The organism is Ruegeria sp. YKSE079 (assembly GCF_059612845.1).
Map to the genome: position 1 here is coordinate 283,202 of NZ_JBXWRJ010000001.1, position 49,399 is coordinate 332,600.

Consider the following 49,399-nt stretch of genomic DNA (forward strand, 5'->3'; position numbering starts at 1 on the left):
TGCCTGCAAGCTGGTGTGCCTCCCAATCCGTGGTTTGTGGCGGCAGAACCGAAAAGACACCGACAGTCAAAGTGCAGGTTTCAGACCCGACCGCAAATCGCTGACGAATGATAGCCGATGCCTCCCACGGTTGATTACCCTCAACGCAATGCAGATTGCTACATATGGCAGGACATGGTGCGTGAGCCAGAATACCGCTCAGGCAGTCTAAGCCAAAGTTGAAGTCATGATTGCCAAGCCCGATCGCATCATATCCCAAATGCTTGAACGCAAGCATCAGCGGGTGGGCGACGTCGTTCTGATCGGCGGCAAAATCGCCATAAGGCGTGCCTTGCATGGAGTCACCATTGTCGAACAGCAAGACGCGCGCACCCATTTGTTCGGCCTCCGCTCGGGCTGCCTTGATCAGGCTCGCGGTTCGTGTCAGCCCGACAGAGGGTTCCGGTCGATCCGAGTAATAGTCATATCCCATAAGATTCATGTGCAGATCAGAGGTCGCAAGAATTCTCAGGCGAACTGGCGGGAATGTGCTGGGATTGATCTGTGCCTCTGAGTTCAATGAATGTCCTGCCGTCGGAAATGGAGTGTTTGTTGTCTACATGACCCTTGCTTCTTAACAGTTTGAAAAAACGGCAAATTGAAGCGGGATTTGAGAAAAGTTTGTGGTTTCGTCGCGTGTAATCATTTCCTCTCTGATTGGCAGGGCCATTGCGTTGATCGAACAACCGTGGCAGCCCTTTGAAAAACAAAGGACAAAGAATGAAACGGGCAGAGCAGGTCACTTTTGGCGGATCGGGATTGAATCGCAGCGCCCACATTCGCGGCGACAACAACGCTTTGGCGCATGCAAAGGGTCATCCCGAAGCACTCTGCCTGCTGCTTTGGCGCGGAAAGATACTTGTTCAGGGTGAACGGTTGGATCGATTGGCGACAGTCACGATGTCTCACAGGCTGATCCAATCCGAACCGGGAGATATCATGGAGTCCCCCGTTTTCCTCGGTTTATCCGAAGCAGGCGCACCGGTATTTGCCACGGACATCACCAGTTGGCAGGCCGAAGACCATGATCTTTCCGGCGTCGGCGCCTTTGTCGACCGAAGCGAGCAGCAGCATCCGGATTTACCCACCGGTTATGTATTTGCAGAGTTGCGTCGGGTCATGACGCGCCTCAACCCCCGTGACGCCGAACTGGCGGCGACGGCCAAGGCAGTCATTGGCTGGCACGAAACCCACGGCTTCTGCGCCCGTTGCGGTGCCAGAAGCGAGGTGTCTCAGGCGGGATGGCAGCGAAGTTGCCCTGGGTGCGGCGGCCAGCATTTCCCACGCACGGATCCTGTAGTCATAATGTTGATTACGCACGGGGATGCCGTGTTGATGGGCAGGTCGCCAGGTTGGCCTGAAGGGATGTACTCCTTGCTGGCAGGATTTGTTGAGCCTGGCGAGACTCTGGAATCGGCCGTGCGTCGCGAGGTTTTCGAAGAGGCAGGCGTTACGGTCGGGCGGGTTCAATATCTGGCCAGTCAGCCCTGGCCTTTTCCTGCATCTTTGATGCTCGGCTGCTCGGGCGAGGCCCTTTCACGGGATTTAAACATTGATCCGGTTGAAATCGAAGATGCGCTTTGGATCGGAAAGGCTGAGATGATGCAGGCTTTCGCGGGTGAACATCCAACCCTTCTGCCCGCACGCAAAGGCGCGATTGCGCATTTTTTGTTGGAGAACTGGCTTGCGGACACGCTGGATTAAGTTGAAACACGGAACCCAGATCAGATTTCGAGGGGCGAAATGAAATTCACTGGAAAGGAAGATATCGAGGCACCTATTGAAGAGGTGTTCCGGATGGTTTCCGATTACGACCGGTTCGAACGCCTCGCGATCCGACGCGGGATCGAAGTGAAGCGAAAACTTGCGGCAGGGCCTGTATCTGAAGGGTTGGCATGGGATACCGTGTTTCAGATGCGCGGAAAGGCCCGTCACGTGCAGATCGTCCTCGGAAAATTTCAAGAGCCGACACTGATGCGCTTTGAGGCGTCCGGCAAGGGAATGAACGGACATACCCAAGTTGAGCTCGTGGCTCTGTCGCCGGTGCGGACAAGGATATTGGTCGAGATCGAATTTGTGGCAACAACGCTGCCCGCACGACTGTTGCTACAATCGCTCAAGCTTGGGAAGTCGCGTCTGAAACGGCAGTTCCACCTTCGGCTGGCAGAGTTTGCAAGCAGCTTGGAGCAACGACATTCGCAATCGGGGTGACGCCGGCGATGCCCGATAGTCAGCCTAACTTCGGGGCCGCGCAGCTGGGTAGACACCCAGAATTTCCACGTTTGTCGTAAAATGGTTCAGCTCGTCCATAGCCAGTTGGACATTCCGATCCTCCGGATGTCCAACGATATCGGCATAGAACTGCGTTGCTGTGAACGACCCGTCGACCATATAGCTTTCCAGCTTGACCATGTTCACCCCGTTGGTGGCGAAACCACCCATGGCTTTGTACAGCGCCGCGGGAATGTTGCGCACCTGAAAAACGAAGCTGGTGATCATACCGTGCTCGCCCCTGCGTGATTCGTCGATCGTGCGGGACATGACAAGGAATCGGGTGGTGTTGTCGCCATGATCCTCGATATGTCGAGCCAGAACATTCAGCCCATAGATTTCGCCAGCCAGTTCACTCGCCAGTGCCGCATGGCTTTTGTCACCGCGTTCAGCAACCTCACGTGCGGCGCGGGCATTGTCGGGGCTAACGCGCCCGCGGATGTTGTGCTCGCGAAGGAACCCCTGACACTGTGGTAACAACACGAGGTGCGAATGCGCCTCGGCAACATCTTCCAGACTAGCACCTGGTACACCCAAAAGATTGATATGCACGCGCACGAACGCCTCGTCGATGATATGCAATCCACTATGCGGAAGCAGTCGGTGAATGTCGGCCACGCGCCCATAAGTCGAGTTCTCTACCGGCAGCATCGCGAGTTCCGCCTCGCCCGACCGAACCGCCTCGATCACATCTTCGAACGTGCGGCAGGGAAGGGCGTCCATGTCGGGCCGCGCGTTCCGGCAGGCCTCGTGACTATAGGCACCGGGCTCTCCCTGAAAGGCAATTCGGTTGGTCATTTGGTCGTTTCCATGCAACAAGTTCGTTATTTGGGCGTTTAGTCGCGGTGTCTATACCTTGCCTCTTGCAAGGGGAAGCCTTAGACACCCGCGCAGACAGTTGAAATGGACTCGCGAGCAATGTTCGACACGATGACAGTTACCAAGGCCGCTGCAGGCCTGTTTGGCGCCTTTCTGGCGCTTCTTCTGGCCAAATGGGCGGCCGAGGTTCTTTATCATGTAGATGGTCACGGCGAGGCCGCCTATATCATCGAAACCGAAGAGCCGACCGAAGAAGTCAGTGAAGCTGAGGAAGTCAGCTTTGATGAGATGATGATGGCCGCCGATGTCGACAAGGGCGCCAAGGTCTTCAAGAAATGCCAAGCCTGCCACAAACTGGAAGACGGAGCGAACGGAACTGGCCCGTATCTTTACGGTGTTGTTGGTCGCCCGGTCGCGACAGCGGCTGGCTTCGGGTATTCCGGCGCGATGCAGGAAAAGGGCGGCGAGTGGACGCCTGAGGCATTGGATGCCTTCCTGACAAAACCCAGCGGTGACGTTCCGGGCACATCGATGAGCTTTGCGGGTCTCAACAAGGCCAGCGACCGGGTGAACGTGATCGCCTATCTGGACAGCCTGGACGATTGATCCCCGCGAAATTTCAGACGAATCAAGGCCGCTGCACTTTGGCAGCGGCTTTTTTCGTTTCTGAAGTGGTCTTCACGATCCGATCACCTATTCTAAACTTGCAACTGGCGTGGCTGGACCTTTAGCTAGCAGCAACAAAATCAAGAACGATACCGACCCCGGAGGAAGAGCCAGATGCGACCACCCCGAGTTCAGACCTGTGCCCGCACCGTTGATGCAAGGCATTGGGTTTCCATGTTGTCATGGGGGCTGTTCTCACTATTGATTATGGCCGCGTCTCAGTTGCAGGCGGAAGAAAAGATCATAAAAAGCTACGGTTTCTCCGAATTTGGTGATCTGAAATACCCCAAGGGATTTGCGCATTTCGACTATGTAAATCCAAATGCTCCGCGCAGTGGTGAACTGTCATATGCCGCGCAAGGTACATTCGACAGCTTCAACCCGTTTACGCGCCAGGGCCGGGCAGGGGCACGGTCAGCGGATCAGTATGAAAGTCTGATGGTTCCATCCTATGACGAGGTTGGGGCGTATTACGGCTTGTTGGCTGAAAGCCTTGAATATCCGGAAAGCCAGGATTGGGTGATCTTCAATATGCGCCCCGAAGCGCGGTTTTCTGACGGCACACCAATTACAGCCGAGGACGTGGTGTTTTCGCACAATATTCTGCTGGACCAGGGGCTGAAATCTTATGCCGATGCGGTGCGCAAGCGCATTCCCAAGGCCGAGGCCCTAGGTACCCATCGAGTCAAGTTCTATTTTGCTCCAGATATCTCGCGCCGCTCCCTGATCACGCAGGTGGCTGGCACTCCGGTCTTTTCGAAATCGTGGTTCGAGGCCGATCCCGAAAATCGCCGCCTTGACAAGCCGCGTTTGGTTCCTGGCATCGGGTCCGCGCCCTATGTGTTGGACAGTTATGACATCAACCGACGCATCGTATACAAACGCAACCCGGACTATTGGGGCGATCACCTGAACGTCAATGTGGGGCGCAACAACTTTGACACCATCAGGATTGAATATTTCAGCGACTCAATCGCCGCGATGGAAGGGTTCAAGGGTGGAACTTTCACCCTTAGGCAGGAAAACAACTCGAAAAGCTGGGCTACGGCCTATGATTTTCCTGCGATTGCAAATGGGCACGTGATACAGGCGGAATTCGTGGATGGAGACGTCCCATCAGCCAGCGGTTTTGTCATGAACCTGGACCGCCCGCAGTTTCAGGATATCCGGGTACGTGCGGCGGTGCAGCTTGCGTTCAATTTCGAATGGACCAATGAAAGCCTGCAATACGGTCTGTTCCAGCAGCGTGATTCGTTCTGGGAAGGCACGCATCTTGAAGCAACCGGTCTCCCGGAAGGTAGGGAGCGCGAAATTCTGGAAAGCCTTGGCGATGCATTGGATGCCAACGTTCTGACCGAGGAACCGGTCGTGGCGCATCAATCAAGTCCTAAACGACAGAATGATCGAGGCAATCTACGTAAAGCGATGAAACTTCTCGACGACGCGGGTTGGACCGTCGGTGATGACGGGTTGCGCCGCAACGAACAGGGGCAAGTACTGCGTATTGAGTTTTTGTCGGATGAGCCGACACTTGACCGGATAATCCAGCCTTTCGTGGACAACCTTCGCGCTATGGGGATCGAAGCGATTTACAACCGGGTGGACAATGCTCAGTTCACACTTCGCCGCAGAGATCGCGATTTTGATATGATCATGGGCGGCTATCCGATGTCTCTGCAGCCGTCAACCGGGCTGTATCAGCAATTCGGAACCGAGGCCGCCAGCTATTCCGTATTCAACCCTTCCGGTGCGAACGGCCCGGATATCGAACCGCTGATCGACAATATCGTCGCGGCGCGGGAAACCGAAGAATTGCAGGCCAATGTCCGTGCGCTTGACAGGGTTTTGCGTGCCAAACGTATCATGGTCCCGACATGGTATCTGGGCAAATACTGGGTCGCTTACTGGGACATGTATGAATTCCCCGAAAAACTGCCGCCTTACGCGCTGGGCGTCGAAGACCTGTGGTGGATCAATGCTGACAAGGAAGCAGCATTGAAAACCTCGGGCGCGTTGCGGTAAGCCGCCCCCATGGGAGCCTATATTCTACGACGCCTGCTGCTGGTGATCCCCACATTGCTGGGGATCATGATCATCAATTTCACGCTTGTGCAATTCGTGCCCGGCGGCCCGGTCGAACAGATCATTGCTCAGATGGAAGGCGGCGGTGACGTGTTCGAAGGCATTGCCGGAGGTGGCGGCGACATTGAGCGGCAGACCGCGGCCAACGAACGTTACATCGGCGCACGCGGCCTGCCACCCGAGTTCATCGAAGAACTTGAGCGTGAGTTTGGCTTCGACAAGCCGCCGCTCGAACGTTTTCTCACAATGATGGGAAACTATCTGACGTTGGATTTTGGCGAGAGCTATTTCCGATCCATCGGCGTTGTCGATCTTGTGCTTGAAAAAATGCCGGTGTCGATTTCGCTGGGCTTGTGGTCAACCTTGATCGCCTATCTTGTGTCGATCCCACTGGGTATTCGCAAGGCGGTGAAGGATGGCTCGGCCTTCGACACCTGGACCAGCGGAACCATCATCGTGGCCTATGCTATTCCGGGATTTCTGTTCGCCATTCTGCTCTTGGTGCTGTTCGCCGGCGGATCCTATTGGCAGATCTTCCCGCTGCGCGGGCTGACGTCGGACAATTGGGACAGCCTGAGTATTGGTGGTAAAATCCTCGATTACTTTTGGCATATCACCCTGCCGGTGGTGGCCTCGACCATCTCAGCCTTTGCCACTTTGACATTGCTGACCAAGAACTCATTTCTGGACGAGATCAAGAAACACTATGTCATGACTGCGCGCGCCAAGGGGCTGAGCGAAAGAAGCGTGCTTTATGGCCACGTGTTCCGCAATGCTATGTTGATTGTGATCGCGGGATTTCCGGCGGTGTTCATTGGTGTGTTCTTTGGCGGCTCGATCATCATCGAGACAATCTTTTCGCTCGATGGATTGGGTCGATTGGGGTTCGAGGCGGCTGTGGCGCGTGACTATCCCGTGATCTTTGGCACCCTGTTCATATTTGGCCTGCTGGGGTTGGTCGTCGGCATCATTAGCGACCTGATGTATGTGTTGGTCGACCCCCGCATCGACTTTGAAAGTCGCGAGGGGTAAATGGCGCTCTCACCGCTCAACCAACGCCGTTGGCGCAACTTCCGCCGCAATGGACGGGCATTCTGGTCGCTGATCATCTTTTCGATCGTGTTCGGACTTTCGCTATTTGCCGAGTTCATCGCCAATGACAAGCCGATCCTTGTGAAGTATCGCGGCGAGATTTTCACTCCAATCTTCAAGTTCTACCCGGAAACGGCCTTTGGCGGCGATTTCCGGACCGAAGCGATCTATCGCGATCCCGAGGTTCAATGCCTGATCGATAGTGGCGGACTGGAAGAATGCTTCGATGACCCCGAAGACATCATCGATCAGATCAAGGCAGGTACGTTCGAGGCTGAGGGGTTCGAAGAAGGTTGGGCCATCTGGCCGCTCATCCCCTATTCCTTCAACACCACCGTGGACCGCCCCGGTGCAGCGCCGCTGCCACCAAATCACCAGAATTGGCTGGGCACAGATGATACCAAGCGCGATGTGCTGGCGCGGGTGATCTACGGCTTTCGTCTATCCATCCTGTTCACCTTGATTGTTACCGGTGTTGCCAGTCTGGTCGGCATATTCGCCGGGGCCATTCAGGGCTTTTTCGGTGGTTGGATCGATCTGGTATTCCAAAGGGTGATCGAGATCTGGTCGGCCACACCATCGCTTTATGTCATCATAATCATGTTCGCGATCTTGGGGCGAAGTTTCTGGCTTCTGGTGGCGCTGATGATCCTGTTTTCATGGACTGGGCTTGTCGGCGTGGTTCGGGCCGAGTTCCTGAGAGCGCGCAACCTTGAATACGTACGAGCGGCCAAAGCGCTGGGCGTTGGCAACATGACCATCATGTTCCGGCATATGCTGCCCAATGCGATGGTTGCAACACTGACCTTCATGCCGTTCATTGTCACTGGCACTATCGGCGGCCTCGCCAGCCTCGATTTTCTGGGTTTTGGCCTGCCCTCATCCGCTCCGTCGTTGGGTGAACTGACCTTGCAGGCCAAGCAGAACCTGCAGGCACCTTGGCTGGCCTTCACCGCGTTCTTCACCTTTGCGTTCATGCTGTCGCTTCTGGTCTTCATTTTCGAAGGCGTGCGCGATGCCTTCGATCCGAGAAAGACGTTCTCATGAGCCTGCTTGATGTGAAGAACCTCAAGGTGTCATTCCGACAAGATGGACAGGTTACCGCTGCGGTCCAAGGCGTGTCATTTTCCGTCGACCGCGGCGAGACCGTGGCTTTGGTGGGGGAGTCAGGCTCGGGGAAATCAGTAACCGCGCTCAGCACTGTGTCCCTCTTGGGCGACAGCGCGATGGTCGAGGGGTCTGTCACCTATGACGGGCAAGAGATGATTGGCGCTTCCGAGCAGCGGCTGATGGATGTGCGTGGCAACGACATCAGCTTCATTTTTCAGGAGCCGATGACATCACTTAACCCGCTCCACACGATTCAAAAACAGATGGCGGAATCGCTTGCGCTGCATCAGGGACTGACCGGTGACGCAGCGCGGGCACGCATTTTGGAACTATTGAATAAGGTCGGCATCCGCGACCCCGAAGACCGGTTGGACAGCTATCCGCATCAATTATCAGGCGGACAACGCCAGCGGGTGATGATCGCTATGGCGCTGGCCAACAAACCGGACATCCTGATCGCGGATGAGCCGACGACCGCGCTGGACGTGACCATTCAGGCGCAGATTCTGGAGTTGTTGGCCGAACTGCAGAAATCCGAGAATATGGGGATGCTTTTTATCACTCATGACCTTGGTATTGTTCGCCGGATCGCTGATCGGGTTTGTGTGATGAAGGATGGTGAGATTGTCGAAAGTGGCGTGACGTCAGAAATCTTCGACAATCCGCAACACCCTTATACCCGGAGGCTGTTGGCGGCGGAGCCCTCGGGCTCACCCGAGCCGGTTGAACCCGGGGCGGAAGAGATCGCGCGGACTGAACATTTGAAAGTCTGGTTTCCCATTCAACGCGGGTTCCTCAAGCGGACGGTGGGGCACGTGAAAGCGGTGAACGACGCAACGATCACCGTACGTGCTGGTGAAACGCTGGGCATTGTCGGCGAAAGCGGATCGGGCAAGACCACGCTGGCGCTGGCCATCATGCGTTTGATTTCCTCTGAGGGAGGAATTGAGTTTCGAGGCAAAAACGTGCGCAAATGGTCCACGCGCGAGTTGCGGCGGCTGCGCAAGGATATGCAGATCGTATTTCAGGATCCGTTTGGCTCACTCAGCCCGCGCATGACCTGCATGCAGATCATCGCCGAGGGTTTGGCTATTCACAAGGTCGACCCGCACCGTGCCCCCCGCGAACTTGTGGCTGAGGTGATGCGCGAGGTCGGCCTCGACCCCGCGGCGATGGACCGGTATCCGCACGAATTCTCGGGCGGGCAGCGCCAGCGTATCGCCATCGCCCGGGCCATGGTGCTGCGGCCCAAACTATTGGTGCTGGACGAACCCACCAGTGCGCTGGACATGACGGTACAGGTGCAGATCGTCGAGCTGCTGCGAAATCTTCAACGCAAGTATGGGCTGGCCTATCTGTTCATCAGCCACGACCTGAAGGTCGTTCGCGCCATGTCTCACAAGGTTTTGGTGATGCGGCAGGGTGATGTGATCGAGATGGGGACGGCTCAGGACCTCTTCGAGAACGCGCAATCGGACTATACCCGCGAACTGATCGCGGCGGCAGGATAGATGCGCCGGACCGATGAACCGGCCCGGCGCACAAAATCAGGCATTCGCGACCTTTTCGCGGGAAACTTTGGGTGACTGGCCCCGAAGCTCCTCGTAGTGGTCGAAAGTCAGCTTTACCCACCCGGTGCCGCGTGTGGCGCTGGCCAGAGTGCGGTGCAATTCGTCCTCGTTGACCGCGGGAAGCATCGCATTGAAGATTTCCCACCCCGGTGCATCGGGATTGCCTTCAAACCCAAGGACCTGGCCTTGCAACGAACTGATCGTCGGCACCAGATCGCCGACGTAAAGCGACGGGAGGTGGATTTCGGCATGAAGAATCGGCTGTAGAACAACCGGTTTAGCCATTGGCAGGGCCTCACGCACCGCGTTCTTGCCGGCTGTGCGGAAGGCATAGTCCGAGCTGTCAACGGAATGGTGCTTGCCATCTTTCAGTGTGACTTTGAGGTCTACAACGGGAAAGCCCTCGGGCCCTTCTCCCAAAGCATCTTCGGCGCCCTGTGCCACCGACGGGATATAGTTTTTAGGAACGGCCCCACCCTTGACCACCTCTTCGAACTGAAATCCTGACCCGCGAGGCATCGGGGCGATGGAAATGACCACATCTGCAAACTGTCCGGCCCCACCGGATTGCTTGCGATGGCGATGGTGGTGATCCACCGGCTTCTGGATGGTTTCGCGATAGGCGGTTTCGACAGTCTCGGTTTCGATTTCGATCCCGAAATCGTCGGCCAGTTTGGCGGTGACTCTCCGCATGTGCTGCGGGCCTTGGGTTCCAAGGATGGAATGACCGGTGCCCTCGTCCTGGCTCAGGTTTAACCCGGGATCGATTTCGTTAAGTCGACCCAGCGCGTTCGACAATCTCACGTCGTCTCGTTCGTGCGCGGGCAGAACCAACTGGCGGTGAGCCACAGGATGCGAATTGGCCCAGCTCGGCAACGGCATCGCCGTTTCGCTGTCGTAAAGGTTGCCGGGATTGAGATGATCCGATTTGACGGCCAAACCGATATGCCCAGCCTCCAAGACCGGGATCTGTGTTTTCGCGTCGAGTGTTGTCAGGTTGCCCACGTTCTCACCGCCAAGCGTCTCGTGGGCCTTCACCCCGTCGCCGAGGCCACGCAGAACCGTGATCTTGCCGATATGCTTTTTGACGTCAGCAAACCCTGCGATTGCCCGCGCACCATCCGCAGCCTCGTCGCGCCCCGCCGCGATGTTGAACTCCGGCGCTTCATGACGCAACGCCTTCATTAGTCTTGTCAGCCCGTTGCCATGGTTCGCGGCACCCAGACAGGCCGGAATGATCTGGTGGTTCTGCAAAACCTGGGCCGCCAGCCCATAGATTTCTTCACTGGGTGGTTGCTTGTCCTCGATGAGTTGCTCCAGTAGGTGGTCGTCAAAATCGGACAGGGTTTCCAGCAATTCAGCCCTCGCTTCCTGCTCCCGGTCTTCGACCGATTGCGGCAGCTCGATCAGGGCCGAGGGTTGCCCTTCCTGGTATTTCCATGCGCGTTCGGAAATCAGGTCGACTGCGCCAACGATCTGGTCGCCGTCGCGGATTGGCACCTGACGCAAGGCAATGTGGTGAGTGCAATAGGTCTGAAGGGCCGAGATAATGTCTCGGATGCGGCCATTGGGGTTATCCATCCGGTTGATGAACAGGAAACAGGGGATGCCAGCCTCTTCAACCAATCTCAGGTACGGCGCGCACAGAACCGCGGTGTCAGGGTCGGGGGGAACGACCACCACGGCGGCATCGGATATTGCCATGGCCGGACCTGCATAGGCCATCGAATCTCCGCCACCGTCCACGTCGATCGCGCACCACGGCTCGCCCAAGTAAGAAAAACCGTGCAAATGCACGGTTCCGGATACATCGAATGTTGTTGGGCGGTCGTCGAGGCGGCTGATGGCCTCGACCAATGTAGATTTGCCCGATTGGGTAGGGCCGAGGACTGTAAAGACGCGCATGGGTGCTGTCCCTCTCTCTGGTTGCAATTTCTGCTGCACGAAAGGGAAATGCGAACGCCTGAGCGTCGGCACCGTCTGTCTGTCCTACTGCCTGCCTCGTGTGCGAGGCGCATTCGCCCTCGCACACCAAGTGTGGGAAATCCGGGTGTAGGGCGTCAAGCCCCCCTGCGATAATTGGTCAGGCAGTGCTCGGGGCGTGCCTTGCCGGTTCGTTGTCCTTTCGTCAGATGGCTGAACTGTGACCTGCCTTGCTCAGGTCATACGCGTCGAAGCTGCGGGCGATCATGCGGGTCAATGGACGTGCCTCAGTCGGGATGAACAACCCGTCGTCGGTGATCCGAAGCATGCCGGGAAACGCCCGGTCGGCATCGGCGTACATCTGTTTTAAGTCGTTTGTCGTCACATCGTGGTCGCGCAAAATCTCAGCCGAATCGATCCGGAAATCGCACATCAACGCCTCGATCAAACGGGCGCGCAGAATGTCCTGCCCCTTGAACAGATGCCCGCGCGTGGTCGAGAAATTGCCTTCACGGATGGCCTTGGTATGCACTGAAGTTGCCGGTGCGTTCTGTGCGTAACCTTGTGGGAAGCGCGAGATCGAACTCGCACCGACACCGATGAGAACCTCGGCTTGATCGTCGGTGTATCCCTGAAAGTTGCGCTTGAGCCGCCCCGCATTGAGCGCATGGGTCAGCCCGTCATCCTGCGTGGCAAAGTGGTCAATGCCGATTTCCGCGTACTGGTCCCAAAGGAACAAGCGTCGCGCGGTTTCGAACAGTTCCAGACGTTCCTCGGGTGTCGGCAACGCGTCCGAAGGAATCAGCTGCTGACGTTTGGCCATCCAGGGCACGTGCGCATATCCATAAAGTGCTACACGGTCGGGATTGAGCGACAAGAGCTTTTGCACGCTTTCAGTCATCCGTGCCTTGGTCTGATGTGGCAGGCCGAACAGGATATCGGCATTCAGACTGGCAATACCACGCTCGCGAATCATTTCTGCCGCCTTGCGGGTGGTGTCGTAACTTTGTATGCGCCCGATGGTTTTCTGAATGTCCTCATCGAAATCCTGAACCCCGATCGAGGCGCGATTCATACCCGCATCGGCCAGCGCATCCAGCCGATCGTCATCAATTTCGTTGGGGTCGATTTCTACCGAAAACTCGGCACCCGCGCCCAAGGGAACGATGCTCAGTATCCGCGCTGCCAAATCCCGCATCAGATCGGGGTTTAGCAGGGTCGGTGTGCCGCCGCCCCAATGCAGGCGCGACAGTCGGACGCCCTCGGGCAATCGCGCTGCCAAAAGGTCCAATTCCGCCTTTAAAACATCAACATAGGCAATGACCGGGTTATCGGTTTGCGTGCCTTGCGTCCGGCAGGCGCAGAACCAGCATAGTCTGCGGCAGAAGGGGACATGGACATAAAGCGAGATGGCACTTCCGGGCTTGATGCCCGAAATCCAGTCACCAAATAAGTCAGGTCCCACATCGTTGTTGAAGTGAGGTGCAGTCGGGTAGCTTGTATAGCGCGGAACTTTCGCGTCAAAAAGTCCGAGCCGAGCCAATTGTGATTTCGCTATCATGAGGATACCGTTATGGGATGTCTGGCTCGGCGGCATTGACCGAGATCAAGTGGATAAACGGATGACACTGCAGATTCAGCTCGACCATTCGAATTGCTCCGATTGTCCGATCCGACATCGGGCCGTTTGCGCTCATTGCGACCGGGACGAACTCGAGTTGCTGGACGAGATCAAGTATTATCGCAGTTTCGAAGCCGGGCAGACAATCATCTGGTCGGGCGATCAGATGGGGTTCGTCGGCTCGATGGTGTCGGGAATCGCTTCGTTGACACAGACGATGGAGGACGGGCGCACGCAGATGGTGGGCTTGATGCTGCCCAGCGATTTCGTCGGTCGTCCGGGTCGTGATACTGCTCCTTACGATGTGGTTGCCACGACCGATGTCGTGATGTGCTGTTTTCGTAAGAAACCCTTCGAAGAAATGATGGCGCATACACCCCATATCGCGCAGCGTCTGTTGCAGATGACATTAGACGAACTGGATGCGGCACGTGAATGGATGTTGGTTTTGGGCCGGAAAACCGCGCGCGAAAAGATTGCCAGCCTGCTGTCGATCATCGCCCGCCGCGATGCATCCGTGACCAAGACGGGCTTGTCCGGACCGATCGTGTTCGACCTGCCGCTGACGCGCGAGGCGATGGCAGATTACTTAGGCCTCACCCTGGAGACCGTCAGCCGGCAAATTTCGGCACTGAAAAAGGACGGTGTCATCGAACTGGAGGGAAAGCGGCACGTGACCGTTCCCGATATGGGGCGCCTGATGGAAGAAGCAGGTGACGATTCCGATGGCGGATTTCCGGTTTAGGCTGTCTGCCTCAACCATTTTGCAACCTTCCCCACGGAAGAGTCTGATTTGAACGGCCTTGCGCTCCAAAGCTTGAGGTCGTGTTCCAGTGTTACACGTGTGTCAAAAGGCGCCACCAGCTGACCGCGTTCGAGGTAAGGTGCCACCAGGATCTCGTGTCCCATCAGTACACCGGCACCATTCACGGTTTCTTCTACCGCCAGAGAATAAAGCGAAAAAACGGGGCCTCGAGGTGCGAACTGCCAATTCGACAATGCCGACTTCGTCCAGATATCCCAGTCGCCACTCCAGGTCGTGTCGGATATGCAGGGCACGTTTCTCAGATCTTGCACCGTTCTCAGACGTTCTACCAGGGTCGGAGCGCAGACGGGAAAAATAACGTCCCGGGCCAAGGTCTCTCCGGGCAAATCGCCAAAGAAAAGATACAAATCGTATGGCGCTCGTTTTAGATTTGGCGGCGCTTCCATTGCAGTCAGCGAAACCTCGATCTCCGGGTTTGCGGCGCGGAGCGCAGGCAGGCGCGGTGACAGCCACAGTTGCGCGACCGAAGGCAATGCCACGATGTGAACGATATGGGGCCGGGCTTGCGCGCGAAGCGTTTGAGTTGCGCGACCCACCTCGTCAAAGGCTTGCGTCAGGTTCGGCAAAACACTGTATGCCAGTGCCGTCGCAACAACGCCTTTCGCCGACCGTTCGAACAGGGGTGCGCCAAGCTCTTCTTCCAACGCCTTCACATGTGCAGAAACGGCCCCGGGCGTTACTCCCAGCTCTTCAGCGGCGGCGGCAAAACCGCCAAGGCGTGCTGCCGCCTCGAACGCGCGCAAAGCGTTCAACGGAAAGGTTCTGGGGCGAGGGGGAGCGACGGGCATTATTTAGCCTCAATTTTTCTAACCCTAATTTTTCATAAAACTGGTTTGCAGGCAAGTGGACGCAAAGGACATTCTGGGGACAACATACGGAGGTCAAAAATGCCAAATCTTGCCAGACGTTCCTGGGTTCCTTCCCATTGCGAAGCCCGCGTTCAGGACATCGCGGCCCAAACCGCAGAGGCCTCGACAGATCAGATTGCTGCTCGTCTCGATGCGCTCATCGCCCGCAACCGCGAGATTCACGACGTAGAGTGTTTCAATCTCAACCCCGCGACCAACGTCATGAATCCTCGCGCCGAAGCTGTTCTGGCTGAAGGATTAGGCAGCCGCCCGTCGCTGGGGTATCCGGGCGACAAATACGAGATGGGTCTGGAAGCCATTGAAGAGATCGAAGTGATCGCAGCTGAACTGGCAGCACAGGTTTTTGGTGCTCGTTACGCCGAAATCCGGGTCGGTTCCGGCGCGCTGTGCAATCTCTATGGCTTTATGGCGCTGGCCCGTCCGGGCGACACGATCATCGCGCCGCCCGCCAGTATCGGGGGACATGTCACTCATCATAAGGGTGGTTGCGCGGGACTTTATGGGCTGACAACGCTTGACGCCCCGGTCGATGCCGATGGCTATAGCCTTGATCTGGATGGATTACGGGCGCTGGCCCATAGGCACAAGCCGCGTCTGATCACGGTGGGTGGGTCGCTGAACCTCTATCCTCATCCGGTTGCCGCTGTTCGAGAGATCGCCGACGAGGTCGGGTCCAAGGTTCTGTTCGATGCCGCGCATCAATGCGGGGTCATCGCCGGTGGAATTTGGACCAATCCACTGGATCAGGGCGCACACATGATGACCATGAGCACCTACAAAAGCCTTGGCGGGCCTGCCGGAGGTCTTATCGTGACCAACGATGCGGAAATCGCCGAAAGGCTGGACGCCATCGCCTTTCCCGGCATGACCGCAAATTTCGACGCTGCGAAATCGGCGGCTCTGGCAATCACCATGCTCGACTGGATCGAATATGGCGCAGCTTACGGTCGGGCGATGGTGGATCTGGCACAGGCGTTGGCGCTTGAGATGGAGGCCGTAGGCCTACCGGTTTACAAAGGCAAAAACGGGGCAACGGCCTCTCATCAGTTCGCAATCGAAGCCGCAGCCTTTGGTGGCGGGCAGACAGCGTCGAAAACGCTGCGTAAAGCAGGTTTTCTCGCTTGCGGCATTGGCTTGCCTATCGCGCCGGTTTCAGGGGACATGAACGGTCTGAGAATTGGCACACCGGAACTCGTGCGCCGGGGCGTCGGGCCCGAACACGCAGTTGAACTGGCTGCTCTGGTTGCTCAGGGGTTGACCGGCAACGATCCCAGAAGCGTGGGTGAAAAAACCCGCAATCTTCGCCAGAAATTTCAGGGGGTGCACTATGTTCGGACGTGACCTGTAAACGCGTGCGTGGTCTATTGCAGCTGAATCAATAGGGAGTGAAACATGCAGTTTGGAAGCCTGTTGAGCATGCTGATTGTTGGCGCACTGGCCGGATGGTTGTCGGGCAAGATCATGCAGGGCCGGGGATTTGGCGTGATTGGCAACATCATCGTCGGGATCGTTGGCGCCTTCCTGGCCGGAACGATCTTTCCAGCGCTGGGATTCTCGGTCGGCGGTGGCATCATCGCATCGGTTTTCCACGCGACAATTGGCGCCGTGATCCTGTTGTTTGTGATTGGGTTGATCCGCAAAGCCGGTTGAAAAAGGCGCCTGTGTTAGGCGCCTTACAATGGTTTCCTGTTCAGTGCGCCATGAATACGGGCACCGTCGCCTGTTCCAGCATGTTTCGTGTGGCACCGCCAAGGATCGCTTCGCGGAATCTGGAATGGCCATAGGCACCCATGACCAACATATCCGCATCGGTGTCAGCCGCATGGCGGTTCAGGATGTCCGATACCCGCGTCATGGTCTTGCTCAGAACGTCGATCTCACACTTGACTCCGTGCCGCGAGAGCATCTGTGACAACAGCCCGCCGGGGTCCGAGCGGTCCGGTCCGTGGGTCGGGGGGTCGATTACTACGATCCGCACCAAGTCTGCGGCCGTCAGGAAAGGCAACGCGCTGCGGATGGCGCGCATTGCTTCGACGCTTTCATTCCAACCGATAAGGATTGTTCCGGGTCGCGCCACCGGTTCAACATTGTCCGGAACGACGAGAACAGGGGCGTGCCCCTCGAACATTGCCGCTTCGACAATCGGTTCAGCCTCGGCCCCGCGGTCTTCGCCATAGGGGCGGGACAAGATCACCAGATCGGAAAACCGCGCGCGATGGGCGACGTGGCGGCCAAGATCGGCAATTTGCGCAACTCCATTTTCCGCCGACCAACGCACTCCGGACTTACCCAGGTAATCCTCGGCAAAATCCAGAATCTCATCGGCTTCGCTATTCGCGCGGCTTAGCGTTTCCTGAAGGATCAACGCGTTCGCACCCGCATAATAATAACCGGTTTGACTGCGGTCGACGCCCAGACAGAGCGCCTCGACGTGGCTGTCCTGAGCCTGGGCCAGTGCCACCATCTGCGCAAGCGCCGGTTTGGCTGATGAGATATCCGTCATCACGGTGAGCAGGGATTTAAAGGACATTTCAACCTCTGAGCTGCCGGTGTGTCAAAACGTGCCACCGATTTTCATATTTCCTAGGTTATGCGTGTCATATAATTCAAGCTATTGTCTTGACACAGATCAAAGCAACTTGCGCTGCCATTCTACATTACGGCAGCCAGTCAAAGAAGTCTGCGCGGCAGCAAGAACCGCGTGGGGCATGGCAAAGGGACGCAAAATGTCAAACTATATCAAGCTTATCGCGCTTGGTCTGATTGCGGTATTCGCCGCGATCGCGGCCAATTACGCGCGAGATCTGGCTTATCAGGTGCATGCCATTCTCATAATGGTTGTCGCCGCCGGTCTTTTCATCTGGACACTGCGCCGTACTGACGAGGTTCTGCCCATCGATTATTCGGGCGAATACATGGACGGTGTCGTGCGTTATGGCGTAATCGCAACCGCATTCTGGGGCGTTGTCGGCTTTCTGGCCGGGACCTTCATCGCATTTCAACTAGCCTTCCCGGCGCTGAATTTCGAATGGGCGCAGGGATTTGCGAATTTCGGCCGTTTGCGCCCATTGCATACATCGGCGGTGATTTTCGCGTTTGGCGGCAACGCCCTGATTGCCACGTCTTTCTACGTCGTGCAGCGCACCAGTGCCGCGCGCCTTTGGGGCGGCAATCTGGCATGGTTCGTGTTCTGGGGCTATCAGCTGTTCATCGTACTGGCCGCAACCGGTTACTTGCTTGGAGGGACGCAATCCAAGGAATATGCCGAGCCTGAGTGGTATGTCGACTTGTGGCTGACTGTCGTCTGGGTTGCCTATCTTGCGGTATACTTGGGCACGATCATAAAGCGGAAAGAACCCCATATTTACGTGGCCAACTGGTTCTACCTGTCGTTCATCGTGACGGTTGCCATGCTGCACCTTGTCAACAACATGACCATCCCGGTCAGCATCTGGGGCTCGAAATCCGTGATTGTCTGGTCGGGTGTACAAGACGCCATGATTCAGTGGTGGTACGGCCACAATGCTGTGGGCTTCTTCCTGACCGCGGGCTTCCTTGGCATGATGTACTATTTCATTCCGAAACAGGCCGAACGCCCGGTGTTTTCGTACAAGTTGTCGATCATCCACTTCTGGGCGCTGATCTTTTTGTACATCTGGGCCGGTCCGCACCACCTGCACTACACAGCACTGCCTGACTGGGCGTCGACGCTGGGCATGGTGTTCTCGGTCATCCTGTGGATGCCGTCCTGGGGTGGCATGATCAACGGCCTGATGACGCTGTCCGGCGCTTGGGACAAGCTTCGCACTGACCCGGTAATCCGGATGATGGTAATCTCGGTCGGCTTCTACGGCATGTCCACTTTCGAAGGCCCGATGATGTCGATCCGTGCGGTTAACAGCCTCAGCCACTATACCGACTGGACCATCGGTCACGTGCACTCTGGCGCGCTGGGTTGGAACGGCATGATCACCTTTGGCGCGCTGTACTATCTGGTGCCAGTACTGTGGAAGCGTGAGCGTCTGTATTCGCTTCAAATGGTCAGCTGGCACTTCTGGCTCGCCACGATCGGCATCGTTCTCTATGCCGCTTCCATGTGGGTGACCGGTATCATGGAAGGCCTGATGTGGCGCGAAGTGGATGCCAACGGCTTCCTGGTGAACTCGTTCGCCGACACCGTTGCCGCCAAGTTCCCGATGTATGTGGTGCGTGCGCTGGGTGGGGTTATGTTCCTCGCTGGTGCCGTCATCATGTGCTACAACCTGTGGATGACCGTTCGTCGGGCGCCGGCCAAAGAGGCCAGCCTCGGCGTCGCGGTCCCGGCTGAATAAGGAGGGCCGGAGCAATGGCAATTCTCGACAAACACAAGATCCTCGAGACCAACGCGACCCTCCTGCTGATCTTCAGCTTTCTGGTCGTAACCATCGGTGGCCTCGTGCAGATCACCCCGCTGTTCTATCTGGAAAACACCATCGAGAAGGTGGAGGGCATGCGCCCTTACACCCCTCTCGAAATGGCCGGGCGCGAAGTCTACATCCGCGAAGGCTGCTATGTCTGCCACAGCCAGATGATCCGCCCTATGCGGGACGAGGTCGAACGTTATGGTCACTACTCGCTGGCGGCGGAATCGATGTACGATCACCCGTTCCAGTGGGGCTCAAAGCGCACCGGACCGGATCTGGCGCGCGTCGGTGGCCGCTACTCGGACGAATGGCACGTCGATCACCTGCGTGACCCACAGGCCGTGGTCCCGGAATCGGTGATGCCGAAATACGGCTTCCTCGAAAACAGGAAGATCGACGGCAAATACATCGGTGACATCATGGCCGCAAACGCGCTGGTCGGAACACCGTATTCGGACGAGATGATCGAAAACGCAGTCGCCGATTTCCGGGCGCAGGCAGATCCGGACAGCGATTATGACGGGCTGCTGGAACGCTATGGCGACAATGTCAACGTACGCAACTTCGACGGCCAACCGGGCGTGACCGAAGCCGATGCCTTGATCGCCTATCTGCAGATGCTGGGTACGTTGGTCGATTTCTCGACCTTTACCCCTGATGCAAGCCGCTAGGGAGGGGTGTGATGGAAGAATACACAATCCTTCGGCAATTCGCGGATAGCTGGATGTTGCTGGTCCTCTTCACCTTTTTTCTGGGCGTGGTCCTTTGGGTCTTTCGCCCCGGCGCAGGGAAGGAGCACCGCGACAGCGCCAACATCCCGTTCCGGCATCAAGATAAACCCGCCACATCCAAGGAGGCGCGGCAATGAGCAAGACACCTGAAAAACAACCGGGTGATCCGAAAACCACCGGGCACACTTGGGACGGAATCGAGGAATTCGACAACCCGATGCCCCGCTGGTGGCTGTGGACCTTCTACGCCACCATTATCTGGGGTGTGATGTATACCATCGCTTACCCAGCTTGGCCGCTGATCAACTCGGCCACCGCCGGTGCGCTGGGGTGGTCAACCCGCGCCGACGTTGCCGCTGAAATCTCCGCGGTGGAAGAGGCTAACGCCGCCATCAACGACAAGCTGGCATCCGTGGAATTGACCGCAATCCAAGGCGACGCCGAACTCAACGGATACGCAGTTTCGGCCGGTGGCGCCGTGTTCAAGACCTGGTGCGCCCAGTGCCATGGCTCGGGCGCGGCAGGGGCCAAGGGCTATCCGAACCTGTTGGATGACGACTGGCTGTGGGGTGGTGATATCGAAAGTATCCACTTCACCATCAGCCACGGTATCCGCAATTCGGATAGTGACGAGGCACGGTATTCGGAAATGCCGGCCTTTGGACGGGACGAACTGTTGGGCGAAGAGGAAATCGATCAAGTCGTGAACTACGTCATGTCTCTGTCGGGCGAACCACAGGACGCAGGCGCGGTCGAAGCCGGGTCGGTTGTTTTTGCCGACAACTGTGCAGCCTGCCACGCCGAGGATGGTACCGGCGATATCTACCAAGGCGCGCCGAATCTGACAGATGCGATCTGGCTTTATGGTGGCGACTACGACACGCTGATCGACACTGTCAGCAACAGCCGGTTTGGGGTCATGCCCGCCTGGAACACCCGCCTGACCGAATCCCAGATTCGCGCGGTATCGGCCTACGTCCACCAGTTGGGTGGCGGTGAATAAGACTTGAGGATACCTCTGGGCGGCTTGCCGCCCAGAGGGTGAGGTGCCGGCTGTTCCATCTGTTCGCGCGTTTCCTGAACAGCCGGCGCCAACTAACCGAAATGCTAGTTGAAGTCTGTCGATTGCTGAAACCGGCAATCGTGTTTTCTTTATGCATGTTTTGCCACGGGTTCAAAACCTAAATTGAAGATGCGCTTTTTGACCCATGTCAAAGTTGTACCAACTATGATCTGTGAGAACACGCGCAAGTGCCCCAGATCTGGAGTGAGTCCGTGAGCGATTCCGACCCCGCCCCCAGCCTTTACGCCGCAAGGGAGCCGATTTTTCCGCGCCGCGTATCAGGTCCGTTCCGAAACCTGAAATGGATCATCATGGCGGTGACCCTGGGTATCTATTACCTGACGCCATGGATCAGGTGGGACCGGGGGCCCAGCCTGCCGGATCAGGCGGTGCTTCTGGATATGGCCAACCGCCGGTTCTATTTCTTCTGGATCGAAATCTGGCCGCACGAGTTCTATTTTGTCGCTGGTCTGCTGATCATGGCCGGCCTCGGCCTATTTCTGTTTACATCCGCCCTGGGCCGGGTCTGGTGCGGTTATGCCTGCCCGCAGACGGTCTGGACCGATCTCTATATTCTCGTCGAGCGCTGGATCGAAGGCGACCGCAACGCCCGCCTTCGCTTGCACCGGCAGAAAAAGCTCGATTTCCGCAAGGCGCGTCTGCGCATTACCAAATGGATTGTCTGGCTGCTCATCGGTCTCGCTACCGGCGGCGCGTGGGTATTCTATTTTGCCGATGCCCCGACGCTGGCAAAGGATCTGGTCACGCTGAACGCTCATCCGATCGCCTACACCACCATGGCGGTGCTGACCTTTACAACCTTCTTGTTTGGCGGCTTCGCCCGCGAACAGATCTGCATCTACGCCTGCCCTTGGCCGCGCATTCAGGCGGCGATGATGGACGAAGACACGCTCGTCGTCGGTTACCGTGAATGGCGGGGCGAGCCGCGTGGCAAGGGCAAACGCGTCGAGGAGTCGGAGCTGGGCGATTGCATCGATTGCATGGCCTGCGTCAACGTGTGCCCGGTCGGCATCGACATCCGCGACGGGCAGCAACTGGAATGCATCACTTGCGCCCTGTGCATTGACGCCTGTGACGACATGATGGCCAAGATTGGCAAGCCGCGTGGATTGATCGACTATATGGCGCTCAGTGACGAAGGTCGCGAGCGTGCAGGGCACCCACCCAAAAACGTCTGGAAGCACATCTTGCGCCCGCGCACGATCCTCTACACCAGTCTGTGGTCGGCGGTCGGGTTCGCGTTGCTGTTCGCGCTCTTCATCCGATCCGATATCGACTTGACGGTGGCGCCAGTGCGCAACCCGACCTTCGTGACCTTGTCGGATGGATCGATCCGCAACACCTATGACGTCCGGCTGCGCAACAAGCATGGCGAAGACCGGCTGTTCAAGTTGTCGCTGACGGGTGATCCGACCATGCGCATACAGATTGAAGGCACTGATTACGATGTTGTCAACGTTCCGGCTGACACGGCACAGCTCACTCGTGTATATATCATGGCCTCCAAGGATGCTGCGCCGTCCGCGGCTCAGGCAACTCCGGTCCGGATCTGGGTCGAGGATCTGACCAGTGGCGAGCGCGCCTACAAAGACACCACGTTCAACGGACGAGGGAACTGACCATGGCGGAACGCCAGTTTACCGGAAAACATGCGCTGGCTGTATTTGTCGGGGCGTTTGGTGTGATCATCGCGGTGAATCTGATTCTGGCCTATAGTGCGGTGAAGACCTTTCCGGGGCTTGAGGTAAAGAATTCTTATGTCGCCAGCCAGGAATTCAACACCCGCCGCGACGCGCAGGAATCTTTGGGTTGGACCGTGCGTGCCGATGCGGCGGGCGGGTTGATCTTTCTTTCGATCATTGATGCATCCGGCACCCCAGTTGAGGTGCAAAAGCTTGACGCGGTTGTGGGGCGGGCAACCCATGTGAACGAAGATAGCCGGCCCGAATTTCGCTTTGACGGCAGTGCCTATGTGGCCAAGGCCGAATTGGGAAAAGGCAACTGGAACATTCGTATGGTCGCCACAGCTGCGGATGGCACGGAATTCACCCAAAGGGTGCTTCTGCACGTAAAAGGATGATGTGATGTCTGCCCAGATGCGCCCAGGCACAGCGGCTTGCCCCGGATGCCTCGCGGCTCCGGCTGAACCGGCGCGCGCCATCCTCGAGGATGTTCAGATTGCTCTGTCGCTGCCGGGCATCCACTGCTCGGGATGCATTGCCACAGTCGAACGCGAGTTGAACGCCTATCCCGGCGTCGCCGATGCTCGGGTCAATCTGACGCTCAAGCGGGCGATGATCCAGGCTTCGGCGAATGTGCGCGCTGCCGATCTTATCCCAGCGCTGGAGCGCGCAGGCTACGAAGCGCATGAGCTGGATACCGGCGCGCTGGCGGCAACGCAGACCGACAAGGCGGGCCGTAACCTTCTGATGCGACTTGCGGTGGCGGGGTTCGCCTCGATGAACGTGATGTTGCTTTCGGTATCGGTTTGGTCCGGGGCATCGGACGCCACACGTGACATGTTTCACTGGATTTCGGCGGCCATTGCGCTGCCAGCGATTGCGTTTTCAGGACAGCCGTTCTTTGCGAATGCGTGGAGTGCGCTTCGCGTTCGTCGCCTGAACATGGACGTACCGATCGTTCTGGCCATTGTTTTGGCGCTGGTCACTTCGCTTTGGGAAACCTCGCTGAGTGGCGAGCATGCCTATTTCGATGCCGCCCTGACTCTGACCTTCTTTCTGCTGGCAGGACGTTATCTCGATTATCGAACCCGGGCCGTGGCGCGGTCTGCTGCCGAAGAACTGGCGGCACTGGAAGTTCCGCGTGCCATACGTGTGGCCAACGACATCGAGGAAGAAGTTGCCGTCTCCACGCTTGCGGTCGGCGATCTGGTGCTCGTGCGCCCGGGTGGCCGGATGCCAGTGGATGGCGAGGTCGTATCCGGTCGCTCCGAATTGGACCGTTCGCTGCTGACTGGCGAAACGCTCCCCGTCTTTGCCGAACCGGGCTTGATCGTGAGTGCGGGCGAGGTGAATCTGACCGGCCCCCTGACCATCCGCGCCACAGCGGTGGGGCAGGAAACCTCGCTGCATCGCATGGCGGATCTGGTGGCTATCGCCGAGTCAGGCCGGTCACGCTATACCTCGCTGGCCGACAGTGCAGCCAAACTTTATGCACCAGGCGTTCATATCCTATCAGCGCTCAGCTTTCTCGGCTGGTATCTGTATTCAGGTGATGTTCGCACGGCGTTGAACATCGCCGCCGCCGTTCTCATCATCACCTGCCCCTGCGCTTTGGGTCTGGCGGTTCCGGCCGTGACCACCGCCGCCTCCGGGCGGTTGTTCCGTCGGGGCTTGCTGATCAAACACGCAACCGCACTGGAGCGTCTGGCCGAGGTGGACACGGTCGTCTTTGACAAAACGGGCACTCTGACCGCCGGAACGCCGGAACTGACCAATCTGGGCGATCACACGCGGACCGATCTGGAAATCGCACTGGCGCTGGCCGAGGCATCGTCTCACCCGTTGTCGGTTTCACTAGCCAAGACTGCTCGCGCTACCGGGATAAAGCCAGCGGGCATTGCCAATCTGATTGAGGTTCCCGGTTATGGAGCCAAAGGTCAGTTTCGCGGTCAGACCGTACGCCTGGGCCGTGCGGCATGGGTAGGTGCAGAACAGGGCAATCAAACAGCCGCATGGTTGGCAGTTGGGGACCGCGCGCCGGTGGCATTCGTTTACACGGACGCGCTGCGTCCCGGCGCGGTACAAGCCGTGGCCGCTCTTCGCAATGCCGGCAAGCAGGTGGCATTGATTTCCGGCGATACCCAAGGCGCCGTTGCGGAGCTGGCAGAGCGGCTTGGCATTCAAGATTGGGTGGCCGAGGCCTTGCCCGAAGACAAGGTCAAGCGGGTGCAGCAGCTGACGGAGGAGGGCCGCAAGGTCTTGATGGTGGGGGACGGCCTCAACGACACAGCGGCGCTTGCGGCGGCACATGTATCGATCTCGCCAGCGTCGGCTCTGGATGCGGCGCGCGTTGCCTCGGATATCGTTTTGCTTGGCACCGAGTTGTCGCCGATTGCTGAGGCTTGTGAGACCGCGACCAAGGCAACCAAACGAATCCGTGAGAACTTTCAGATTGCCACGGTCTATAACGTCATCGCGGTGCCCCTGGCGGTGGCTGGATTGGCGACACCGCTGATCGCCGCCTTGGCGATGTCGACCTCGTCGATTACCGTATCACTGAACGCTTTGCGGCTGAGGTGACCCGATGGAAGTACTGGCTTATCTGATTCCGATCTCTCTCTTGCTGGGGGGTGTTGGTCTTGCCGCGTTCATCTACACGGTTCGTACCAACCAGTATGACGACCCCGAAGGGGACGCCCGGCGAATCCTCGACAATCAATGGGACGACAAGCCCAAACCTTGACATGTGTCGAGTCGGGGCACGAGCAGAGGGTCAGGAGGTGCGCTATGGAAGTATTCAGGTCGGACAGCCGAGAGGGGCGAAAAGCGCCGCGGGACTGGTTTACCGGAACGGTTTGGCTAGAGCCGGTGATTGAAGCGCCCGAGCCGGCGCGCGTTCGGGCATTCCGGGTTTCCTTTGACGCTGGCGCGCGTACAGCATGGCATACCCACCCGTTGGGCCAGACGTTGTATGTTCTGTCAGGTGTCGGGCTGGTTGGGCGCCGTGGCGAAGCGCCCCGGACAATTCGACCCGGAGATACAGTCTGGATTCCGCCGGGCGAAGAACACTGGCATGGTGCAGCGCCGGATACGGAAATGGTCCACCTCGCCATTCAGGAGGCTTTGGATGACCACATCACCGATTGGCTGGAACAGGTCGATGACGCGGATTACCTGCAACCGCCGGCCTGATATGCGCCGCGTGTCCGCCCGCCCTTGAAATTACCGCATTGCCCGGCTATGTCCGGCCCATTCGCAAGCAGAGAGACACAAGCCAAATGGCCACCATGAATCCGATCCAGTTCATCCAGCAGGTCCGCGCCGAAGTCGCAAAGGTCGTATGGCCGACGCGCCGCGAGGTGCTGCTGACCACGGTCATGGTGTTCATCATGGCGACACTGACCGCCATTTTCTTTGCGCTGGTGGATCTGGGCATCCGTGGCGGGCTGCAGCTGATTCTGGGTATGTTCAACTAGGCAAGCCCTCGGGAACGCCCGGTTAAATCCCGGACGCCCCTTGCACAACGCGCCATGTCGGAGTAGGTGACGCGAAACCCTTTGGGACGGGCGTGCGGCGATTCGAGTTGCGCGCCGCTTTTTGTTCCGGGTTGTGCGGTGAAACCGCTGAGAAATTTCAATGACGGGCGCGCTCCGGACAGTGTGCCAAAGGCAGAACAAGGACGACAGGTTCATGGCGAAACGGTGGTACTCGGTCAGCGTTCTTTCGAATTTCGAGAAAAAGATCGCAGAACAGATCCGCACGTCCGTGGCCGAGCAGGGTCTTGAGGACGATATCGACGAAGTTCTGGTGCCCACCGAAGAGGTGATCGAAGTGCGCCGGGGCAAGAAGGTCACGACAGAGCGCCGCTTCATGCCCGGCTACGTGCTGGTGCACATGGAAATGTCCGACCAGGGCTATCACCTGATCAACTCGATCAACCGGGTCACCGGTTTCCTTGGCCCGCAAGGCCGCCCGATGCCGATGCGCGACGCCGAAGTGAACCAGATCCTCAACCGCGTTCAGGAAGGCGAAGAAGCGCCCAAGCTGATGATCTCGTTCGAGATTGGCGAAAAGGTCAAGGTCAACGATGGTCCGTTCGAGGATTTCGACGGCATGGTCGAAGGCGTGGACGACGAGAACCAGAAACTCAAGGTCTCGGTTTCGATCTTTGGCCGCGAAACGCCGGTTGAACTGGACTTTACGCAGGTTACGAAGCAGGGGTGAGAAGCTTCTGAGAGAGATTTTGACGCCGTGATGCCTTGGGCATTGCGGCGTTTTTTGTTTGTCCGCCCGTCTGAAGAAGCGGCTGTTGACAAAGCCAAAGCCTTATAGACTTTAACTACCCAAACACCGGAAGATATACTCTTGTTTAGATTCCATACTGCGGTCACTTTCATTCTATTAAATTGTATCGGCTTCGCGTTTGCAGTGACTATTGGGGGGCTTCTTTTTGCACCTGCTGCGGCTGACACACATCAATCAGCAGCTTTGTTTGAAGAGGCGCTGCGAGCGAACGCAAATCTTCAGAACGATCGCCTGCAAGAAATTGTGTCCAACGTGCCTGAGGTGCTGCTTGAGCGTAACGAAAGCGGTGTGTCCTTAATCGAGTTTGCTTTCTTCTATTTAAATGAGGATTTGGTGAGTCAAACCAATTTTGAGTTCCTTGAATTTCTGATCAGTAACGATTTCTTTGATCAGAAAGTGGATAAGGCACCGCACGTCTCGTTCGCCGTTCAAGCGTTGAGAGGGGCTGATGACCAGATCGGCAGAACAGACCTCTCGGATGATATGATTGTCCATGACACTCGCGCACCGTTCATTGTCTTACTATCAAATGCTGTCAGTGACCGTATCTCGCAGAACCCGTTAAGTAGTGAAGAAAGTTTGGACATCGTTCTAGAGGTTTGCAAAGCAATGGCCTTTGAGGCAGGGTACGAAGAGCTTTTCGGCGCTCAGCTTGTTCACGCCGTTTCAGATACGCTAACACCCCAGCAGAAAAGCTTTGTTGGCGTTTACTCACAGACAGGAACACTGGACGGTCTCTGCGTAGAGAAATTCTTGCGCTGAGGCTGCGGGCATATTCAATCACTAAAGGGGTGAGCGATCCCCTTGCCAACCCCGCCATTCCACTGTAAACGACGCCTCTATCGTCTTCGGGCGAGATTCTCTCGTGGGAGATGGACGGATCGCGATCCTGAAATCGGACCACGCAACATTCTCCGGGCTGGACGCGTCCCGCCCACGTTGAAAGGAAAACCACATGGCTAAGAAGCTTGTTGGTTCGATGAAGCTGCAGGTTCCTGCAGGTCAGGCAAACCCCTCTCCGCCGGTCGGCCCCGCACTGGGTCAGCGCGGCATCAACATCATGGAATTCTGCAAGGCGTTCAACGCCAAGACCGCAGACATGGAGCCCGGCGCGCCGTGCCCGACCGTGATCACCTACTATCAGGACAAGTCCTTCACCATGGACATCAAGACGCCGCCCGCGTCTTATTACCTGAAAAAAGCCGCTGGTCTGAAGCCGGTTGGCAAACGCAACCGCCCACGCGGTGCGGAAAATCCTGGCCGTGAAACAATCGCAACCGTGACCTCGAAGCAGGTCCGTGAAATTGCGGAAGCCAAGATGAAAGATCTCAACGCCAACGACATCGAAGGCGCAATGCAGATCATCCTGGGCTCGGCCCGCTCCATGGGCATCGAGGTGAAGTAAGATGGCTAAACTCGGAAAACGGACCCGCGCCGCACGCGAAGCTTTTGCCGGCAAGGAAAACCTGTCGGTCGAAGAAGCAGTTTCCCTGATCAAGGCAAACGCCTCGGCCAAATTCGATGAAACCGTCGAGATCGCCATGAATCTGGGCGTCGACACCCGCCACGCCGACCAGATGGTCCGCGGCGTCGTCGGCCTGCCGAACGGAACTGGCAAAACCATGCGCGTTGCAGTGTTTGCTCGCGGCCCCAAGGCGGACGAAGCCAAGGCAGCCGGTGCTGACATTGTTGGCGCAGAAGACCTGATGGAAACCATTCAGGGCGGCAAGATCGAGTTCGACCGCTGCATCGCGACCCCGGACATGATGCCCGTCGTAGGCCGTCTGGGTAAGATCCTTGGCCCCCGCAACCTGATGCCGAACCCCAAGGTTGGCACCGTGACCATGGACGTGAAAGCCGCCGTGGAAGCAGCCAAAGGCGGTGAAGTCCAGTTCAAGGCGGAAAAAGGCGGTGTTGTGCACGCCGGTGTTGGCAAAGCGTCGTTTGACGAAACCAAGCTGGTCGAAAACGTCCGTGCCTTTGTGTCGGCCGTGGCCAAGGCAAAGCCGTCGGGCGCCAAGGGCACCTACATGAAGAAAATCGCGCTGAGCTCGACCATGGGTCCCGGCGTGACCGTGGATGTGGCGCAGGCTTCGAGCGAATAAGCACGAGCATTCAGCGGTAAAACCAAGCGGGCGGCCCCAAACAGGCCGCCCGTTCTGCATTTCCAGGATGTATCAAAGGCCAAGCTCGCGGATGCTTGCTTCGCCCTTTACCAACGAAAAGAAGCTTCGATCGGCGACAGGTTCCCAGGAACCGACCGACCTGTCCAGCGGCTCCGACGCGACGACTTTTCCGCCGTTGTCCAGCCCTTCCCCGAAATAAAGCGACGGGCTGCGCCGGTCACTGGAATAGCGGAAGGAATAAAGAGCCGAGCCATCGGAAAAGGCAGTCGCCATCCTGTTGGGCTGTTCGGTTTCTCCCTGAACTTCTTCAATCTGCCTGATTGTCGTGACGACAGCTTGAAAGGGGCATTCGTCTAACCCATTCGCCAGCAGCAACAGAAACAACAATTCAGAATCCGTGCTGCCGCGGCGGGCATGATAGCACTCGTCCGGCAGGAAGGCTTCAAGTTCCCGCCGTATACGCCCGAAATCGCCGATCTGACCGTTATGCATGAACGACCATTTGCCATAGGTGAAAGGATGGCAGTTGCTACGTGACGTCTCACCAAAGGTCGAGGCCCGAACGTGCGCCAGGAACAGGTGCGACTTAATCATGCGGCACAGGTCCAGAAGATTGCCATCCGACCACGCGGGCAGGACGTCACGGTACAGCCCTGGGTGCTCCTGCTCTGCATACCAGGCCATGCCAAATCCGTCACCATTCACCGCCAGCTTGGCCTCGGCGGCATGCTGGCTTTGTTCCAGCAGCGAATGTTTGGGCAAGATGATAATGTTTTCAAGCGGGATGCTTACGCCGCAATACGCTGCGAATCTGCACATATTTTCATTCTTTCCAGAATTCGAGAAGACCACATTCAATAGTGCCCAATGCCAGGAACAACAAAAGGATTTTCGAACTTAACGGCGATCTGCAGCAACCGGGTATTATGAACCGTAGTCAAAAGCCGCTTCTGAAAGGCCAATCAGATTGCCTCGATTTTCCCTCGACCATCCTTTTTCAATACGCCGGATACAAAAGACCCATCACAGCATATAACACACAAGCAGAACCCAGCCCGGTAAATAGTTTCTAACTCTCAGTGCTCGAGGGGTTCAGTCTTCTGTGGAAACGCTAGCACTTGGTGCGTCAGCCACGATTTGTTTCAGCTTTTCAGGCGTGAAAGTTGGAAATTCGCGCCGGATCAAGCGCTCGACGCGGTTTCTCGCGCGCTCAGTCTCAAAGTTTGGATCGGTGGAAATTGCCTTGCGCAGTTTCCGTCCTTGTCGGGCGCGAGTGTCCGAGCTGTTGTGGGCCACATGTATGTATGCATGTGGGCGAGGATCCATGATCGACGGGTTGAGTTCGTAGTACCCTCTATGCCGCCCTTGATACGGGTTGCGTATCTGCCCGGGTGCATTCACCAGTGCCCAGGCGATTGCGATATAGGGTTCAAATTTCCGCAGAAGAAAAGAGTCCGTTCCGTCATGGGCTAGGTAAAATCCGCGCGGCATCGATATCAGGGTGTTGGGAACCGCATGTTCGCCCAGCCGTTTCAGGCGCGATATCGTGTATGCGGAAATCGCATCGTCGTCGTCCATCCTAAAATGAACAGTCTTTTGTTCAATGCCAGAGGTCAGTTCTTCTACTTTTGGGTTAAGAGCGTCTGTAATGTGGTCTGCGTCACTATAAATTATTTCGATTTGTGGAATATCAGCGCAGGCTTGTTCTAGGCTCGCTTTATAGACGTCCGGCATGATTGTAGAGGCGGCCACAATGACCTTGAAGTCAGGGTCGGTTTGAAAGCGGAGAGATGGCAGAGTGATGTTTTCCAGAAAGTACAGGCGTTCGGCCATGCGCTCAGGGTTGTAGAGGGCGTCCAAACGCTCTGCTTCCTCTAGTTCCGCCCGACCGATTTTGGTGTCGTTTCTGCCAAAATAGGAAAATCGAATGTAGCCAAAAACCTTCATGAAGTGCTCATTTGTATGGGGATCTTTGTGTTTGGGGGGATTTTTCAACGCAGATTGTCGCTAAACCTATGGGTCCCTTTTGAGGGTCTGGAATCGTGTGTGACTTCTGGTGGACCCCCGCGCCGGTTCGATGGAGTCGATTGACTGATCTAAGTCAAAAGCGTTTTGTTAGAAAGATCCATCAATTTATCTGGTTTTGGTTGGCGTGCTTGTTGTCAATTTCGCAACACCAAACGCCGTGCGACCTCCGACGCCGGAAAATCTGATGTTGTACCATCCTGACGGCGCGGAACACACTTTCTGGCAAAAGGGTTTTTGCGGCGAGATCCTGATTTACCCCTTGGAAACCCAGGCTGTCTGGCCTAAAGAGGGCTGCGGAGTAAAGCGTGCGATTCGTCGTGCGCTTTATTTTGTTTCGTCCAAGACGGTGGGTGGGTCCATATGGCCCCTTAATTTCCTGCCTGAGACGGGAAAGACCAAAGAATTCGAGGGTCCCACCCTCGGGCGATTTTTGGCTCAACCCCGTACAACGGACCTGAACGCCGGGGCTCAGGCCTCGGCAAATATGAGCCGGGATGACCCATCATCCCTAATTTGGAGAGAACTGTGGATAGAGCCCAGAAAGAGAAAGTGGTCGAGGAACTCGGCCAGATCTTCGAAAGCTCTGGCGTCGTGGTGGTTGCTCACTACGCCGGTCTGACAGTTGCCGAGATGCAGGATCTGCGTTCGCGTGCGCGCGAAGCAGGCGGGTCCGTGCGTGTTGCCAAGAACAGGCTCGCCAAAATCGCCCTCGAGGGTAAGCCGTGTGCAAGCATGGCCGACCTGCTGACGGGTATGACCGTTCTGACCTATTCCGAAGACCCCGTGGCAGCAGCCAAGGTGGCCGAGGACTTCGCCAAGGATAACAAGAAATTTGAGATCCTCGGCGGCGCAATGGGCGAGAACGCTCTGGACCGGGCCGGCGTCGAAGCCGTGTCGAAAATGCCGTCGCGCGAAGAGCTTATTGCTCAGATCGTGTCGTGCATCGGCGCACCTGCTTCGAACATCGCTGGCGCGATTGGCGCACCTGCAAGCAATATCGCAAGCATCCTTTCCACCATCGAAGAGAAGGCGGAAGCTGCGTAAGCGGTTGGCACTGAATGATCTGCGTGGGGTTGTGAATGCCCCGACGTTGGAACACACACTGTAAACGGAAAGAGCTGATACAATGGCTGATCTGAAGAAACTGGCAGAAGAGATCGTTGGTCTGACCCTGCTGGAAGCACAAGAACTGAAAACCATCCTCAAGGACGAGTACGGCATCGAGCCCGCAGCTGGCGGCGCCGTCATGGTCGCAGCAGCTGGTGGCGACGCCGGTGGCGCAGCCGAGGAAGAAAAGACCGAATTCGACGTCGTTCTCAAGAACGCTGGCGCTTCGAAAATCAACGTCATCAAAGAAGTTCGTGGCATCACTGGCCTGGGCCTGAAAGAAGCCAAGGAACTGGTCGAAGCCGGCGGCAAGATCAAAGAAGGCGTTTCGAAAGAAGAAGCCGAAGAAGTCAAGGGCAAGCTGGAAGCAGCTGGCGCCGAAGTCGAGCTGGCCTAAGCCAACCGACAGGTGCATCGCTGATGTGCCGCAGGATTTGGCTGGACCCGGAGAAATCCGGGTCCAGCCGAACCTGTCTTAGAAAGGGCCTCTGACAGGGGGGCGTTTTCTAAGACACGGTTTTCGGATCGGGAGGCCGCCTTCGGGACGGTGGCCATGAATTGATCCGGACGTGTCGTCTCGAATGTGCAAGATGCCGGGGCCCGACGGTGTCTTTGCCCGCTGAGAACATCGAAAGGTGACATCTGACATGGCTCAATCGTTCCTTGGCCAGAAACGTCTTCGTAAATATTACGGCAAAATCCGCGAAGTTTTGGAAATGCCGAACCTCATTGAGGTACAGAAATCTTCTTATGATCTTTTCCTGCGTTCCGGTGATGCCGAACAGCCAGCCGACGGCGAAGGTATCAAAGGCGTGTTCCAGTCGGTTTTCCCGATCAAGGATTTCAACGAAACTTCCGTTCTGGAGTTCGTGAAGTACGATCTGGAAAAACCGAAATATGACGTCGAAGAGTGCATGCAGCGCGACATGACCTACAGCGCGCCGCTCAAGGTTACTCTGCGTCTGATCGTCTTTGATGTCGATGAGGACACCGGCGCCAAGTCGGTCAAGGACATCAAGGAGCAGGACGTCTTCATGGGCGACATGCCCCTGATGACTCCGAATGGCACCTTTATCGTCAACGGCACTGAACGTGTGATCGTGTCCCAGATGCACCGCTCGCCGGGCGTGTTCTTTGACCATGACAAGGGCAAGACCCATTCCTCGGGCAAGCTGCTGTTTGCCTGCCGCATCATCCCGTATCGCGGCTCGTGGCTGGACTTCGAGTTCGACGCCAAGGACATCGTTTTTGCCCGCATCGACCGTCGCCGCAAGCTGCCGGTGACGACGCTGCTATATGCGCTGGGTCTGGATCAGGAAGGCATCATGGATGCCTATTACAATACCGTTTCCTACAAGCTGGCGAAGAAGAAGGGATGGGTCACCCCGTTCTTCCCCGAGCGCGTGCGCGGCACCCGTCCCACCTATGACCTGATCGACGCCGCCTCGGGCGAAGTGATTGCCGAAGCCGGTAAGAAGATCACCCCGCGCGCGGTCAAGAAATTGATCGAGGAAGGTGCCGTCACCGACCTGCTGGTTCCGTTCGATCATATCGTAGGCAAGTTTGTCGCCAAGGACATCATCAACGAAGAAACCGGTGCGATCTATGTCGAAGCCGGGGACGAGTTGACGCTGGAATATGACAAGGACGGTGAACTGATCGGCGGTTCCGCGAAAGAATTGATCGACGCGGGCATCACCGATATCCCGGTTCTGGATATCGACAACGTCAATGTCGGCCCCTACATGCGCAACACCATGGCGCAGGACAAGAACATGAACCGCGAAACCGCGCTCATGGATATCTACCGCGTCATGCGCCCGGGTGAGCCGCCCACCGTCGAAGCGGCGTCCGCCCTGTTCGATACGCTGTTCTTTGACAGCGAGCGCTATGACCTCAGCGCTGTTGGCCGGGTCAAGATGAACATGCGCCTTGCGCTGGACAAGCCGGACACTCAGCGCACGCTGGACCGCGAAGACATCGTGGCCTGCATCAAGGCACTGGTGGAACTGCGTGACGGCAAAGGCGATGTGGACGACATCGACCACCTCGGCAACCGCCGGGTGCGCTCGGTCGGCGAACTGATGGAGAATCAGTACCGAGTCGGCCTGCTGCGCATGGAGCGCGCGATCAAGGAACGCATGTCGTCGGTCGAGATCGACACCGTCATGCCGCAGGACCTGATCAACGCGAAACCGGCTGCTGCTGCCGTACGCGAGTTCTTTGGCTCGTCGCAGCTGTCGCAGTTCATGGACCAGACCAACCCGCTGTCCGAAGTCACCCACAAACGCCGCCTGTCGGCGCTTGGCCCCGGTGGTCTGACGCGCGAGCGCGCGGGCTTCGAGGTTCGCGACGTGCACCCGACCCACTATGGCCGGATGTGCCCGATTGAAACGCCGGAAGGCCCGAACATCGGTCTGATCAACTCGCTGGCCACCTTTGCCCGCGTGAACAAGTATGGCTTCATCGAAACGCCTTATCGCGTCGTCAGCGAAGGTCAGGTGACCGATGAGGTCCACTACATGTCCGCGACCGAGGAAATGCGTCACACTGTGGCGCAGGCCAACGCGACGTTGGACGAGAACGGCAAGTTCATCAACGAGATGGTCAACACCCGCCAGGCCGGCGACTATACGCTGGCGCCGGTGGAAAGCGTCGACCTGATCGACGTGAGCCCGAAACAGCTGGTTTCGGTTGCCGCCTCGCTGATCCCGTTCCTCGAAAACGACGACGCCAACCGCGCTCTGATGGGCTCGAACATGCAACGTCAGGCGGTTCCGCTGCTGCGGGCCGAGGCACCACTGGTCGGTACCGGTATCGAGGAAAAGGTTGCGATCGACTCGGGCGCTGCGATTCAGGCGAAACGCGCCGGTATCATCGACCAGGTCGATGCCCAGCGTATCGTTATTCGCGCCACCGAGGATCTGGAATTGGGCGATGCTGGCGTTGACATCTATCGTCTGCGCAAGTTCCAGCGTTCGAACCAGAACACCTGTATCAACCAGCGTCCGCTGATCAAGGTGGGTGACACCGTCCAGAAGGGCGAAGTCATTGCCGACGGTCCGTCGACCGACATGGGTGAACTTGCTCTGGGTAAGAACGTGGTCGTCGCGTTCATGCCGTGGAACGGTTACAACTACGAAGACTCGATCCTGATCTCGGAACGTATCGCACGTGATGACGTCTTTACCTCGGTCCATATCGAGGAATTCGAAGTTGCCGCCCGTGACACCAAACTGGGCCCGGAAGAAATCACCCGCGACATCCCGAACGTCGGTGAAGAAGCGCTGCGCAACCTCGACGAGGCGGGCATCGTTTACATCGGTGCGGATGTCGAACCAGGCGATATTCTGGTCGGCAAAATCACTCCGAAGGGCGAAAGCCCGATGACCCCGGAAGAAAAGCTGCTGCGCGCCATCTTTGGTGAAAAAGCATCCGACGTGCGCGACACCTCGCTGCGCGTTAAGCCGGGCGATTACGGTACGGTCGTCGAGGTTCGCGTCTTCAACCGTCACGGCGTCGAAAAAGACGAGCGTGCATTGCAGATCGAGCGTGAGGAAGTCGAACGTCTGGCCCGTGACCGGGACGATGAGCTGACGATCCTTGACCGCAACATCTATGCGCGTCTGCAAAGCTTGATCCTCGGCAAAACCGCTGTCAAAGGCCCGAAAGGTGTCAAGGCAGGATCGGTGATCACCGAGGATCTGCTGGACACTCTGACCCGTGGTCAATGGTGGCAGCTGGCGCTGGAAGACGAGCAGGACGCACAGATCGTTGAGGCTCTGAACGAGCAGTACGAAGTGCAGAAGCGCGCTCTGGATGCCCGTTTCGAGGATAAGGTCGAGAAAGTCCGCCGTGGCGACGACCTGCCGCCGGGTGTGATGAAGATGGTCAAAGTCTTCATCGCCGTGAAGCGCAAGCTGCAGCCGGGCGACAAGATGGCCGGTCGTCACGGGAACAAGGGTGTGATCTCCAAGGTTGTGCCGATGGAAGACATGCCGTTCCTGGCCGATGGGACCCCGGTCGACTTCTGTCTGAACCCGCTGGGTGTGCCTTCGCGTATGAACGTGGGTCAGATCCTCGAGACTCACATGGGTTGGGCCGCGCGCGGTCTGGGTCTGAACATCGATGAGGCACTGGGTGAATACCGCCGCTCCGGAGACCTGACCCCTGTACGCGAAGCGATGAAGCTGGCCTATGGCGAAGATGTCTACGAAGAAGGCATCACCGGCATGGACGAGGACACGCTGGTCGAGGCAGCGGGCAACGTGACCCGCGGTGTTCCGATCGCAACCCCGGTCTTTGACGGCGCCAAAGAGGCTGACGTCAACGATGCGCTGGTGCGTGCGGGCTTCTCGCAAAGCGGTCAGTCGATCTTGTTCGACGGTCGTACGGGTGAGCAATTTGCGCGTCCGGTGACCGTGGGCATCAAGTACCTGCTGAAACTGCACCACCTGGTGGACGACAAGATCCACGCGCGTTCGACCGGGCCGTACAGCCTGGTCACCCAGCAGCCGCTGGGCGGTAAGGCGCAGTTCGGTGGTCAGCGCTTTGGTGAGATGGAGGTCTGGGCTCTGGAAGCTTACGGCGCCGCCTACACCCTGCAGGAGATGCTCACCGTGAAATCGGATGACGTCGCCGGCCGGACCAAGGTCTATGAGTCGATCGTCAAGGGCGAGGATAACTTTGAAGCGGGCGTACCGGAATCGTTCAACGTTCTGGTGAAAGAAGTCCGTGGCCTCGGCCTGAATATGGAACTCCTGGATGCGGAGGAAGAGTAGGGGCGGCAGCGCCCCACACTCATCCCATCCCAATTTGTAAGGACGCAAAATGAACCAGGAAATCACCAACAACCCGTTCAATCCGCTGACGCCGCCGAAAGTGTTCGACGAGATCAAAGTCTCGCTGGCGTCGCCCGAGCGGATCCTGTCTTGGTCCTATGGCGAGATCAAGAAACCCGAAACCATCAACTATCGCACGTTCAAGCCCGAGCGTGACGGTCTGTTCTGCGCGCGCATCTTTGGCCCGATCAAAGATTACGAATGTCTGTGCGGCAAATATAAGCGGATGAAGTATCGCGGCGTTGTCTGCGAGAAATGCGGTGTGGAAGTCACCCTGCAGAAAGTCCGCCGCGAGCGCATGGGCCATATCGAACTGGCCGCGCCCGTCGCGCATATCTGGTTCCTGAAATCGCTGCCGTCCCGCATCGGTCTGATGCTGGACATGACGCTGCGCGATCTGGAACGGGTTCTCTACTTTGAAAACTACGTCGTCATCGAGCCCGGTCTGACCGACCTGACCTACGGCCAGATGCTGACCGAAGAAGAGTACATGGACGCACAGGATGCCTATGGCATGGACGCGTTCACCGCGAATATCGGTGCCGAAGCCATTCGCGAGATGCTGGCCCAGATCGATCTGGAAGCCGAAGCCGAGCAGCTGCGCGCCGATCTGGCCGAAGCAACCGGCGAACTGAAGCCCAAGAAGATCATCAAGCGTCTGAAGGTTGTTGAATCCTTCCTCGAGTCGGGAAACCGACCCGAGTGGATGGTAATGACTGTGATCCCGGTCATTCCGCCGGAACTGCGCCCGCTGGTTCCTCTGGATGGTGGCCGATTTGCGACCTCGGATCTGAACGATCTGTATCGCCGCGTGATCAACCGGAACAACCGTCTGAAACGTCTGATCGAACTGCGCGCGCCTGACATCATCGTCCGCAACGAAAAGCGGATGTTGCAGGAATCCGTTGACGCTCTGTTCGACAACGGTCGTCGTGGCCGCGTGATTACCGGCGCCAACAAGCGTCCGCTGAAATCGCTGTCGGACATGCTGAAAGGCAAGCAGGGTCGTTTCCGTCAGAACCTTCTGGGCAAGCGGGTCGACTTCTCGGGCCGTTCGGTCATCGTGACTGGTCCCGAACTCAAGCTGCACCAGTGTGGTCTGCCCAAGAAGATGGCGCTGGAGCTGTTCAAGCCGTTCATTTACAGCCGCCTTGAAGCCAAGGGTCTGTCTTCGACCGTGAAACAGGCGAAGAAACTTGTCGAGAAAGAGCGCCCCGAAGTGTGGGATATCCTCGACGAGGTGATCCGCGAACACCCTGTCATGCTGAACCGTGCGCCGACGCTGCACCGTCTTGGCATTCAGGCATTCGAACCGGTCCTGATCGAAGGTAAAGCGATCCAGCTGCACCCGCTGGTCTGTTCGGCTTTCAACGCCGACTTCGACGGTGACCAGATGGCCGTTCACGTGCCGCTGAGCCTTGAGGCACAGCTGGAAGCCCGTGTTCTGATGATGTCGACAAACAACGTTCTGTCGCCAGCAAACGGCGCGCCGATCATCGTTCCGTCGCAGGACATGATCCTGGGTCTCTACTATGTGACCCTGGAACGCGAAGGCATGCCGGGTGAAGGCAAGGTCTTTGGTTCGATCGACGAAGTTCAGCACGCGCTGGACGCGGGTGAAGTGCATCTGCACACCAAAATCACCGCGCGGATCACGCAGATCGACGACGAAGGCAACGAAGTTCAGAAGCGCTATGAAACCACTCCGGGCCGTCTGCGTCTGGGTGCGTTGCTGCCGATGAACAACAAGGCGCCGTTCGAACTGGTCAACCGTCTGCTGCGAAAGAAGGAAGTGCAGCAGGTGATCGACACCGTCTACCGTTACTGCGGGCAGAAAGAGTCGGTTATCTTCTGTGACCAGATCATGTCGATGGGTTTCAAGGAAGCGTTCAGGGCCGGCATCTCGTTCGGCAAGGACGACATGGTCATCCCGAACGACAAGTGGGGCATCGTTGATGACACCCGCGATCAGGTGAAGGATTTCGAACAACAGTACATGGACGGCCTGATCACTCAGGGCGAAAAGTACAACAAGGTTGTCGATGCCTGGTCGAAATGTAACGACCGCGTCACCGAGGCGATGATGAACACCATCTCGGCTTCCGCGCGTGACGAGAATGGTGCCGAGCAGGAACCGAACTCGGTCTACATGATGGCCCACTCCGGTGCGCGGGGCTCGGTGACTCAGATGAAACAGCTGGGTGGTATGCGTGGCTTGATGGCCAAGCCGAACGGCGACATCATCGAGACGCCGATCATCTCGAACTTCAAGGAAGGTCTGACCGTTCTTGAATACTTCAACTCGACCCACGGTGCCCGTAAGGGTCTGTCGGATACTGCTCTGAAGACGGCGAACTCGGGCTACCTGACCCGTCGTCTGGTGGACGTGGCGCAGGATTGCATCGTGCGTGAAATCGACTGCGGCACCGACCGCGCAATCACTGCCGAAGCAGCGGTTAACGACGGTGAAGTCGTTGCCTCTCTGGCCGAGCGTGTGCTGGGTCGTGTCTCTGCCGATGACGTTCTGCGTCCGGGAACGGATGAGGTTCTGGTCGCTGCAGGTCAGCTGATTGACGAGCGTATGGCTGACGCCATCGACGAGGCTGCCGTTGCTTCGATGCGGATACGCTCGCCGCTGACATGTGAGTCGGAAGAGGGCGTTTGCGCCACCTGCTACGGTCGTGACCTTGCGCGCGGTACCATGGTGAACACGGGCGAGGCTGTCGGTATCATCGCCGCACAGTCGATCGGTGAACCGGGTACACAGCTGACGATGCGGACGTTCCACATCGGTGGTGTTGCCCAAGGTGGTCAGCAGTCGTTCCAGGAAGCAAGCCAGGACGGCGTCATTGCCTTCGAAAACCCGCAGATCCTGGTCAATGCCGCAGGCGAAAGCCTGGTCATGGGCCGTAACATGAAGCTGGTGATCAACGACGAACACGGCGAAGAACGCGCCAACTTCAAGCTGGGCTACGGCTCCAAGCTTTTCGTCAAGGACGGCACCAAGGTCAAGCGCGGCGACAAGCTGTTCGAATGGGATCCCTACACCCTTCCGATCATCGCCGAGAAAGCCGGTACCGCGAAATATGTCGACCTGGTTTCGGGCCTTGCGGTTCGCGACGAGACCGATGACGCAACCGGCATGACCCAGAAGATCGTGATCGACTGGCGCGCGGCGCCACGCGGCAGCGACCTCAAGCCCGAAATCATTCTGGTGGGCGAAGATGGCGAACCGGTGCGCAACGATGCGGGCAACCCGGTTCACTATCCGATGTCGGTGGATGCGATCCTGTCTGTCGAGGACGGCCAGCAGATCGAAGCCGGTGACGTTGTCGCGCGTATTCCGCGCGAAGGCGCCAAGACCAAGGACATCACCGGTGGTCTGCCACGTGTTGCGGAACTGTTCGAAGCACGTCGTCCCAAGGATCACGCAATCATCGCCGAAGCCGACGGTTACGTGCGCTTTGGCCGCGACTACAAGAACAAGCGCCGCATCACCATCGAACCGGCCGACGAGTCGATGGAGCCGATCGAATACATGGTACCCAAGGGAAAACACATCCCGGTGCAGGAAGGCGACTTCGTGCAGAAGGGTGACTATATCATGGACGGCAACCCGGCCCCGCACGACATCCTTGCCATCATGGGCGTCGAAGCGCTGGCGGATTACATGATCGATGAGGTGCAGGACGTCTATCGCTTGCAAGGTGTTAAGATCAACGACAAGCACATCGAAGTGATCGTGCGCCAGATGCTGCAGAAGTGGGAGATCCTCGAATCCGGCGATACCACCCTGCTGAAGGGCGAGCATGTCGATAAGCAGGAATTCGATGCGGCCAACGAAAAGACCATCGCACGCGGCGGTCGCCCGGCCCAGGGTCAGCCGATCCTGCTTGGCATCACCAAGGCCTCGCTGCAGACGCGTTCGTTCATCTCGGCGGCGTCGTTCCAGGAAACCACCCGCGTTCTGACCGAAGCCTCGGTTCAGGGCAAGAAAGACAAGCTGGTGGGTCTCAAGGAAAACGTGATCGTCGGTCGCCTGATCCCGGCCGGTACGGGCGGCGCAACCCAGCGCGTCCGCCATATCGCGCAGACCCGCGACAACGTGGTGATCGAAGCCCGCCGGGAAGAGGCCGAAGCCGCCGCTGCCCTGGCCGCTCCGATCATGGAGGACGACATCATCGGGGACGAACTCGACACCCTGGTCGATACTCCGGAAAGCCGGGAATAAACTTTGGTTTATGTCGAAAACAAAACCCGCGCTCAGGCGCGGGTTTTTTTGTGCGCGAGCCAGAAAGCCGTGTTGGTCAGCCAAGAATCTGAAGTGGGTCCGGCAAAACTTCGGCTGGTGAGCACAAAGTGAACTCTGCGGCGGGTTAAGCTTCTCGCACCAATCGAATAAAGGAAAAACTGGTCAGACCGGTAAGAAGGATGGGTCTATTGCCCGGTTATTCCGGCTATCTTCAGATTTGACGATTGTTACCCGGCACTGATTGCTGGCATTGCTCAATTCGGCACGCCCGAGGACTTGCTGCTCGGTCCCGCGGAAATTGAGCATTACCCCCGCCGACGAAACAAGCGCACAGGCTCTCTGAGTGGCGGCTGGATACATCATCCTTCGGCGGCAGACACTGCCCGCTGATAGAGATGCCATGTGGTGTGACCAAGGATCGGAAGGGTAAAGATCAGCCCCAGAAACGCGGGAACCAGCGACAACAGCATTGTGACCGATATGATCGCCGCCCAGCTGAGCATGACCACTGGGCTTTCCGAGACGACGCGTAAAGAGGTTAACATGGCGGAAACAAAATTGGTTTCCCGGTCCAGCAGCATCGGCATGGCGACGACGGTCACCGAGAACAGGACAGCCGACAAAAACGCGCCCACACAGGTGCCGACCGCAAGAAAGATCCAGCCCTGAGGTGTAAAGAATACGGTGTTCAAAAAACCGTCAAGATCCGAAAAGGATGCATTTTGCAGGATGATCGCCAGCCAAAGCCGAACCTGGTAAATCCACACCCAGAAAATGAACAGGGTGACAAAGGCCATCCAGCCCATTTCGCGCTTGCGTTGATTGGCCATGACGATGAGGATCTCGGACCAGCCAAAACTCTCTCCCTTCTGCAACCGGCGGGACATCTCGTAAAGCCCGGCAGCGGCGAAGGGTGCGATCAGCGGAAAGCCTACAATGGCAGGAATGATCATCCAGATCTGACCAAGCCAGACCAAACTCCAAACCAGCAGGATTCCGAAGGTTGCATAGAACAGGCCGAAAAAGCCGCTCATGACGGGGCGCGACAGAAAGTCGGAAAACCCGGCCTTCAGCGAAGCGGAAATATCACCCCCGGTCACTCTATTGACCTTGGGCAAGGCCCCTTGTTGCGGCGTCAGATTGTCCGGTGGTGTAGGGTCTGCAGTCTTGGATGTCATGACACACTCCTCCCAAAGCGTGGCATCGCGCTGGTCCGTCTGCCAACAGATCCGACTGTGAGGCAGACATTCCTCTCCCGCATACAAATTTGCATCAAGTGAAGCGCAAGGGCAAGTTGGGAGTGTGATCGCTTCGCCCCAAAGCAAACCAACACGGCGTGCGTCGCTAAGGTCAAGCCCACTGTGACAGCGAACTTGCCCATGGCTTTGCCAGCGCCGTGGGAGTATCGAAGGGGACATGCTCAATCCGCCCCTCCGAATCCTTCTTCTTGTCCTGTTGCTCTGGCTTTCAGGGCTTGGTGCGGCCGGGCAGTTCGCCAAGATCGCGGTTCCGTTCGACATGCTGGCGCAAGCCTATCCCGATGCGGCTGCAAGCTTGGGTTTGGTTTTGTCCGTCATCAGTCTCTTTGGCATCCTTTTTGGCATGACTGCGGGCATCGTTGTGGCGCGGGTGGGGTATCGCCGAATGCTGGTGCTGGGCCTGTGTCTGGGCGCGGCGATGTCGCTGTGGCAAGCCGCCCTGCCTCCAATTGTTCCGATGCTGGTCAGCCGCACCATCGAAGGGTTGTCGCATCTCGCCATCGTCGTCGCCGCGCCCACGCTGATGGCGCAGATCTCCTCGGATCGATATCGCAACCTGGCGATGACTTTGTGGAGTACGTTTTTTGGCGTGTCCTTCGCCATTGTAGCATGGGTCGGATTGCCATGGGCGCAGGTTCACGGGCTAAAGGCCTTGTTCCTCGCCCATGGTCTGGCCATGGCGGCGTTGGCTGCTATGGTGTGGCTGGTGCTCAAACCCGATGACCCAACGACCGGGGCGAAAGTTGGCTCGATTACGCCGCGTAAGGTGTTGCGCCAGCATCTTTCCGTCTACAGCTCTCCTCGCCTTGCCGCGCCTGCTGTCGGCTGGCTTTTCTATACGCTGACTTTCGTGTCACTGGTCGCGATCCTGCCCATCTTGTTGCCAGCTGACCTGCGCGCCACCATAGTGGGGTTGATGCCATTGACCAGCATTGCGGTGTCGCTGCTGGTAGCCACCGCCCTTATGCGCATCTGGTCTGCCATCGGTGTCGTCGTGTTCGGCTTTGCCCTGTCCGCGCTTGTGCTGGCGGGGTACTGGTTGGGGGTTTCAGCTCCGATTCTATGCGTGACACTGTTTGGGACACTGGGCCTTGTCCAGGGCGCCAGCTTTGCCGCCATCCCTCAGTTGAACACATCAACAGAGCATCGTGCGCTTGCCAACGGGGCAATGGCCCAGATGGGCAATTTGGGCAACACACTGGGAACACCGATCTTTCTGTTCGTTCTGGGGCGCTATCAGTTTGGTGGATTGGTGAGCGCTGTGATCCTGTGCTATCTCGCCGGGATTATCGTGCATATATGGTTGTGGCGCCGCCGCAGCCTCATGCAATTCCGTTAACATCTTGCCTTTTTTGACATCCATGCCAGAACTGTATGGTTGGCAGGCTCACGGACCCGACCGGAGCGGTTGACACCCCCTGGCACCGAGGTCGCAACATGTCTTCCAACACGCAAGGCGCGTTCCTGATGATGGGCAGCATGGCGGCGTTCACGATCAACGACGCGATCGTCAAGGCGGCCGCAGCGGACCTGCCCCTGTTTCAGCTGGTCGCCATGCGCGGTGTTCTGGCCACCACGCTGATCTATGTCCTGTCTCGGCATTTGGGCACCCTGCACCTGAATTTCCCACGGCGTGACAAGATCCTTGTTGCATTTCGTTGCGTTGCCGAGGTCGGCGCCACGTTCCTGTTTCTGTCAGCGCTGGTACACATGCCGTTGGCGAACGTGACGGCGGTCTTGCAGGCATTGCCCCTGACCGTGACCCTGGGTGCGGCGATTTTATTCAAGGAACCGGTCGGGTGGCGGCGGGCGGCGGCAATTGCGGTCGGGTTTGCGGGCATGCTGTTGATCGTCCGCCCTGGTCCTGAAGGTTTCAATATCTATGCGCTTTATGCGTTGGCGGCGGTCGCCATGATTACCGCCCGAGACCTTTTGACCCGGCGCATGTCGGCCGCCGTACCGTCAATGGTCGTTACGCTCGCAACGTCCACCACCATAACACTCACCGCCGCATTGGCATCGCTCGATACCGGCTGGGTGCCGGTTGCGCCAGCCACCGGCATGATGGTCGCCTCGGCGGCGGTGTTCGTTCTGATGGGGTATCTGTTCAGCGTCATGGTGATGCGCGTTGGCGAGGTCGGGTTCGTCGCCCCGTTCCGTTATTCAAGCCTGATCTGGGCGCTTCTCCTGGGCTTTGCAGTTTTTGGCGATTGGCCTGATCCGCTGACTTTGTTTGGCGCGGCTCTCGTCGTGGCCGCCGGCTTGTTCACTCTGTTCCGCGAGCGCGCGATCAAGGACTGAACCCGCGCCTGGAAACCCGGTCGGTGTCAATCGCAAACCGGGCGGCGAATTCTTCTTTTTGATCCGCCGTCAGAGGCAACAGGTCGACGGGTTGCGCCCTTGCCCTGCGCGAGTCGTTAAAGCTGCCATGCGACCGCACCCACATAGGCACGTCCGAAAAGCTGACCGCTGGCATGAACCGCGCAATCTTGTTGTGCGCAAAATTCATGATCGTCAGCGGACAGCCGCCCCGGACATACATCCCAAGTGCCACTCCCAGGAACGGTCTGGTTTCTTCCAGTACGCGGGTGCCACCGCTGTTGAATTCAGCTGCGTAACCACGACTGAAATCGACTGCGACAGCCTTGTTGCGTTTCAGCAACCCGTCGCAGTCGCCGGCGGCTTGCCGAAGTCTGGCGACAAAATCAATCGCGACGGCATCGTCGTCGTCATGCCGGAACTGCAGACATGGTGCATCTGGTGATGCGCGCTCCGCATTCAGGATTTCTTTCATCACCTCCCGGTGCGGGCGCGGCGGTTGGGCGACGATCCTGACCTGCCGTATATCGGCAGTCAGGTCATGCAACCGGTCGCGATCCGGTTTCGGCAGGCTGTCCCCAATCACGATGATCAAGGTAAAATCCTGATCGGTTTGCGCGCGCAGCCCCGGTAGCGAGACGGCTTCAAACAGCCGGAATCGCTCTTCCAACCGGTCGCAATCATAGAGATAGCGAATTCTGTCCTCGACAGTGTCATGCGCGACCTGAAATCCCCCAAGTGCGGGGTACGAAAAGCGGCACAGGCCGAGAACTTGCATCTATGACTTCCAGCGAGGTTTGTTCCCGACGGACTATGCCGCTGGCCGTCTGCGTCTGCAACCGCTCCGAAACCGGCTTGTTTTCCGGTCAAAACGGCGATATCCGGCGGATAAGGCGCCCTGCGCAGATGGAATCGGGTCGGGCTGTTGACACTTTGCCCGACTCCCCCTATTACGCGCGTCATCTCGGCACCGGGGGCCGCCCCAACGCCGATTCCAGTAATGAACTGGTCAAGGCCCGGACAATTTTGCAGTTCGCGCCCTCTGATAACAAACCGCGACGTTCACCTCGGAATGGGAACGCTCGCGGGTTTTGCGCTTGTGGACGCATAAGCGCAGCGAAGTTAGCCGCACGCAACGCGCGTGCATGTCATGTGTGTTGCAAAACGGGGAAGAAACCGGAATGCCAACTATTCAACAGCTGATCCGCAAACCGCGGCAGCCGAAAGTAAAACGCTCGAAATCCATGCACCTGGAGCAGTGCCCGCAGAAACGCGGCGTCTGCACACGTGTTTACACCACCACACCGAAGAAACCGAACTCGGCTATGCGTAAGGTTGCCAAGGTGCGCCTGACCAACGGGTTCGAGGTCATCTCGTACATCCCCGGTGAAAGCCACAACCTGCAGGAACACTCGGTTGTTCTGATCCGTGGCGGCCGTGTGAAAGACCTTCCCGGTGTGCGTTACCACATCCTGCGCGGTGTTCTGGATACCCAGGGCGTCAAAGACCGTAAGCAACGCCGTTCGAAATACGGCGCGAAGCGTCCCAAGTAAGAAGGAGAGGCTGATATGTCACGTCGTCACGCCGCCGAAAAACGCGAAGTCCTGCCTGACGCCAAGTTTGGCGACAAGGTTCTGACCAAATTCATGAACAACCTGATGATCGACGGCAAGAAGTCGGTCGCAGAGCGCATCGTCTATAACGCGTTCGATCGCGTTGAAACCAAGATCAAGCGCGCACCCGTCGAAGTGTTCCACGAAGCGCTCGACAACATCAAACCTTCGGTCGAAGTTCGCTCGCGCCGTGTGGGTGGTGCAACCTATCAGGTTCCGGTCGAAGTGCGCCCCGAGCGCCGCGAGGCACTGGCCATCCGCTGGCTGATCGCCGCCGCGCGCAACCGCAATGAAAACACCATGGAAGAGCGCCTTGCTGGCGAACTGCTGGACGCCGTTCAGTCCCGCGGTACCGCCGTCAAAAAGCGCGAAGACACCCACAAGATGGCCGAGGCGAACAAAGCCTTCAGCCATTACCGCTGGTAACCCTAGAGGCTTACACTTATGGCACGCGACTATCCGCTTAATTTGTACCGCAACTTCGGTATCATGGCGCACATCGACGCAGGTAAGACCACCTGCTCGGAGCGTATCCTGTATTACACCGGCAAATCCCACAACATCGGTGAGGTGCACGACGGTGCAGCCACCATGGACTGGATGGAGCAGGAACAGGAACGCGGCATCACCATCACCTCGGCTGCAACCACCACCTTCTGGGAGCGCACCGAGGACGGTCAGACCGCCGATACCCCCAAGCACCGCCTGAACATCATCGACACCCCAGGTCACGTTGACTTCACCATCGAAGTCGAACGCTCGCTGGCCGTGCTCGACGGTGCCGTCTGCGTTCTGGACGCAAACGCCGGTGTTGAGCCCCAGACCGAAACCGTGTGGCGTCAGGCTGACCGCTACAAGGTTCCGCGCATGGTGTTCGTCAACAAGATGGACAAGATCGGCGCAGACTTCTTCAACTGCGTCCGCATGATCGAAGACCGCACCGGCGCCCGCGCGGTTCCGGTTGGTATTCCGATCGGTGCTGAATCCGAGTTGGAAGGCTTGATCGACCTGGTCACCATGGAAGAGTGGCTGTGGCAGGGCGAAGATCTGGGCGCAAGCTGGATCAAGGCCCCGATCCGCGACAGCCTGAAGGACATAGCCGAAGAATGGCGCGGCAAGATGATCGAAGCGGCCGTCGAAGAAGACGACGACGCGATGATGATGTACCTGGAAGGCGAAGAGCCCGATGTGCCGACCCTGCGCAAACTGCTGCGCAAGGGCACTCTGGCGCTGCACTTCGTTCCGGTTCTGGGTGGCTCGGCGTTCAAGAACAAGGGCGTGCAGCCGCTGCTCAATGCGGTGATCGACTATCTGCCCAGCCCGCTGGACGTTGTCGATTACATGGGCTTCAAACCCGGTGACGAGGAAGAAGTTCGCAACATCGCCCGCCGCGCAGACGACAACATGCCGTTTGCGGGTCTGGCGTTCAAGATCATGAACGACCCCTTCGTCGGTTCGCTGACCTTCACCCGGATCTACTCCGGCGTGATGAACAAGGGTGACCAGATCCTGAACTCGACCAAAGGCAAGAAAGAGCGCATCGGTCGTATGATGATGATGCACTCCAACAACCGGGAAGAGATCGACGAAGCGTTTGCAGGCGACATCATCGCGCTGGCGGGTCTGAAAGACACCACCACCGGTGACACCCTGTGCGATGCCAAGGAACCTGTGGTTCTCGAAACCATGACCTTCCCCGAGCCGGTGATCGAAATCGCGGTCGAGCCCAAGACCAAGGGCGACCAGGAAAAGATGAGCCAAGGCCTTGCCCGTCTGGCAGCCGAAGACCCGTCGTTCCGCGTGGAAACCGACCTGGAATCCGGTCAGACCATCATGAAGGGCATGGGCGAACTTCACCTGGACATCCTGGTGGACCGTCTCAAGCGCGAATTCAAGGTCGAGGCCAACATCGGTGCGCCGCAGGTGGCTTACCGTGAGACCATCTCGATGCCGGTCGAACACTCCTACACCCACAAGAAACAGTCGGGTGGTTCGGGCCAGTTCGCCGAGGTCAAGCTGGAAATCCAGCCGACCCAACCGGGCGAAGGCTATTCGTTCGAAAGCCGCATCGTTGGTGGCGCGGTTCCGAAGGAATATGTGCCGGGCGTCGAAAAGGGTATTCGTTCGGTCATGGATTCCGGTCCGTTGGCTGGCTTTCCGGTGATCGACTTCAAAGTGGCCCTGCTGGACGGCAAGTTCCACGACGTTGACTCGAGCGTTCTGGCGTTCGAAATCGCGGCGCGGATGTGCATGCGCGAAGGCATGCGCAAAGCTGGTGCGAAGCTGCTGGAACCGATCATGAAGGTCGAAGTGATCACCCCGGAAGAATACACCGGTGGTATCATCGGCGACCTGACCTCGCGTCGGGGTCAGGTGTCGGGTCAGGAACCGCGCGGCAACGCGATCGCAATCGCTGCGTTCGTTCCGCTGGCCAACATGTTCGGCTACATCAACACCCTGCGTTCGATGTCGTCGGGCCGTGCCCAGTTCACCATGCAGTTCGACCACTACGATCCGGTTCCGCAGAACATCTCGGACGAGATCCAGGCGAAATACGCATAAGACCGGGTGGCGGGGTGAACCCCGCCCTACCCATTCCACTGTAGGGTGGGTTTCATCCCACCATCCGTAAGAAAAAAGGAGCCTTGCAATGGCAAAGGAAAAGTTTGAGCGTAACAAACCGCACGTCAACATCGGCACGATCGGCCACGTTGACCACGGCAAGACGACGCTGACGGCGGCGATCACCAAGTATTTCGG

General features: G+C 57.8%; 44 protein-coding genes (1 of these 44 only partly in view). 34 read left to right on the forward strand and 10 right to left on the reverse strand.

Going from position 1 to position 49,399, the window contains the following annotated elements; translation table 11 throughout:
* On the reverse strand, positions 1-559 hold the 5' portion of the coding sequence (locus AC2FMY_RS01375) for a bifunctional 2',3'-cyclic-nucleotide 2'-phosphodiesterase/3'-nucleotidase (RefSeq protein WP_496746321.1). It extends 1,334 nt beyond the left edge of the window; 559 of the gene's 1,893 nt are visible here — the first part of the coding sequence; it begins with the start codon at positions 557-559; the stop codon falls past the left edge of the window.
* Between the two features lie 200 nt (positions 560-759).
* On the opposite strand from AC2FMY_RS01375, the gene nudC reads away from it, so the two are divergent.
* Both nudC and AC2FMY_RS01385 read left to right on the forward strand, forming a co-directional pair.
* A complete protein-coding gene (gene nudC / locus AC2FMY_RS01380) occupies positions 760-1,743 on the forward strand; it encodes an NAD(+) diphosphatase (RefSeq protein ID WP_496746323.1) in 984 nt (327 codons plus the stop codon).
* Positions 1,744-1,782: 39 nt separating this feature from the next.
* Positions 1,783-2,250, forward strand: coding sequence for an SRPBCC family protein (locus tag AC2FMY_RS01385; protein ID WP_496746325.1), 468 nt, complete (start codon positions 1,783-1,785; stop codon positions 2,248-2,250).
* Positions 2,251-2,274: 24 nt separating this feature from the next.
* Here AC2FMY_RS01385 and AC2FMY_RS01390 read toward each other — a convergent pair whose 3' ends face one another.
* Positions 2,275-3,108: a prephenate dehydratase gene (locus AC2FMY_RS01390; protein WP_480750159.1), complete on the reverse strand. Its 834-nt coding sequence runs from the start codon at positions 3,106-3,108 to the stop codon at positions 2,275-2,277.
* A gap of 120 nt (positions 3,109-3,228) precedes the next feature.
* Here AC2FMY_RS01390 and AC2FMY_RS01395 point away from each other — a divergent pair, with 120 nt between their 5' ends.
* The 5 genes from AC2FMY_RS01395 to AC2FMY_RS01415 all read left to right on the forward strand — a co-directional run bounded on the left by AC2FMY_RS01395 (position 3,229) and on the right by AC2FMY_RS01415 (position 9,590).
* Positions 3,229-3,735, forward strand: coding sequence for a c-type cytochrome (locus AC2FMY_RS01395; protein ID WP_480750203.1), 507 nt, complete (start codon positions 3,229-3,231; stop codon positions 3,733-3,735).
* Positions 3,736-3,969: 234 nt separating this feature from the next.
* On the forward strand, positions 3,970-5,817 hold the full coding sequence (locus AC2FMY_RS01400; protein WP_496746341.1) for an extracellular solute-binding protein: 1,848 nt from the start codon (positions 3,970-3,972) through the stop codon (positions 5,815-5,817).
* A 9-nt stretch (positions 5,818-5,826) separates the two neighbouring features.
* Positions 5,827-6,909, forward strand: coding sequence for a microcin C ABC transporter permease YejB (locus tag AC2FMY_RS01405; protein ID WP_480750160.1), 1,083 nt, complete (start codon positions 5,827-5,829; stop codon positions 6,907-6,909).
* Positions 6,910-8,016 carry an ABC transporter permease gene (locus tag AC2FMY_RS01410; RefSeq protein WP_496746327.1) on the forward strand — a complete coding sequence of 369 codons (1,107 nt, stop codon included), beginning with the start codon at positions 6,910-6,912 and terminating at the stop codon, positions 8,014-8,016.
* The gene (locus AC2FMY_RS01415; RefSeq protein ID WP_496746329.1) at positions 8,013-9,590 is read left to right on the forward strand and encodes an ABC transporter ATP-binding protein; all 1,578 of its coding nucleotides are present in this window, start codon (positions 8,013-8,015) and stop codon (positions 9,588-9,590) included. Before AC2FMY_RS01410 ends, AC2FMY_RS01415 begins: the two co-directional genes overlap by 4 nt.
* Before the next feature lie 36 nt (positions 9,591-9,626).
* On the opposite strand, the gene AC2FMY_RS01420 is transcribed toward AC2FMY_RS01415, so the two are convergent.
* Together AC2FMY_RS01420 and hemN are read right to left on the reverse strand one after the other, a co-directional pair.
* A complete protein-coding gene (locus tag AC2FMY_RS01420; RefSeq protein ID WP_496746331.1) occupies positions 9,627-11,555 on the reverse strand; it encodes an elongation factor G in 1,929 nt (642 codons plus the stop codon).
* A gap of 223 nt (positions 11,556-11,778) precedes the next feature.
* The gene (hemN, locus tag AC2FMY_RS01425; RefSeq protein ID WP_496806881.1) at positions 11,779-13,134 is read right to left on the reverse strand and encodes an oxygen-independent coproporphyrinogen III oxidase; all 1,356 of its coding nucleotides are present in this window, start codon (positions 13,132-13,134) and stop codon (positions 11,779-11,781) included.
* 61 nt (positions 13,135-13,195) lie between these two features.
* Here hemN and fnrL point away from each other — a divergent pair, with 61 nt between their 5' ends.
* Positions 13,196-13,939 carry a transcriptional regulator FnrL gene (gene fnrL / locus AC2FMY_RS01430; RefSeq protein ID WP_480750165.1) on the forward strand — a complete coding sequence of 248 codons (744 nt, stop codon included), beginning with the start codon at positions 13,196-13,198 and terminating at the stop codon, positions 13,937-13,939.
* On the opposite strand, the gene AC2FMY_RS01435 is transcribed toward fnrL, so the two are convergent.
* Positions 13,936-14,808: a LysR family transcriptional regulator gene (locus tag AC2FMY_RS01435; protein WP_496746334.1), complete on the reverse strand. Its 873-nt coding sequence runs from the start codon at positions 14,806-14,808 to the stop codon at positions 13,936-13,938. The two genes, fnrL and AC2FMY_RS01435, sit on opposite strands and share 4 nt — an antisense overlap.
* 99 nt (positions 14,809-14,907) lie before the next feature.
* On the opposite strand from AC2FMY_RS01435, the gene glyA reads away from it, so the two are divergent.
* Entirely contained in the window at positions 14,908-16,230 is a 1,323-nt protein-coding gene (gene glyA / locus AC2FMY_RS01440; protein ID WP_480750167.1) for a serine hydroxymethyltransferase, read from the forward strand.
* A gap of 51 nt (positions 16,231-16,281) precedes the next feature.
* Positions 16,282-16,539, forward strand: coding sequence for a GlsB/YeaQ/YmgE family stress response membrane protein (locus AC2FMY_RS01445; RefSeq protein ID WP_480750168.1), 258 nt, complete (start codon positions 16,282-16,284; stop codon positions 16,537-16,539).
* Between the two features lie 40 nt (positions 16,540-16,579).
* Here the strand turns inward: AC2FMY_RS01445 and AC2FMY_RS01450 are convergent, their stop codons facing one another.
* Positions 16,580-17,419, reverse strand: coding sequence for a universal stress protein (locus tag AC2FMY_RS01450; RefSeq protein ID WP_480750169.1), 840 nt, complete (start codon positions 17,417-17,419; stop codon positions 16,580-16,582).
* A gap of 196 nt (positions 17,420-17,615) precedes the next feature.
* Between AC2FMY_RS01450 and ccoN the strand changes: the two genes are divergently transcribed.
* The 14 genes from ccoN (at position 17,616) to rplA (ending at position 29,199) form a co-directional block, all read left to right on the forward strand.
* Entirely contained in the window at positions 17,616-19,220 is a 1,605-nt protein-coding gene (gene ccoN / locus AC2FMY_RS01455) for a cytochrome-c oxidase, cbb3-type subunit I (protein ID WP_480750170.1), read from the forward strand.
* Between the two features lie 14 nt (positions 19,221-19,234).
* Complete coding sequence (gene ccoO, locus AC2FMY_RS01460; protein ID WP_496748633.1) at positions 19,235-19,963, forward strand: cytochrome-c oxidase, cbb3-type subunit II; 729 nt, start codon at positions 19,235-19,237, stop codon at positions 19,961-19,963.
* 11 nt (positions 19,964-19,974) lie between these two features.
* Complete coding sequence (locus AC2FMY_RS01465) at positions 19,975-20,160, forward strand: cbb3-type cytochrome oxidase subunit 3 (protein WP_480750172.1); 186 nt, start codon at positions 19,975-19,977, stop codon at positions 20,158-20,160.
* Positions 20,157-21,026: a cytochrome-c oxidase, cbb3-type subunit III gene (gene ccoP / locus AC2FMY_RS01470; RefSeq protein WP_480750173.1), complete on the forward strand. Its 870-nt coding sequence runs from the start codon at positions 20,157-20,159 to the stop codon at positions 21,024-21,026. Before AC2FMY_RS01465 ends, ccoP begins: the two co-directional genes overlap by 4 nt.
* Positions 21,027-21,298: 272 nt before the next feature.
* Positions 21,299-22,726 (forward strand): cytochrome c oxidase accessory protein CcoG, encoded by a 1,428-nt coding sequence (ccoG, locus tag AC2FMY_RS01475; protein WP_480750174.1) that lies wholly within the window; start codon positions 21,299-21,301, stop codon positions 22,724-22,726.
* Between the two features lie 2 nt (positions 22,727-22,728).
* On the forward strand, positions 22,729-23,187 hold the full coding sequence (locus AC2FMY_RS01480) for a FixH family protein (protein WP_496806882.1): 459 nt from the start codon (positions 22,729-22,731) through the stop codon (positions 23,185-23,187).
* 4 nt (positions 23,188-23,191) lie between these two features.
* Complete coding sequence (locus AC2FMY_RS01485; protein WP_496806883.1) at positions 23,192-25,369, forward strand: heavy metal translocating P-type ATPase; 2,178 nt, start codon at positions 23,192-23,194, stop codon at positions 25,367-25,369.
* A gap of 4 nt (positions 25,370-25,373) precedes the next feature.
* Positions 25,374-25,532, forward strand: a complete 159-nt coding sequence (ccoS, locus tag AC2FMY_RS01490; protein ID WP_480750177.1) for a cbb3-type cytochrome oxidase assembly protein CcoS — start codon at positions 25,374-25,376, stop codon at positions 25,530-25,532.
* A gap of 44 nt (positions 25,533-25,576) precedes the next feature.
* A complete protein-coding gene (locus tag AC2FMY_RS01495; RefSeq protein ID WP_496806884.1) occupies positions 25,577-25,981 on the forward strand; it encodes a (R)-mandelonitrile lyase in 405 nt (134 codons plus the stop codon).
* Between the two features lie 86 nt (positions 25,982-26,067).
* Positions 26,068-26,265 (forward strand): preprotein translocase subunit SecE, encoded by a 198-nt coding sequence (gene secE / locus AC2FMY_RS01500; RefSeq protein WP_480750179.1) that lies wholly within the window; start codon positions 26,068-26,070, stop codon positions 26,263-26,265.
* Positions 26,266-26,479: 214 nt separating this feature from the next.
* Positions 26,480-27,013, forward strand: a complete 534-nt coding sequence (gene nusG, locus AC2FMY_RS01505) for a transcription termination/antitermination protein NusG (RefSeq protein ID WP_496747179.1) — start codon at positions 26,480-26,482, stop codon at positions 27,011-27,013.
* Positions 27,014-27,154: 141 nt separating this feature from the next.
* Positions 27,155-27,856 carry a hypothetical protein gene (locus AC2FMY_RS01510; protein ID WP_496747181.1) on the forward strand — a complete coding sequence of 234 codons (702 nt, stop codon included), beginning with the start codon at positions 27,155-27,157 and terminating at the stop codon, positions 27,854-27,856.
* 193 nt (positions 27,857-28,049) lie between these two features.
* Entirely contained in the window at positions 28,050-28,499 is a 450-nt protein-coding gene (rplK, locus tag AC2FMY_RS01515) for a 50S ribosomal protein L11 (protein WP_480750182.1), read from the forward strand.
* 1 nt (position 28,500) lies between these two features.
* Positions 28,501-29,199 (forward strand): 50S ribosomal protein L1, encoded by a 699-nt coding sequence (rplA, locus tag AC2FMY_RS01520; protein WP_480750183.1) that lies wholly within the window; start codon positions 28,501-28,503, stop codon positions 29,197-29,199.
* Positions 29,200-29,271: 72 nt separating this feature from the next.
* Here the strand turns inward: rplA and AC2FMY_RS01525 are convergent, their stop codons facing one another.
* Positions 29,272-30,039: a class II glutamine amidotransferase gene (locus AC2FMY_RS01525; RefSeq protein WP_480750184.1), complete on the reverse strand. Its 768-nt coding sequence runs from the start codon at positions 30,037-30,039 to the stop codon at positions 29,272-29,274.
* Between the two features lie 273 nt (positions 30,040-30,312).
* Positions 30,313-31,167, reverse strand: a complete 855-nt coding sequence (locus AC2FMY_RS01530) for a glycosyltransferase (protein WP_496806885.1) — start codon at positions 31,165-31,167, stop codon at positions 30,313-30,315.
* A 606-nt stretch (positions 31,168-31,773) separates the two neighbouring features.
* On the opposite strand from AC2FMY_RS01530, the gene rplJ reads away from it, so the two are divergent.
* From rplJ to rpoC, 4 genes are all read left to right on the forward strand, one after another.
* Positions 31,774-32,292 carry a 50S ribosomal protein L10 gene (gene rplJ / locus AC2FMY_RS01535; RefSeq protein WP_480750186.1) on the forward strand — a complete coding sequence of 173 codons (519 nt, stop codon included), beginning with the start codon at positions 31,774-31,776 and terminating at the stop codon, positions 32,290-32,292.
* A gap of 82 nt (positions 32,293-32,374) precedes the next feature.
* A complete protein-coding gene (gene rplL, locus AC2FMY_RS01540; RefSeq protein WP_480750187.1) occupies positions 32,375-32,752 on the forward strand; it encodes a 50S ribosomal protein L7/L12 in 378 nt (125 codons plus the stop codon).
* A gap of 250 nt (positions 32,753-33,002) precedes the next feature.
* Positions 33,003-37,136 (forward strand): DNA-directed RNA polymerase subunit beta, encoded by a 4,134-nt coding sequence (gene rpoB, locus AC2FMY_RS01545; RefSeq protein WP_480750188.1) that lies wholly within the window; start codon positions 33,003-33,005, stop codon positions 37,134-37,136.
* Between the two features lie 49 nt (positions 37,137-37,185).
* The gene (rpoC, locus tag AC2FMY_RS01550; protein WP_480750189.1) at positions 37,186-41,427 is read left to right on the forward strand and encodes a DNA-directed RNA polymerase subunit beta'; all 4,242 of its coding nucleotides are present in this window, start codon (positions 37,186-37,188) and stop codon (positions 41,425-41,427) included.
* A 380-nt stretch (positions 41,428-41,807) separates the two neighbouring features.
* Here the strand turns inward: rpoC and AC2FMY_RS01555 are convergent, their stop codons facing one another.
* Positions 41,808-42,626, reverse strand: a complete 819-nt coding sequence (locus AC2FMY_RS01555) for a DUF2189 domain-containing protein (protein ID WP_496747187.1) — start codon at positions 42,624-42,626, stop codon at positions 41,808-41,810.
* Positions 42,627-42,864: 238 nt separating this feature from the next.
* Here AC2FMY_RS01555 and AC2FMY_RS01560 point away from each other — a divergent pair, with 238 nt between their 5' ends.
* Together AC2FMY_RS01560 and AC2FMY_RS01565 are read left to right on the forward strand one after the other, a co-directional pair.
* A complete protein-coding gene (locus AC2FMY_RS01560; protein ID WP_496747189.1) occupies positions 42,865-44,046 on the forward strand; it encodes an MFS transporter in 1,182 nt (393 codons plus the stop codon).
* A 98-nt stretch (positions 44,047-44,144) separates the two neighbouring features.
* Positions 44,145-45,008: a DMT family transporter gene (locus AC2FMY_RS01565; RefSeq protein ID WP_480750192.1), complete on the forward strand. Its 864-nt coding sequence runs from the start codon at positions 44,145-44,147 to the stop codon at positions 45,006-45,008.
* Here the strand turns inward: AC2FMY_RS01565 and AC2FMY_RS01570 are convergent.
* Positions 44,998-45,804, reverse strand: coding sequence for a putative rhamnosyl transferase (locus AC2FMY_RS01570; protein ID WP_480750193.1), 807 nt, complete (start codon positions 45,802-45,804; stop codon positions 44,998-45,000). The two genes, AC2FMY_RS01565 and AC2FMY_RS01570, sit on opposite strands and share 11 nt — an antisense overlap.
* A 403-nt stretch (positions 45,805-46,207) precedes the next feature.
* Here AC2FMY_RS01570 and rpsL point away from each other — a divergent pair, with 403 nt between their 5' ends.
* The 4 genes from rpsL to AC2FMY_RS01590 all read left to right on the forward strand — a co-directional run.
* Positions 46,208-46,579, forward strand: coding sequence for a 30S ribosomal protein S12 (rpsL, locus tag AC2FMY_RS01575; RefSeq protein ID WP_005621086.1), 372 nt, complete (start codon positions 46,208-46,210; stop codon positions 46,577-46,579).
* 15 nt (positions 46,580-46,594) lie between these two features.
* The gene (gene rpsG / locus AC2FMY_RS01580; RefSeq protein ID WP_138842352.1) at positions 46,595-47,065 is read left to right on the forward strand and encodes a 30S ribosomal protein S7; all 471 of its coding nucleotides are present in this window, start codon (positions 46,595-46,597) and stop codon (positions 47,063-47,065) included.
* 18 nt (positions 47,066-47,083) lie between these two features.
* Positions 47,084-49,201: an elongation factor G gene (gene fusA, locus AC2FMY_RS01585; RefSeq protein ID WP_480750194.1), complete on the forward strand. Its 2,118-nt coding sequence runs from the start codon at positions 47,084-47,086 to the stop codon at positions 49,199-49,201.
* A gap of 88 nt (positions 49,202-49,289) precedes the next feature.
* A partial coding sequence (locus AC2FMY_RS01590; protein WP_170611170.1) for a GTP-binding protein occupies positions 49,290-49,399 on the forward strand: 110 nt, incomplete at its 3' end.

Coding starts and splice junctions, on each gene's coding strand:
- nudC (WP_496746323.1), top strand. CDS start 760: ATGAAACGGGCAGAGCAGGTCACTTTTGGCGGATCGGGATTGAATCGC.
- AC2FMY_RS01385 (WP_496746325.1), top strand. CDS start 1,783: ATGAAATTCACTGGAAAGGAAGATATCGAGGCACCTATTGAAGAGGTG.
- AC2FMY_RS01390 (WP_480750159.1), bottom strand. CDS start 3,108: ATGACCAACCGAATTGCCTTTCAGGGAGAGCCCGGTGCCTATAGTCAC.
- AC2FMY_RS01395 (WP_480750203.1), top strand. CDS start 3,229: ATGTTCGACACGATGACAGTTACCAAGGCCGCTGCAGGCCTGTTTGGC.
- AC2FMY_RS01400 (WP_496746341.1), top strand. CDS start 3,970: ATGTTGTCATGGGGGCTGTTCTCACTATTGATTATGGCCGCGTCTCAG.
- AC2FMY_RS01405 (WP_480750160.1), top strand. CDS start 5,827: ATGGGAGCCTATATTCTACGACGCCTGCTGCTGGTGATCCCCACATTG.
- AC2FMY_RS01410 (WP_496746327.1), top strand. CDS start 6,910: ATGGCGCTCTCACCGCTCAACCAACGCCGTTGGCGCAACTTCCGCCGC.
- AC2FMY_RS01415 (WP_496746329.1), top strand. CDS start 8,013: ATGAGCCTGCTTGATGTGAAGAACCTCAAGGTGTCATTCCGACAAGAT.
- AC2FMY_RS01420 (WP_496746331.1), bottom strand. CDS start 11,555: ATGCGCGTCTTTACAGTCCTCGGCCCTACCCAATCGGGCAAATCTACA.
- hemN (WP_496806881.1), bottom strand. CDS start 13,134: ATGATAGCGAAATCACAATTGGCTCGGCTCGGACTTTTTGACGCGAAA.
- fnrL (WP_480750165.1), top strand. CDS start 13,196: ATGACACTGCAGATTCAGCTCGACCATTCGAATTGCTCCGATTGTCCG.
- AC2FMY_RS01435 (WP_496746334.1), bottom strand. CDS start 14,808: ATGCCCGTCGCTCCCCCTCGCCCCAGAACCTTTCCGTTGAACGCTTTG.
- glyA (WP_480750167.1), top strand. CDS start 14,908: ATGCCAAATCTTGCCAGACGTTCCTGGGTTCCTTCCCATTGCGAAGCC.
- AC2FMY_RS01445 (WP_480750168.1), top strand. CDS start 16,282: ATGCAGTTTGGAAGCCTGTTGAGCATGCTGATTGTTGGCGCACTGGCC.
- AC2FMY_RS01450 (WP_480750169.1), bottom strand. CDS start 17,419: ATGTCCTTTAAATCCCTGCTCACCGTGATGACGGATATCTCATCAGCC.
- ccoN (WP_480750170.1), top strand. CDS start 17,616: ATGTCAAACTATATCAAGCTTATCGCGCTTGGTCTGATTGCGGTATTC.
- ccoO (WP_496748633.1), top strand. CDS start 19,235: ATGGCAATTCTCGACAAACACAAGATCCTCGAGACCAACGCGACCCTC.
- AC2FMY_RS01465 (WP_480750172.1), top strand. CDS start 19,975: ATGGAAGAATACACAATCCTTCGGCAATTCGCGGATAGCTGGATGTTG.
- ccoP (WP_480750173.1), top strand. CDS start 20,157: ATGAGCAAGACACCTGAAAAACAACCGGGTGATCCGAAAACCACCGGG.
- AC2FMY_RS01480 (WP_496806882.1), top strand. CDS start 22,729: ATGGCGGAACGCCAGTTTACCGGAAAACATGCGCTGGCTGTATTTGTC.
- AC2FMY_RS01485 (WP_496806883.1), top strand. CDS start 23,192: ATGTCTGCCCAGATGCGCCCAGGCACAGCGGCTTGCCCCGGATGCCTC.
- ccoS (WP_480750177.1), top strand. CDS start 25,374: ATGGAAGTACTGGCTTATCTGATTCCGATCTCTCTCTTGCTGGGGGGT.
- AC2FMY_RS01495 (WP_496806884.1), top strand. CDS start 25,577: ATGGAAGTATTCAGGTCGGACAGCCGAGAGGGGCGAAAAGCGCCGCGG.
- secE (WP_480750179.1), top strand. CDS start 26,068: ATGGCCACCATGAATCCGATCCAGTTCATCCAGCAGGTCCGCGCCGAA.
- nusG (WP_496747179.1), top strand. CDS start 26,480: ATGGCGAAACGGTGGTACTCGGTCAGCGTTCTTTCGAATTTCGAGAAA.
- rplK (WP_480750182.1), top strand. CDS start 28,050: ATGGCTAAGAAGCTTGTTGGTTCGATGAAGCTGCAGGTTCCTGCAGGT.
- rplA (WP_480750183.1), top strand. CDS start 28,501: ATGGCTAAACTCGGAAAACGGACCCGCGCCGCACGCGAAGCTTTTGCC.
- AC2FMY_RS01525 (WP_480750184.1), bottom strand. CDS start 30,039: ATGTGCAGATTCGCAGCGTATTGCGGCGTAAGCATCCCGCTTGAAAAC.
- AC2FMY_RS01530 (WP_496806885.1), bottom strand. CDS start 31,167: ATGAAGGTTTTTGGCTACATTCGATTTTCCTATTTTGGCAGAAACGAC.
- rplL (WP_480750187.1), top strand. CDS start 32,375: ATGGCTGATCTGAAGAAACTGGCAGAAGAGATCGTTGGTCTGACCCTG.
- rpoB (WP_480750188.1), top strand. CDS start 33,003: ATGGCTCAATCGTTCCTTGGCCAGAAACGTCTTCGTAAATATTACGGC.
- rpoC (WP_480750189.1), top strand. CDS start 37,186: ATGAACCAGGAAATCACCAACAACCCGTTCAATCCGCTGACGCCGCCG.
- AC2FMY_RS01555 (WP_496747187.1), bottom strand. CDS start 42,626: ATGACATCCAAGACTGCAGACCCTACACCACCGGACAATCTGACGCCG.
- AC2FMY_RS01560 (WP_496747189.1), top strand. CDS start 42,865: ATGCTCAATCCGCCCCTCCGAATCCTTCTTCTTGTCCTGTTGCTCTGG.
- AC2FMY_RS01565 (WP_480750192.1), top strand. CDS start 44,145: ATGTCTTCCAACACGCAAGGCGCGTTCCTGATGATGGGCAGCATGGCG.
- AC2FMY_RS01570 (WP_480750193.1), bottom strand. CDS start 45,804: ATGCAAGTTCTCGGCCTGTGCCGCTTTTCGTACCCCGCACTTGGGGGA.
- rpsL (WP_005621086.1), top strand. CDS start 46,208: ATGCCAACTATTCAACAGCTGATCCGCAAACCGCGGCAGCCGAAAGTA.
- rpsG (WP_138842352.1), top strand. CDS start 46,595: ATGTCACGTCGTCACGCCGCCGAAAAACGCGAAGTCCTGCCTGACGCC.
- fusA (WP_480750194.1), top strand. CDS start 47,084: ATGGCACGCGACTATCCGCTTAATTTGTACCGCAACTTCGGTATCATG.